This window comes from Nostoc sp. CALU 1950 (assembly GCF_051172895.1).
Lineage (GTDB): Bacteria > Cyanobacteriota > Cyanobacteriia > Cyanobacteriales > Nostocaceae > Nostoc > Nostoc edaphicum_A.
Genome location: NZ_JBDNJQ010000007.1, coordinates 1 through 57,671, shown reverse-complemented (window position 1 = coordinate 57,671; position 57,671 = coordinate 1). Strand labels below are relative to the sequence as shown.

The window sequence follows — 57,671 nt, the reverse complement described above, 5'->3', positions numbered from 1 at the left end:
AGAGATATCGCCAGCGTTCCCAGAACTATAAACAGAAGTAGAAAGGGTCGTAAGGTTATTTGGATTGATTGGTGAGAAGCCAGACAGTTCAATTGTTGTGGCATCAATGTGGATATTACCACTGGGAGCTACTCCAACTGAAATGCTATTTAACCCCCCTCCCTGCTGGAGGGTAAAGCGGGGAGTAATTACACTGATGTTCCCACTAGCTCCGATACCCAAAGTTTCACTACGCACCCCGCTCCGAATTGTGCCATCAGCTGTTGTGGCAATCAAATCAATCGCCTCTGTAGCCTGAAGGCGAATGTCGCTGCCGGGGAGACTGCCGAAATTTCGCGCCAGCACCAGAGAGCCATCGGTGAATTGAATTTGCCTACCCTGAATTTGAACTGAACCCGCATTCACCCCGCTGATATCTAATAGCGATCGCTGTGTAAACTGAATATCACCAAATTTTTGCCCATTTTCATATCCCAAAGTATAGCCACGTGCAGTTGGGATCAAACTAACCAACCCTACATCACTGACACTGCCTAATTCTAATTGCCCTTGCTTGGCGTTCAGAGTTGCCCCATTCAGATTCAGATTGCCACCCACCAAAGCTAGAGTTTTTCCCGGCTGTACCCGCAATTCTGTAACACTCGGATTTTGAGTCACAATAGGCAGTCCACCAGGATTACTCAAGGAGTGTCCTGTGCCTTGAACGGTGATAGGTGCGGGATTGCTGCCCATTTGCAAACCAAGGGGAACATTGATGCTCAACAGTGGAGTCGTTGGGGAATTAATCGCGCTAAACTCAACACCATCGGCAAATTTAATACTGTTGGCAGTTGTACCGATAAACGAACCACCGATATTCAATTGAGCATAAGCGCCGAAAATAATCCCACTAGGATTAAGCAAAAACAGATTAGCGCCACCGTTCGCCTGAATTAAACCGTCAATGTATGAAACACTGCCTCCAGTGACGCGACTGAAAATATTTTGCACATCTGGGGCATTGTTGAAGAATGCCGAGCCGTTTGTAGGAACTGAGAATTGGCTAAAGCTGTGGAAAAGGTTATTACCAACTCGATCGCCGTTGGTGATGGTGAAGTTATTACCGCTTTGGGAGACAGTAGTATTCAATGTGCCATCGGGAGTTACCTGGGCGTTGGCAAAGCCGCACCAAATTGGCATTACCATCAATGGCATGATTCCACCACATAGAAACAACCAAGTAGAGGTCGCAATACTGCTCGCTTTGTGCATTTTTAACTCGGAATAGGGTTTGGGAAAAGGTTAAAGGTTAAAGGTTAAAGGTTTTTTCTTTCCCCTTTCCCCTTCCCCTTTTCCCCAAAACCCGACAAGTATTGGTAGAGGTCGCATTCATCGCCAAGCCTTTATTTATATTTTGTATTTTAGGATGCCCAAAACGGTATAGTATTTAACCGATCTCAAAACGGTGAATAGCGTACCGAGAAGTACAGCCCATTTTCTTGGAGCGATCGCTTTTCACCATCCACTGAGATCAGAGGAATGCCCCAATCTAGGCGGGCTAAGAAGTCATCGCCCTGTTTCCACAATAGCCCGAACCCAGTACTAAGAAGTGTACTTGGTGATGGATTTTCGCCCTTAACATTCCAGCCTTTGCCAACTTCAATGAAGGGTGTCAGTTGTAGCACCCCGCCAATCTTCTTAGCGCGGACAATAGGTACTCGAAATTCTGCGGATAATAACAGACCATTATCTGTGAGTAATGCATCTTGGCGATAGCCTCGTACACTTAGCTGTCCACCAAGACCAAATTGCTCTAAAGGCACTAGGGAATTGGCTGCGAATTGGAAATCGCCCCTAGCTAAAAATAGAGTATCTGGTGCTAATTGCCGCACCCACTGCGCCTGTCCCCGCCATGCGAAAAAGCGGCTATCTGGTTCATTATCACTGACATTTGCATCGAACCAATCTACGCCAAAGCTTAATTGCGATCGCGCTGCAAATACATACTGGTTACTTCGCTGGGTATATTCTTGAAAAAATCGCAGAGCCGAAATATTGGTTTTTCCGTTTGCATCTGCACCGGGGGAGAGTTTAAACGGGCCAATGTTATCAATACCCAACTCAGTTTGGCTTTCCTGGCGCGAAAATGACAGCCCGATCGCCAATTCTTGGGTTGTTTTTTGCAGCAGTGGTTGCCGATAGCCCAATTCGTAAGAACGGCTATTTGACTGAATATCAAGGACGTTGAATGGCTTTTCAATCACGCGATTCCATCCCTGGCTAAAACCGAAGGATACGGTGCCATTACGGGCATTAATCGGCAGCGCGTAATTGACGTTGATGGTATTACTGCCATCGGTGTTGGCGTATCCTACACTCAGAGTATCGCCCAAGCCTAATAAATTGGCTTCTTGCAGATCCACTCCCCGGCGAAAACTGCCGACACTGGGCGATCGCCCATTATCCAGATTTGCTGTCAGTTTAAAAGTTTCTGCTTCTTCAACCTCAACTTGCAACACATTGGTTCCCAGTTGCAGTCCTGTTTGCAACTCGGCTGACAGGTTTTGAATCCGCGGATCGAGACGGAGTAGTTGTAGTTTTTCTAGTAAGCGCGGTATGTTTAACGGTTTGCCAGTACCAAGTTGGATGCGATCGCGAATGTATTGACTATGCAATCGTCTATTACCGATAATCTTGATTTCTTGCACAGTGCCTTCGATCACCTGAATTTTGATCACCCCAGCTTCTACTGTCTGCGGTGTAATCAACGCCCCCGTGGTTACATAGCCGTTATCAGTGTATAGCTTTGTGATGGCATCTCTAACTTGCAACAACTCAGCAAAGGTCAGTTCTCTTCCCACAAAGGGATCTGTGATAGCGGTAAACTGTTCTGCTTTGAAAACTGTACTGCCCAAAACTTCAATGCGATCAACCCGAAATCTGGTATTAGGGTCACCCTGTTCCCAAATTGGCTGATTCGGTAGTTGTGGGGATGGAAGCAATTGATTGTTGTCTGGTGGCTTGGGTAGTACATCCAACGGTAAAGGAGTCTCAGGAATATCCTCTAATCGACCTGGGGGTAATGTCTGAGGATTGGGAGTCTGGGCGGTCGCATTTTGATAGTTGCATAATAATACTGCTGCGATCGCAAAGCTAAGTGTTAGACATTCAGGAAAAATCCTCAGTTTGCCCGCGAACTTGCCTACCTCTGGCTGATTTATAACCAAGGTTCTTCTAATCATTATTTGTAATTAAATAAATTAAATTACAGATCGAATCCTTAATACTTCTAAAGTATAAGTAAATACATGGCAGCCACTATATCTAACTTAAATTTTTCTAAAAAAAATCAGTAATATTACTATTTATCAAGGCAGGCAAAGGGCAGTTATTGAATGGCACTAAGAAAAACCCAAAAGCTTGTGTCGTCTCGTTCCCAGCCTCCAGGCTGGGAATGTATTTAAAAGAGGCTCCGCCTCAATTCAAGCTACCGGAGGCGGAGCCTCCCAGAATGGATTCCCAGCCTCCAGGCTGAGAACCAGTCATAACAAGGGCTGTATCTTTTCTTAGTGCCATTCGGGCAGTTATTGCTGGAGGAAAACTGCCTGACACTCTTTACGAGATAATATCCCAAAAAAAAAGTCAGAGCGGAGGAAGCCTCCACTCTGTTAGCGGCGTCGGAGCGTCACTTTGTAAGAAAGTGTTCTTATTGAAATCCCCTAACTTAAATGGGGATTCACTGTTAGCTGATGACTGTTAAGGACTATATTTCACTCACAAATTGAAATCTACTTACTCTGGGTTTCTTTTTTGTACAGCGTGATTTCCTAGATTTCAGAGGCTTTTTCCTCTTTAGAAGAAAGAGAGCGAATTAACTCTCGAATTACATCAGTTGCGGGTCTCCCCGTGATTGAACAGTATTGTTCAAGTCTCTGTGCCTCACTTGATGTGAGGTTGATTGTAAGTCGTTTAGCAGCCCATTTTTTATTCATGTATATGTATCAGACAAGCTATGTTTTAAACTACTTCTCTAATATCAATCATGTAAACTGCTACTACAATGGTATAAGTAATGACATTTAATTCAAGTAATCATGAAGTTGAATAGGATATTTTTATAAAAAATAGTGAAGAGGTCAAGTATATAGTAAAATGTAAAGTTTAGCTACTTTCTGGGCAGCAATTGTAAATAGAATGTAAAATATATTAAAGTATGTCAATATAAAATTAAGTATTATCACATAACATTTGAGGATAATAATACAGCGAATTTTTCTAAGAGAGCAAAATTCTGGATTCAAAAGTCAGAAGTAAAACACCCTGTATTCTTATCTTTGAGGCATAGGTTGTGTACTTCACTAACTTGAAGCCCGCTGTATTATACCAATTTTATAAGATAATGTTCTGAAAGTTTCACAATAATCCGCTAACCATCGCTGTACTGTGCTGCGATGCTTCCCAAGTATTTTAGCGATCGCACATCAAATTATCTGCGGCGGGGTAGCCCCTAAATTCATTTATGGGGGCAATACCTTGAATTATTAACGCCGTTCTATAGGAATCCGCTTTGATTTCTGAACTAATTTGCGTAGGCAGGCAATAGGGAATAGGCAACAGGCAACAGTCAAGAAGGCTTCTTAGTTGTACTGAGTTTTTTCAGAAATCAAATATGATTCCTATACTTATCCTCCCTCAGGTGTCACTATCTTTTTCTGTTCAAATAAAGTCCAAGACCTATCTTTCTCTGATATTTCACTTATTGGTAACGGCCATTCAATACCAAAAGCTGGGTCATCATAACGATAGCCAGATTCATACTCTGGGGCGTAGAAGTCACTCATTTGATAAGTGACTTCGGTTTTATCAGTGAGCGTTTGGAACCCGTGAGCGCACCTATCTGGGATATAGAGAGCAAGACGATTTTCAGCCGTCAACTCTATACCAATATGAGAAAAATAGCTAGGAGATTCTCGACGTAAATCGATAATTACATCATAAATAGCCCCTCGAATGCAACGCACCAATTTTGTTTCTTGAGAAGGAGGCTTTTGATAATGCATACCCCGCAACGTTCCTTTGTTATAGTTAAAAGATAAATTGCATTGGGCAATATTAGATTTTAAACCACGATCTCTAAATTCCTGAATACAGAAAGTCCGAGCGAAAAAGCCTCGAATATCTCGTTGCAACTCTAAATCAATAATAAATGCCCCTTTGATTTTAGTTTCAGTGATGATCATGAATTTGCAAATTTGAGAAAAGATTGAATTTTTTGACGGCAAAGTTTCTCATCTAAATGGACAAAGGAATTAGGAATACCCAAATCACAAGTGATAGACTCATCCAGCACAATGAGTATGCTTTTTTTAAAATGTAATTACTTCTGACGTAACACCCATTGCAGTGAGCATTTCCTGAATTTCATTGCGGTAAATTGAGTTCATTACAATCACCTGATCTGGTTGATATGTGCGGAGAAATTCTGGCGACATAATTTCTTTCGCCACTCCTGGGATAAATTTCCCATGACGATGAGGATTAATATCAACAACATACTCAATCAGATTAATAGCATCCAGAGTGGTCAGAAATGCCACACACTTAGACCCCGAACCCCAAATTACGGCCCGCTTACCTTGAGATTTCAGGTTTTCTAAGTGACGCCTCCATTTGTGCAAATGATTCTGGATTTGAGTAGCGAAAGCTTGGACATACTCAGCGGTCTGCTCAATACTTTCCTCTAAAGGATGAATTTTATCAGATGATGTGGCGACTGGACGCGCTTCAATTAAGAGGTACTGTTCCCCATAAGTGCGATATAAATCTATGACCTCAAACCCACAAGAACGGAATAAGCGAGCTAGGGAACCAGGGGTAAAGTAAGAACAGTGTTCGTAGTAGATGTCTTCAAACGCTAAATCTTGCAATACTCGAATTGTATCGGGAATTTCAAAGAAAACGGTAGTCTGAGTGCGATCGCCAATTGAGCGACGGACTTTGGTCACAAATTCTGCTGTTGGTTGAATATGCTCTAAAGTATGGCGACAACAAATAAAATCGCCTACGTATTCTGCATGATGCTCATCATAATATTCTCGAATAAACTTCACCCGATCTGCGGCTTGACTTTGAACTCGACCTGGCACTACGCTGGGGTCGATACCTACACCGCGATTGTTACCTAACTCACACAGCAACAGCAGAAAGTCTCCTTTACTGCAACCAATTTCGATAATGTCTTTGTTGTGCAAGTCATATTTTTCAATCAGGTGATTGGCTAAATCAATGGCAAATTTATTGAAGGTAGGTGAAAAGCTTTGCTGGTCTTCATAATTAGGCGCATAGGCTGACCACTTGGAGTCAAAAGCTACATTAGTAATAAACCCACATTGATCACAATAGCCTAAAACTATATCCCCACAAGGAAAATCTAAAGCTTCCTGTTGTGTCGATGTCATCAGACAGCTATGAACTGGAACTTTGCTTACTTCATAAAATATTGATAATCCATGATGTCCACAGTTTGGACAGGTAGATTCTTTGAGAGAATTTTCTTGATTCTGCTCAATATTTTTTGTTAATTGCTGTTGTGTCATTTTTGTTTCCTTACAGATTTAAATTGTCAAGTCTTATAACTAATCTTTACCTACTGCCAAATAGCCACCGTCTACTGGTAAAATCGCTCCTGTAATGAAAGAAGCTTCATTAGAGGCTAAAAAAGCTGCGGCTGATGCCACTTCTTTCGCTTCACCAATCCGATTCATGGGATGCCATTGGCATACTCTCGTATAAGTTTCTGGATTGCTTAACCAATTTTCTGTCAACGGTGTTGTGATCACCCCTGGACAAATGCAGTTCACACGAATATTTTCAGTTGCATGAGCTACTGCCATGTGTCTAGTTAGATTGATAAGTCCTCCCTTAGCTGACTGAAATGCCATACCTTCTGGAAAACCCCTCAGACCTCCAATAGAAGAAATGTGGACTATGGAACCACCAGCAACTTTTCGCATCTCAGGGATAGAGAACTTCGAGATTAAATAGGCTCCTTTCAAATCGGTATTAATTACCTGATCCCAAAGTTCAACTGGGGTATCTACAACAGTGTGCCCACCCCCATGAATTCCCGCACTCGTACACAGAACATCCAATCGATTAAATTGATTGATAATTTGCTCAACTGCACTTTGACAATCGGACTCTTCTGTGACATCACATTTGATTTCCAATGCTCTACCACCAAGGGATTCAATTTCTTGGCGGACTTCGAGAGCCTTTTCTAAATCTCTTCCCAGAACACCAATGGCAGCACCCTCCATAGCCAATCTAATAGCGATCGCTCGGCCTAGTCCACTATTTCCTCCTGTAATTAAGGCGACTTTATTTTCAAAACGCTTAGATAATATGTTCATTTATTTGGCTTTTTATTAATTATTTGGTTAAGACCATGAAACAATGAACACTATTTACTCAAATTTTAAAGTTGGAATTTTACCACTGCCAATCAGTTTTAGTTCAAACGATAGCGACGGAAAAACTCATAATTTTGAAAAAAACAATTGAGAAAATCACCCTGAGAAACATCCCCAAGAGTTAGCCATCGAGGATCAGGCTTGAGACGAGTCATCTGTGACTGGTGTTGTTCCAGGGCAATACGTTTGTGGTCTAAAACGGCATGGATATCAACAGCGTAGCTAAACTTTTGAAGTAACTGGAAACTGCCTGCCAAGTGTTCTCGCCAAACCGATAAAGGCGGATTTTTATCGCCTTCAAAAACAGTCCAAGGCCAACGTCGCCAAAACCAAATTGGATATTCATACACTGTTACTGGAATGCCGCACTGCCTTAATGCAGCGATCGCAATCTGATTTGTGGCATCGTGATCAGGCACTCCATCTCGGACGTAGGGAATAAAAATAGCTTCTGGGAGAGTCCTCAGAATAATCTGTTTAACTTTCTCAATAGCGATCGCCTGATTGTAAGTTAAGGTACCATCTTTAATCCCCAGAAAAAGGACATTTCTTGGTTCAACACCCAGCTTTTCAACCGCAGCTAGCGCTTCTTTCGCACGGATCGCCTTGAGTTTTTCGGCTGGGATTAAATGGGAATGGGACTGGCTGCCATCCGTCATAAAAACAATTTTTAAAGCCGCCCCAGCCTGCTTTTTCTGAAGAATAGTGCCACCACAACCGAGAGTTTCATCATCGGGATGGGGGGCAAAGACAATTGCCGATTGGGAAAGGTGAGTGCGATCGCATTGGATGCGGCGGCTTTCCATTAGTAAACGGCAGACATGACGTATAGGTATCTGTATAGCAACTTGATTCATGGCATTGACTTTTAAAAATTAGGCACTTAACAAGGCCAAACTCGAAGCTGCTATTGTTTGGCAGCAGAGGTTAGCATACAGATGTTGCAAGTCTACAGCCAACTTGTCAAAAGTAAATTGCTCAATACCGCGCTGACGGGCAGCCTGCCCCATCGCTGTTCTCAACTCGGCATCTTTTAACAGATGTATAATAGCGTCTGCTAAAGCATTCACATCACTCCGCTCAACAATCAGACCAGTTTTGCCATGTTCAACCAATTCTGGAAAAGCACCTCCTTGGGTAGCTACGACAGGCAATCCGGCAATCATGGCTTCTGCAATTGGCATACCAAAGGCTTCATGACAGATAGAGGGGAAGACAAAAATATCAGCCTGCTGATATAAACTCGGTAGTTGAGAGGGTGGTACCAGCCCTGTGAGGGTAACAGGAGGGGCTGTACCTTCGTCTACCTGCTCACTTAACAGTGCCATATATTGCCTTAAATAAGCAGTCCAAGCATCATCTTGGTGAAATGAGGCTAATGCTGAAACTTTCGGATCATCACTCAATCCCACTAGATATTCATAAGGAATTACACCGATGGGGCCAACCACCATTAGCTGAACATTGGGGTCATGCAACAATACCTGGCGGAAAGCCTCTAACAGAATATGGCTACCCTTTTCGGGACACACTCGCCCTACAAATAATAATCGTTTAATCGGTTTTTGGGAGGGCGATTTAACGGTCTGGGACTGAGGCAAAAAGTCAAGATATCGGTCAGCATCTACGCCATTATAGATTACCTGACACCGTTCACTAAACTGAAGAAAACGCTGCTGTACTTGCGCTGAGATATATTGACTGGGACTGAGTACGCAGTCTACAGCACCCAGCCGTTGTTCCAGTGTTTTATGGTTGAGTTGGTTTAACCACTCACAATGTGTATGTAAGACAATTTTGCAGTTCGGATTGAGAGCGCGGATGATCGGGGCGAATTGAGACAAGTTGTGAATATGAACCACATCACAAGGATGCTTTTTCAAATCATGGGCAATTTGCAATGCATACGCTGCATAGTACAGGCTAAATGCAAAGCTGGGACGGGCTGGACTGTAAAAGCCAGGAATTTGCTCTAGCCGCTTGAGAACAGATCGGTCGAGTTTGACAGGGATGTATTTATACTGCACCCCTTCATACACATTTTCTTGTCTTGTTTCTCCAGCGGTATATACCGTAACGTCGCTCGTTATCGCTAACCGTCGGGCTATCTCATAGGTGAGAATGCCAATGGAATCGGCGGGTGTAGGATAACGTGTCATGACAAAGGGCTGACCAATAAAGGCCACTTTTAATCTTGATGAACCCTGCTGTTGGCGAGGCGGTGTCAGTTGGGTGAGTTTTTGACGGCACAAGGTCTTGTACAATGACGAATCACTGGGATCAATGTCTAGCGCCTTTTGATAGCAAGACATCGCCTCATCACTTTCGCCTTGGGCTTGTAATACCACTCCCAGATTATAATGAGCGATCGCAAATTCAGGCTGTAAGACCAGGGCTTGACGATAGTAGGTGGTTGCAGTTTTCAAGTCACCTGCTTTTTTCCGATTCCCCCCTAGATGATGATTTAACTGTGCAAACTGAACTTTTTGTTCTGGTGAAAGCTTGCCTTGGCAATGCAGGGCATTAGCTAAATTGACTTCGGCTTCTGCAAAGTTAGGTTTAAGTTGCAGAGCTTTTTGGTAAGAAGCGATCGCATCATCCAATTTGTTCAGTTGTTGGAAGGTATAGCCCAAGTTGTTGTAAATGGGGGCTAGATTTGGTTGAATTGATAAGGCCCCTTGGTAAGCAGTTACCGCTTCACTAAACTTTCCTTGAACTTGGTGCAGATTGCCTAAGCTAAACCAGACCTTGACTGAATTCGGATGGGATTGCAAAGCTTGCTCCAAAGACTTCTCAGCTTTCTCATAATCCCCTAAATTTTGAGCTATGAGTGCCAATCCTTGTAGAGCATCCAGCTGGTCGGGCTGTTGCTCTATAATTTGCTGATAAACCTGCTGTGCATCAGTCAGACGATTTTTTTGATGATATTGAGAGGCAATTTGAAGGGCTTCTGCAAGGGTAGCCATAACCAATTTTGGATTTTAAATTTTGGATTGAATTGGGGAGTGGGAGTTATGAGTGGTTAGCGGTGGTTAGATCCCCGACTTCTTGAAGAAGTCGGGGATCTTGTAGCCCAGCAACTACACAATCTTTGGATGTGGAATAGGAATAATAAACTGACCGCCCTGTTGCCGATAGGCTGCTTGTTGTTGCATGATTTCATCGGCAAAATTCCAAGCCAGAATCAAGACATAATCTGGCTGATCCGCTAAAAGTTTGTCGGGCGAAAAAATGGGGAGATGATTGCCACCCATATAGCGTCCATGTTTATGGGGATTGAGATCCACAACATAATCTAATAACTGGCGATCAATCCCGACATAGCCCAACAAAGTTGTTGCTTTAGCGGCTGCACCGTAACCAACGATTCGCTTGCCTTGCTGTTTGAGATCCGAGAGAATTTCTAGTAAAACTTGCTTGATAGACCGGACGCGATCGCTAAAATCGTGGTAAAAATCAATCCTATCTACACCTCGTTGGATTTCTTGCGCTAAAAGCTGAGTTACCGATTCATCTGCTGCATCATGATGTTCGACAAACAGCCGTATTGATCCTCCATGAATAGCAACCCTTTGAACTCGATTGAGAAACAGTCCATGCCGTCTAAACAAGCGATCCAAAGCTGTTACCGAAAAGTAACACAAATGCTGATGATAGATGGTGTCAAACTCACAGTGGTCAACTAGGTCAACCACATAAGGTACTTCCATCACCGCTACACCAGATGGCTTCAGGATTGTAGCGATACCTTCCACAAAACCATTCAAGTCTGGCACATGAGCTAAGACGTTGTTGGCTAAAAAAACGTCTGCCAGTTTTCCTTCGCTGCGTAAACTCACAGCCAAGTCTTTAGTAAAAAAGGTACAAAGTGTGGGAATGCCAGCTTTTTGGGCTACCTCGGATGGCCCATCAGCAGGGTCAATTCCCAACACAGAAATACCCCGTTCGACAAAATGCTTGAGCATATAACCATCATTGCTAGCCGCTTCTAGCACTAAGCTATTAGCATCAAGTTGCCGCGACTCCATAATGAACAAAGCACTTTCTTGAAAATGCCGCATCAGAGAAGGAGACACCGAGGAAAAGTAAGGATAATTTCGGCAAAACAAAATCTCTGGCGGTACTGTCTCAGTGATTTGCAACAGCCCACTACTAGGAGAAAAAGCCAGATCGAGAGGAGCGGAATATTCTGGTTGATTCAGCTGTTCTTCAGTGACGAGGGCATCAGCTAGAGGTGTATGTCCAAAGGAAATGATTGTTTCTAGGTCATCCTCACCACTAGCACGACAGGGTGGTAGCGAGTCGTGAGCAACTAGATTAAGCATAGAAAGGCTCTTTTGTGAAGTAATTAACAATTTATCGAAACAGAATTCTGACTCCTGAATTCTTCTTCATCCTGCTAGAGAATATGCCAAAGACAGATGTCTCCAACGTAAACTCTCATCAATTTGCCCAGTACTTAGCAGTTGTTTAATATGGGCAATGCGCTGATACCGAGGCCCCTCAAACTCTTCTAGGGTCAGACCAATGGTTTGATAGACTTGGTATAGTTCTTCTGCTCCCTTACGAGCATTCCATTGCGGTTGGAAGTCTGGGAGCATCTGAGTAATTTTGCTACAGTCAACTCGATAGCAGCGTTTATCGGGGCCAGCATTTGCCGCATATTCAATTTGACAGCCCGGAACTGTTTGTTGAACGATCGCAGCTAATTCACAGATGCGGTAGTTATCTTCATTCCGCCCCACATTGAAAGCCTGATTGTGAATCACTTCTCTAGGAGCCTTTAAGACTGCGATAAAGGCCCGAGAGATATCTGCAATGTGGACAATTGGTCGCCAAGGAGTACCATCACTCTTGATATAAACCTGTCCGGTAGTAAAGGCCCAAGCCACAAGATTGTTGAGTACTAAATCAAACCGCAGACGTGGCGAGACACCATAAGCTGTCGCGTTCCGCAAAAAAGTCGGACTGAAACTATCATCAGCTAATTCGCTAACATCATGTTCGGTTTTAACTTTGGAAATACCGTAGGGAGTTACCGGATTAAAGGCAGATTCTTCAGTTAACCAATCGTCTCCACCTGCTCCATAGTTACTGCAAGAAGAGGAGAAAATAAAGCGTTCAACTCCAACTTGTTTAGCTAAAGTTGCTAGATGCACTGAAGCGGCATGATTGATTTCATAAGTTAAATCTGGCCGCAAATTGCCTAAGGGATCATTTGACAATGCTGCTAAATGCAGAACAGCATCAAAGCCTTCGAGATCAACTGCTTCTACATCTCGAATATCTTTTTCAAGTTCAGGAATTTCTTGAATTCCGTCACCAAAAGTACTCCCTTTAAACAAATCGCTGTCTAACCCAACTACCTCATATCCCGCCGACAAGAGCATGGGTACCATTACCGTTCCGATGTAACCCCGATGTCCCGTTACTAATACTCGCATCTACTTTATCCTCCCAAATTTTCCAAGGTGCGTTACCACTATTCCACAGGTTTTCTAAGCGATGTTTATCTCGCAGGGTGTCCATACATTGCCAGAAACCAGAGTAACGATAGGCCATCAACTGACCGTCTTGAGCTAATCGTTCTAGGGGTTCTTTTTCCCATTGGGTGCGATCGCTATCGATATAATCAAAAACCCCAGGTTCTAGTACAAAGAAAGCACCGTTAATCCAACCTTCATGGACTTGAGGCTTTTCCGAAAACTCCACAACCTGATCTCCATCCAGCGTCGGCAGTCCAAAACGAGCTGGAGGACGAACCACCGTCATGGTGGCTAATTTGCCATGTCTGCGGTGAAAGGCTAATAAATCTTGCAAATTCAAGTCAGAAACGCCATCTCCCCAGGTCAGCATAAAGGTATCTTTACCCATATAAGGAGCTAGACGCTTAATCCGACCGCCTGTATTCGTAGACAGTCCAGTATCAATCAACTCAATAGTCCAGTCGGGTTTATACCCGCCATGCATTTTTATTTCACCATTTCGCAAGTTCACCGTGAGATTACTATTTAATGAACAGTAATCCACCATGTATTTCTTAATCATCTCAGCTTTATAGCCGAGGGCAATGACAAAATCATTGAAGTTATAGTGGTAATAATGCCTCATGATGTGCCAGAGAATGGGCTGACCACCAACTTCTACCATCGGCTTTGGTTTTGTTTCTGTTTCTTCCGAAAGCCGAGTACCCAATCCCCCTGCAAGAATTCCCACTTTCATAATTGCATCCTCCTAAAAATTGTTAAAAATATTTGAATTATGTCAAACAGTTTTTGGAAAAATCAACGATGCCTCTTGAGACAATTTGATGGCGAATCGGTGCTAGTTCATTGGCTGTTAACCAGACAAATAACTTCCTAGTTGCCTCAGAAGAACCATCGATTTTCAGGGCTTCCTGAATTAATTGAAAACTGCCCTCTATGTTGCCAAACTTCATCGGTATAGCTGCTCGCTCCAAGCACCAATTAAAGTGAAATGCGCGAGACTTTGCTGTGATCGCTGCACAATGTTCAACAGGCAGATAACTCTCTGACATTTCAATCGCCCGACGGTGTGCAGCCCCGCAAGACCCATCCATAGTTTCGGCTACGGTGACACTATTGGAGTGTTGGCGATAATGAGCCAAAATACCTGGTTCGTACCACCAATCATAAAACACGGCTACACGTTTATAGAATTCCCAGTCGCAGGTATAAGGAAGGTCTAGTTTGTAGCCTCCCAGCTGTTCGTAGGCTAGCCGACGAATTACCACAGATGGGGGGCTAAGTGGACAGGAAACGCCAATCCGTCGTACCCAATCCTTAACTACACCTCGATACTCTCCTAAGCCATGTTCCTGAGAGAAGACAACCTCTCGATTGTCATCAATATTTTCATAGCCAGTAAAAGCCGCCCCCACGGACTCCGAAGATTTCTCTAAGCTGGCTTTCAGCCGAGCATAAAAACCGGGGAGGACATAATCATCATGGTGCAAAAGATGAACCCACTGTCCCCGACTCAGGGCAACGGCTGTATTCCAATTTTGCTGTAGTGGTACAGTTTCAGGAAAACGGTAGTAACGGATAATGCCTTTTCCCAACCCATGCGGAATCTCAAATAGAGGTGGGTTGCTGCCATTATCCAAAACCACAATTTCCATGTCCTCTGGCCCTGTCCATTGTGCCAAGACGCTGGCAAGGCATTCAGGAAAATATTCTGGGCGGTTCAAGACGGGAATAACCACACTCCAGAAAGGTCTTGCCTCTTCGTGGTTGGACACTGGAGGAATAGCTGGAAAGCTATGTCCACCAATGATAACTTCTTGAAATTGGATTGGTGGGGGAATATGTTCATCTAAGTTGAACACAGCCGCCTGATTGCCATTGGAACTTCTAACTGCTTCAGCATAGTGCGGATTCAGCAGTGTTAACCCTTGGCTGTAGGCGGATACAGCTTTGTCAAGTTGGTGCTGGATTTGGTAAATCTGGCCAGTTAGATAGGCTTTTTCCCAATCTGACTTAAATTCTAGAGCTTTGAAAAACACAGACTGGGCTTCGTCTACCTGACCTTGGTCATGCAGAGTCATTCCCAATTTAAAATAAGCGTCTGTTTTTTCTGGTTGCAAACTAATTGCTTGCTTGTAATAAATAATAGCAGTTTTCCAATCCCCTGCTTTTTTCCGGGCAACAGCCAATTTATTATTCAATTTTGCATAGTACAATTGTTGCTCGCTAGAGAGTCTACCTTGAGCATGTAGCGCATTGCCTAAATTCGCCTCTGCTTCTATAAAGTCTGGCTTTAACTCTAGAGCTTTTTGATAGCAGTTAACTGCTTCATCAAATAATCCTTGTTGTTGCAGAGCATAGCCCAAGTTATTGTAAATTGGCAGTGAGTTAGGTACTAGTACGAGAGCTTGACGATAAGCTTTTTCTGCTTCTGAAAACTGTTCCTGAACCAAATGCAAATTACCTAAACTGAACCAAGTTTTACCTGAATCCTTACGAACTTGCAAAGATGCACTTAGCCACTTTTTAGCAGTTTGAGGTTGCCCCATCTGCTGCGCCAACATCCCTAAACTGTGTAACGCTTCAGGGTGGTCAGGTTGCTTTTCTAGAACTTGACTATATAGCAGTTCAGCCTCTACTAAACGATTGGCTTGTTGATGTTGAACTGCAAGTTGGAAGATTTCAGCTACTTCTGTTTTGTATGGGGATTCAACTTCATCCCTTTGACCCGATCGAGGCTTCTGCTCTGCGATTTGAATGAGAGGTTTAAGATGAGATTCTGAAATAATTTTAGTATTCATAACTATACTAAGTTCATATTAAATTAGTGTTGGTTTTTTGAAATGAGTAAATGCAGCAAATGCACCTAACTTATGAAACACTTACTAAACAAAGATTTTGCTGACAAAACAGCATTGATGCCCTAATGCTGAAACCATTGTTGGGAAAGTAACTCTCTAATTTAGATACATTTGCCCTGCAATAAGTCCTAAATAAACGCTATTGAATCAGAGGTAATCAGATTGGAAGTCACACCTGAAACTAGTAATTTCCCTTGAGTTATTCCAGTATTAAAATCGAAGAGAACACCATCAGGTGTATCGCTGATCCGACCTTGAGAAAACATCTGATTTAACCATTGTTCACTATTAAGCTTGCCCCAACCATCAAATACAATCTTATCGACACCAACCTCAAAATCTTGAATGATATCAAACTCACTTCTTAACAAGCTATCGCCACGGTTGAAAACAAATTTGTCATTACCTTCGCCACCAACCAAAATATCATTACCACAACCACCAATTAAAGTATCATTGTCCCAACCGCCATGAAGTTTATCATTACCGTCGCCCCCATATAGCCAATCATTACCTTGACCACCTTCGAGGATATCATTACCTTTCTTTCCATCCAGCCAATCATTACCTAAGCTGCCATAAATCTTATCTGCAAATTTGCTTCCTTTCAGCTTATCATTCTTAATCGTGCCATAAATAACGTCTTGTCCCAAGTTGTCAATTAAAGTGTCTCCCAAAAATTTAACTTCACTGACGTTAATTTCTACTATCGTTATGTTGGTACTTTTCTTAAACCTCTTGTGATAACGACCAATAGCATTCCCTGTTAGCGAGTCTTGTCCATTGTCACCATCAATATCAGAAGTTTTATCGCGATTAATGAGATTAACATTACGACTACCAGCGAGCCTCAAAGTAGCAATTTCTTTAGAGGAAACTAAGTTACCCTCAATACCAAAATAATCTAAGACTTTTGGCTTATTGGGATTTGTGGTATCTAGTACCAAGAAAGAGGTTTTTGATCTAGCTTGGTTATATTCAGCATCACGATTTTCAATTTCTTTAGCTGACAGTGATAAATCTGCGGAAAAATCGAAAGAGAAAGTTTGGTTAGCGCCAACGGCAAAACTAGCGACCACCTTTGTTTTGCTATTGGCACTTCCCGAAAAAGAACCATCTAACCCAATGCCATTACTATCAGTAAATAGTGTTGAAAAAGCCGGATCATTGTCAAAAAAAGTTGCTCCAGCTTCAGCAATAGCTAAAGTCACACCACCTTTAACTAATGTGTCAGTCTGAGCTTGAGTTAAAGTTCCTGAAGGACTTTGACTATAGTTGAAGAAAACAGCAGATCCTTGAGCGTTAGCAAAATTAGGGTTTGGGTTTGGATTTGTAGCAGTTGATTGTAAAAATATAGTTTCTGATGACATAAAACCTCTGCTTATCCTATTATGTGGGTTTTCTGTAATAGGCTACTACATTACCATGTTACAAATATTTGACTTCATCAAATTTTCACAGTTATCTTCGGTATTACTTAGCTCTCCAGACTTTAAAATTAATAATTTATATTTGCTTTATATAGCTGGATTTATAACTTAACAAAATTTAGTTGCTACTAAAGTTTAGTTAAAGAGACTATTGACTGGGGACTAAGGATTTTTTGACTTAGTTTTCACTCATCGAAATTCTGGGAGAAGCTTTGAATAAAGAACATATTTTTCACAATTTACTATTATCTAGTAAAGAGTACTACCAATAATTTTAGTAAGGAGTGCGATCGCCACGACTAGTTGACTTATAAGCTTGTAAATCAGAGCCTTTTAGCAAAAGAAACAGCCCTACTTTATTAAGAGGTAATCATCCAGGATAGAAGTAGTTTTCTTAGAGAGTAATTAGCTTTAACTAAATGTTATTGATTGAGAGTTAATCTGACTAGCACTCACACCTGAGATTAGTATTGTTTCTTGATTCAAGAGAGAATTTAATTTGAGGACAGCACCATTTTCAGTATCTATTATATTACCTAGTTTTAACCATAGGCTAGTATTAATGTAACCCCAATCATTGAATACAATCTTATCAATACCAACCTGGAAATCTTTAATAACATCAATGTCATTTCTAAGCAAGGTATCGTCACGTTTGAAAATAAATGTGTCATTACCATCACCACCAACTAAGACATCATTACCACTACCACCAATCAGGATATCATTGCCCAAACCGCCATAGAGTGAATCATTGCCATCGCCGCCATCTAGCCAATCATTACCTTGACCGGCATCGAGGTTATCATTACCATTTTTTCCATATAGCTTATCATTCCCCAAGCTGGCATAAATTTTGTCCGCACCACTGGTTCCTGTTAGATTATCGTTCCAAATCGTTCCATAGATAACATCTTTACCCAGATTGCCGATTAAAGTATCTCCTGCCAATTCAACGGCACTGATATTAATTTCGACTACAGTTATATTGGTATTGCTAGTAAAATTCCGCCGATAAGTCCCAATAGCAGTACCATTGAGGAAGTCAGTACCATTGTTGCCATTAATATCAGAACTTTTATCACGACTGTTAATCGTAATATTGCGACTATTACCAAGGATCAGATCGCCGATTTGATTAGAAGATATTAAGCTACCCTGGATGCCAAAATAATCTAAAAGTTTGGGCTTATTAATATCTGTGGTGTCTAACACTAAAAAAGTACTTTTAGACTGAGCTTTGTTATATTCAACTTTGGAATTTTCAATTTCTTTAGCCGTCAGTGCCAAATCTGCTGAAAAATCAAAAGAGAAGCTTTGATTAGCACCAACTGTAAAACTAGCAAGTACCTTTGTTTCACTGTCGGCACTACCTGTAAACTGGCCACTTAATCCAGTAATACTAGTATCAGTAAAGAGGGCTGAAAAAGTTAGATCATTGTTTAAAAAAATCGCTTGAGCTTCAGCAATAGCTAAAGCAACGCCACCTTGAACTAATGTGTCCGTCTGGGCAGTAGTCAAAATCGCTGAAGGACTCTGACTGTAATTGGAAAAAATAGTCCCCCCTTGAGCGGTAACAAAATTAGGGCTGGGATTAGGATCGGGATTTCGATAGTAATTGAGAGTGAGAGTGGAATCGACATCGAGATTGAGACTGGGAGTCAATAAGTCCGAAAGTGTAGCTAGTGTTGACATATAATTCTCTGTTTATCTTATTAATAAACAATTTAAAGTGTAAATATTTAGGGAGTAATTATTTTGTAGTTTTCGAGACGCGATAAATCGCCGTCTCTACAAATGTTTTGGTCTTATCTGAACTGTATTGATTTATCGAGGACTTGCTTCGCTTTTAATAGCACTTTTAAATAAGTTAATTGACTATTCCAAGCTGAACGTGGAAGCAGGGGTATTTTCTCTAAGTCTTCAGATGGTGATAAATCTAGGTCTGTTGTTTTTTCTGAATTTTCTGCCATGATTTATTGCCTCACTAGTGAGTAAGAAACTTCGGGTTGTTGCTGCCAACTTTCAGGCCACTGAATGCTGTCAGCGCTAAATCGTAATGGGTCGTTTGCTGGCAAAGGAGTGTTTATAGGCTCGACAATTAGCTCAAACTCACCATTATCAAAAGGTAGACCTTTAGCTTTCACCTTGGGAATTACACGCTCCCGCAGGTCTTGTGCCTCATGAACAAGAGCGCGATGATGGCAGTAAGGATTATTACCTCTCTTGTCAAAGAAGACATGGGCAGTCCAACTGCAACCCCCACGACAAAGCTCGGCGTATTCGCAGGTTTTACAGAAGCCCCACAGGTGTTTTGTACCTTCAGGTGTTCCTGCTCCCAGATTCAAGCGCAATTCGGCTGTATTTTCAATAATGTCACGCAGCGATCGCTCTCGAATATTACCACCTGTGTAAGCGGTAGTTGGCAACGAAGGACAACCTTTAATCGCTCCGTCAGCTTCTATTCCCAAAGTGGAGAGTCCTGCACCGCAACCTTGCCAAAATGAAAATTCATGCTCCTTACCCCGTCCCCGCAACAGCCGTTCATAAGGGCCGTAATAACCAATATTATTTCCCGCCTGGAGTTGTACACCTTCTTGGTAAGCACGCCCCGCAACACGGGCGATCATCGGATAGATATCCAACAGTTCATAGGGTTGGAGAAGGATGTCTGCGTTGTCGGCTGCATTCCCCATTGGCACGGTCAGCTGAATTTGCCAAGCACGGGCACCTGCATCACGAATGCACTCATAGATGCGCGGAAACTCTGGTGCTGACAAGCGGTTAATTTGAGTATTGCAACCGAAGGAAATACCTACTTCTCGTAGATGACTCATGGTTTTAAATGCATATTTCCAAGAGCCTTTTTTTCCCCGCAGACGATCATGAGTTGCTTCCAAGCCATCAATAGAAACAGAGACAGTCCGAATCCCTGCTTCTTTCATTTTCTGTGCAGTTTCTAACGAAATGCCATAACCGCCGGTAGTCATACCACATAGCATCCCTGCATCATTGATAGCTTTGGCAATCTCTAGCCAATCTGGACGCAGAAATGCCTCACCACCGATGAGAGTAACTTCTTTAATTCCAACTTCTGCCATTTGCTTGACAAGATCCAAAGCTTCCTCTGTGGAGAGTTCCTTGGTGCGTTCATGTCCGGCGCGGGAACCACAGTGACTACAAGCTAGATTGCATTTTAAGGTAATTTCCCAAACTGCGTAGCTTTTGCGATGATATGTCATAAGTTAACTCTCAATCTCGGTTTTAGAAGTTGACTTGAACCGACGGAAAATCAGGACTTAGAAAATTCTCAAAATAAATTTTTCCACAAGTCGTAAAAAGTCAGCTTGGAGGGCAAACTAATCACGGTTACAAAACCACTTTCAACAGCAGTATTTTGCAACAAGTTAGAGGATGTTTTCTCAATCACCGGATCACCATCAACTGCGACTGTTACAGTAGCTATAGCATTATCGCCAAATGCTCCAGCTACTCCTGTAGCATTTTCTGTAAAATCACCGGATGACCAAGATGTAGCACTACTATTTGCACTAACAAAAAGGTAACTTTCTGAACCGAAAGCGAATGCCTCAGATGTCACGCTCACTCCAGCAGAACCTAGAATCAACTCGTCTTTGGGAACACTCTCTAAATAGGGTAAATCAGCTATTTGCATACTTAGACAATGAACTTTTTTGACATTACTTTAAACTTTGCACCCTGAAATTTCATTCTTTGATTAGGCTATGCTAGTTCTTCTGGAATAACTACTCCATACATTGGTTGTAGAGGCGGATCAAGCGGGTCAATTATTATGCCATACATTGGCTGTGGGTCAATTGGCTTTGGTTTCGGCCATTGTGGATACTCTTCTTCGGGAGGCCAGTATATTACCCCATATAGTGGCTGGACAATTCTATCACTGATTCTTGTCAAGCCACCAAAAGCTCCTAACAATTCCTCTTCGCTGAGATCGTGAAATTCGCCTAGCTCTTTTAATTCTAATATTTGGATGGCGGCTGTTTCAAATTCTTTTTGAGAAAAGTTATAGCCACCATTTTCTAAAGCTTTTTTCACTTCTTCAGCTTTCTCGCTCATTAGTTGACTGCGGAAAGCTTCGTCTTTGACTATTCTGACAAGGAACTCTTTAACTTTCTCAAAAATTGCTAAGGACATATTTTTGCTGTCTCCTTTGATATCAGTTTGGGGGTGTAAAAGTCAGCTAGTATTTCCAGTAATCATCAAGTCTGCAAATATATAGAAGGATCTGCTGCTTGACGTAACTGCTCAGATGAAGAATAGTTATCTGTGATGATTTGCGGACATCGCATACAGGCTGCTTTACCTTCTTGCTGCCACCAGCGACAATCTCGGCGGATAGAACAAGGTGGTAGTTGCTCTACTACTGCGGGCAATTTCTCAACAATTCGCATTGCAAGACGACAGTCTTTGCCGTCAAAATGCTGACAACCCGATTCCGCGCAGGATGCGGCCGTGCGAAAAATTTCGGCAGGTGTAACTGGGCTAGCTTTTGCCATCACTTCATCTGTGATGGGTAGAGGCTGTTTGAGATAAGTTACACGAGGTGCTGCGATCGCTCCAGCAATTACGCCAAAGACAACACCATCCACAGATTCGGGTCTAGCACTTGGGCAAAGGGTAGTCTGAACAGTAGTAATGTCTTCCATGAATTGTCCCTCCACCGAAAGAGTATTTTAAAATTTGAAGGCTAAGAGTTAGGAAAGTTGATAGTTTTCGTCATCGGGTAATGCAATCAGCCCAACTACAATTGGTGGACAAATCCCCTTCACTGGAAGTTTAGTTGTTGGATAAACAACTGGTTCATCATCAGGTAATGCAATCAAACCAACTACAGTTGGTGGACAAAATAGATCAATTTTCTTCAAATCTGTATCTGTAATTTGCGAGGTTAAGCCACCCATAATCCCTGCGGATTCTTCTTCAGATAAACCTAACAAAGCCTCTTCTGTTTCTAATAGCTCTCTTCGTGTCACTGCATTAGTAACGGCATCAGCAATTAGATCATTTATTTCCATTTGTTGGTTGGCTTTTTTGCTTGTTTCCATTTTTTCCTCTTAATTTATGACTAAATGTTGTCTAAGTCCTATTGCAGATCCTTAATCTAGTTGAACCATTGGATAACTGGAACACCTCCACTAGTAGCTTGATTAAGAAATGTGAGATTAGCGTTAGTCTGATCTCGTAAAGTACCTGCGACTTCATTGATGGAGGTTCCAACTACAACTCCTATTAAATCAAGGAAAGATGGCGACGTACTAACAGCATTAGTCCCGAAAATATAAGTGTCTGTAGTTGAAGTAGTGGGGTTAGCTACATTCTGGATTCTGTAGATTAAGCCTTTTTGCACTTGAATCAAATCACCTGCATTAAAGTCTCTTGCAAAGATTCCAGCCGTACTGGTTTCCTGACCGATAATGGCAATGTCTGCACCAGTTGTACCACTGCCCAAGTAGTAAAATTCATTACTACCTCCCAGAATAAATCGATCATTATTGGTTCCGCCAGTTAAGACATCAACCTCTTGGAATCCTCGATTACCAAAACTACCGATAGTAATTGCAGAAGCATTTCTGCTACTAGCACCGACACCAATGAGGACATCATTGCCAGCACCGCCAACTAGGGTGTCATTGCCACCATTCCCAATTAAGAGGTTATTGCCAGCGTCGCCAGTTATCCTATCTGCGAAGGCAGAGCCAGTCACATTTTCAACGTTGGCGAGTGTATCCGTACCACTCAGTCCATCGCTAGCAGTTCCGGTTCCCAAATCAATGACAATACCCGCTGTACTGGAAGAATAATCTACTTGGTCGATACCAAGTCCGCCATCAATAATGTCATTACCAGCACCTCCATCAATGAAGTCATTGCCATCGCCGCCGTCAATAATGTCATCGCCAGCACCTCCAAGCAAGAGGTTGTTACCTGCATTGCCGGTGAGGGTGTCGTTGAAACTTGAACCTGCAACTTCTTCAATGCTAATTAGTGTGTCAGTACCACCAAGTCCATCGTTAGCTGTACCAGTGGCTAAGTCAACAATCACTCCCCCTAAACTGGAAGAATAATCTGCTCGGTCACTTCCAATACCACCATTTAAGGTATCGTTACCAGCGCCTCCCACAACGGTGTCATTGCCAGCACCTCCATCCAGGCTGTCATTACCAGACCCGCCACTGAGGAAGTTATTGGCTGTATTGCCGGTGAGGGTGTCGTTGAAACTTGAACCCGAAGCTTCTTCTATTTCGATTAGGGTATCAGTGCCGCCTAGTCCATCACTGGCTGTACCTGCTGTGAGGTCAACGTTGACTGCTGAGGTACTAGAGGCATAATCGACGCGATCGCTACCAGCACTACCAGTCAGCGTATCATTACCAGCACCACCATTCAGCGTATCATTGCCAGTGCCACCATTGAGCAAGTTAGCAGCAGCATTTCCAGTCAAATTGTCGTTGAAATTGGAACCAACTACGTTTTCTAGGTTGGACAACGTATCAGTATCATCGAATCCATCACTAGCGGTACCCGAACTCAAGTTAACGGTGACACCTGCAAAGCTGGAAGAATAATCAATTTGGTCAGTACCAGCACCACCATCAATGGTGTCATTACCAACCCCTCCCACAAAGAGGTTATTTGCAGTATTTCCGATCAGACTATCATTAAAGCTAGAACCAACGATTTCTTCAATATTGGTCAAGCTATCCGTTCCCCCAAACCCATCGCTAGCAGTACCAGTTGCCAAGTTAACGGTGACTCCTGCAATGCTGGAGGAATAATCAACCCGGTCAGTACCATCACCACCATCAATGGTGTCATTACCAGGCCCGCCGACGAAGACGTTATTTGCAGTATTTCCAGTCAGGTTATCGTTGAATGTGGAGCCGATGACATCTTCAATATTAATTAGGGTATCAGTACCAACACTTGACCCCCCGGTAGCAATGCCAGTCGTCAAGTTAACAACAACTGCCCCTGCACTGCCGGAATAATCCACACGGTCAGTACCAGCACCGCCATCAATGGAGTCATTGCCAGCCCCTCCAACAAAGACGTTATTCCCTGCATTACCAATTAAGGTGTCGTTGAAACTAGAACCAGTGACATCTTCAATGTTGAGCAGCGTATCGGTGCCACCCAAGCCATCAGTGGCGATGCCAGTGGTCAGATTAACAACAACTGCCCCTGTACTGGAAGAATAATTTACCCGGTCAGTACCAGCACCGCCATCAATGCTGTCATTGCCAGTCCCACCGATAAAGAAGTTATTGCCCGTATTGCCAATTAAGATATCGTTCAAAGCAGAACCGACAACTTCTTCAATGTTAAGTAGCCTATCACTGCCACCCAGCCCATCACTGGCGATACCAGTGGCAAGGTTAACGTTGACAGCTGCCGTACTGGAGGAATAATCTACCCGATCAAAACCGGCACCTCCATTGAGGGTGTCATTACCCGCTCCACCAATTAGAATATCGTTACCAGAACCTCCATCCAGACTGTCATTACCAGCGTTTCCGATGAGACGGTTATTGCCCGTATTGCCAATTAAGATATCGTTGAAAGCAGAACCAGCAGCATCTTCAATGTTGATCAATGTATCAGTAGTGCCAAATCCATCGCTAGCGCTACCAGTCGCTAAGTTGACATTGACTGCGGCTGTACTGGATAAATAATCCACTAAATCAGTACCACTGTTACCATTCAGGTTGTCAGCGCCAGCCCCACCAGCCAGAGTGTCATTACCAATATTGCCATCAAGGGAGTCATCCCCGATGCCGCCATCAAGGAGGTCATTATCTCCACCACCATCGAGGAAGTCATTACCATCCTCGCCGTAGAGCAGGTCACTCTGTCCATTACCCAAGATGGTATCTTGTCCTGCACCACCTCGCAGTGTATCTACGCCACCGCCATTAATGTCGCTACCACTGGCCCCTTGGATAAAGTCATTACCGTCACCGCCATCGATGAAATTACTGCCACTGACTCCTGAGAGGACATCATTGCCTGTCCCACCGCGAATCGTATCATTACCTTGGCCACCCTGAATGGTGTCATCGTCATCGCCACCGTCTAGACTGTCGTTGCCACTTCCTCCATCCAGGAAGTCATTACCCGTTCCGCCCAATAAGGTGTCACTACCACTATCAAGACCACCAAAGAGGAGATCATTACCAGCGCCACCATCTAAGGAATCGTTTCCTTGGTCGCCCTGAAGTAAATCATTTCCTCCTAACCCTAATAAAGTATCGTTACCAAAACTTCCGTAGAGCTGATCGTCTACAGCAGTTCCTTCAAGTAAGTTATTGCTACTATTTCCTCGTCTGAAAACCATAAATTTTATCTCCTTAATTTTTCACTTTAAATTTTTCGAGTTTTCCTATTAAGTTGAATTAATTGTCTTATCCAAATTTATAGTGACTTAGATTGGATAAGTTCTTAATGCTGAGTTTGGTAAATCTGTTCTAAATTCATGTTGGCTTCCCCATATTGAGGATTGAACTCTAAAGCTTTTTGAGAGCTACGCCTACGCTGCTTTTATCTCTCCTTGTTTTTGCAGTACCACCCCTAAGTTATAATGAGCTTCTACCAAATCTGGCTGTAGTGCGATCGCAGCTCGATAGTAAAGAGCAGCAGTTTTCCAATCAGCTGCTTGTTGGCGAGCAATGCCAAACTTATAGTTGAGTTGAGCATAGTAAGTTTGTTTCTCGATTGAAAGCTTTCCTTGGGCAAAAAGCGCATTTCCTAAATTGACATCTGCTTCTGTACAGTTGGGTTGAAATTCCAGAGCTTTTTGATAAGATGCGATCGCTTCTTCCCACTTACCTTGTTGTTGCAAGGTGTAGCCCAAATTGTTGTAAATTGTCCCCGCATCTGGTCGCAAAGCAATAGCTTTTTTGTAAGCTACTTCTGCTTCTGGCAATTGCCCTTGAGTTTGATGAAAATTGCCTAAACTAAACCAAATTTTTACAGAAGTAGGCTGAACTTGAGAAGCTACACTCAAGAATTTCTCTGCTTCCTCGAATGCACCTTTCTGTTGTTTCAGCATTCCTAACCCATATAATGCTTCTGCATAATCTGGCTGTTTGTCGATAATCTGACGATATAACTGTTCTGCTTCATCCAGGCGATTAGCTCGATGATGTTGAACTGCAACTTTAAAAGCTTCAGTAACATCTTTGGTGTCAAATTTTCTGGATTTATTAACCAGCTGCAAAATAAAATCTTCCAGCGCTCTGACTGGTTTTAAATCGCCATATAGTTTATGTTTGTTTTCTGCGACTTGCTGGGAGATATATTGACGATATTCAGCATTTTTCCCCAGCCGGATAGCGATTTTTACGTATTCTTCTTTATTGGAGGCGATCGTTTCTTCTATACCCATCATCTTCAAGATGGCCAGAGAATGTCGTCCCCGCATCAGTTCTCCTGGTAAAGTAACAACCGGAATATTGTGGGCAATAGATTCCAAAGTAGAGTTACATCCAGACCATCCAATACTATCCAAAAAGACATCAGCTAAGGCTGTAGTACCAGCAAAAGCCTGACTCTTCATCTGAGGCAAAAATAAACAGTGATTTTGGTAATTCAGCCCTAATTCTTCAAAAACACGGTTTAAACGCTGGCGAAATACTTCTGTAACTTCTTCACTCTCATGTTTAATAAATACAAACTTAGAATTCCCCAATTCCTTCGCAATTAGGGGGAACACATCATCATGATTGGGCAAGTATTTATACAAAGATTGGCAACACCAGAAGAGAATTTCATCTTCTTTTAAACCTATATCTGCCTTCGTAATTGCTTGCGGTTTAATTGTTAAAGGTGTATAATGAATAGATAAATTTGGTAGTTTAACTAGCTTTTCTGTATAGTGTTCTTGAGCATTTGCTGATTCCATTAAATCACTGCTCAAGTAATAGTCAATAGTTGGTAAACCACTAGTGTCAGGATGCCCCCAAGATGTCATTTGAATTGGTGCTAGTCTTAAGCAACCCATTTGTACAGTCATTGGGTCCATTCCAAATTCTGGAAAAATTAGGATGTGTAATTTATCTTCAGTTATAGCATCACACCATTGTTCAATTGAGCGAACGCCTTGAACAAATTTATCCAAAACTTTGGCGGCTCTGATTGTTGAATCATCTTTGGTTGTTCCAGTGTGATAACCAAATACTTCAAATTCACTTCTATCGAGATTTTCTACCCAACCCTTAATAGGGATTTTCCAATTAGAATGATTACAGAAAAATCTAGAGACAATACCAACCCGAACCTTTTCATTTTTATCTAAGTTCGGGAGAACCAATGGTTTGCTCCATTGGGTATAACGACTCGACATGATCTGACAAATCATTTGTCCATAAGTTCGCTGTAAATCTCGATCATTTAAACCTTGATATGCGAGATAAAAAGGCTGTAATGTGCCCACAGCTTCAGATGAATTTGCTCGTTCTTCTTGTTGAGTTAATTGATAGCTTTCAGCTAAGTTTTGCAAATGCTGTTGATACTGATTGCGGCTGAATTCAATTTCATCAACACTAGAATATATAATTGGTAGCTGGCTGATACAAATACCCAATTTAGCAGGAGCATAATTTGGGGCAATTTTTAAAGCTTGCTCAAATGCTCTGATTGCTGACTCTAATTTACCGTTTTGTCTGAAAACAGTTCCTAAATTGTAATGGATGATATTTATATCAGGCTGAAGTTTGATTGCTTCTTGATAAGATTCAATAGCAGCATCAAATTTGTTGAGTTTCTTCCAAATATTTCCCAAATTATTATGGGTTAATGCCAAATCTGGTTTAATATTTAACGCTTTTTTATAAGCTGCTATTGCTTGCTTCAGCTTACCTTTTTGTTGCAAAGTATGCCCTAAGTTGTGATAGGCATAAAAAGAGTCAGGTTGAATTTTTATTGCTTGTTGGTAAGACTTGATGGCATCATCGAAGCGTGCCTGTTTTTGAAGTACATCTCCTAAATTATTATGAGCTGATACTAAATCTGGCTGCAATGCAATAGCCTGCCGATAGTATAACTCTGCAATCCTCAAATCACCCGCGTTTTGTCTACCTAAAGCAAATTGCTGATTTAAGTCTGCATAGTAAATTTTTTCCTGCGATGACAGCTTTCCTTGGAGGTGGAGAGCATTACCGAGATTTGCTTGCACTTCTATGCAGTCGGGTAGAATTTCCAGTGCTTTTTGATAGCAAGCGATCGCATCCTCTAGCTTACCTTGCTGCTGTAAACTATACCCTAAGCTGTTGTGTACTGCCGCTACTTCTGGCTGTAATTGCAAGGTTGCTTGGAAAAATGATTCTGCATTTTGATATTCTTTTTGCTGTTGCGCCAGCATACCTAAGCCGTATAGTGCCTCCGCTTGTCTGGGATTTACCTCTATAATTTGACGATAAACCTGTTCGGCTTGGGTGAAGCGCTTGGCTTGGTAATGTTGAACAGCGAGTTCTAGAGACTCAGGAAGTGTAGTCATAACTTATACATCTGATATGTCTTTCTATTGCTACACCCACCAGGAACTTGAGTTTCTGTAACCTATAGCTGAAGTCGGTTTTAACCGATTAAAATTCTGATTTTTAGTATATTAAAAGGAATCATCCTCATCTAACCTTCGGGGGGTTTACGATCAGGACGCTGTTATAGGGAAACATCGCACACATAGCTACTACCCTAGAGTTTTAACTCAGGGCGGTCGAACTTTACATAACTATAGGTTGGGTTGAGGACTAAGCTTTGTAAAAATTTGTTGCTGAAACTATTATTTGAAATTAAACGGTGTAGTTTAAATGAATACCGAAAGCTCAAATGAGCAGAGAGCTTTCGGCATATTTATGAATCTAGTAGGCTTCCGAGCCAACTCTACTTGCAGGAGTTTATACTCCTTGTAAGTGGAGTTTAATTTTTAGTTAGTACCAGCTACGCTGAGTGAGTTAGAGGAAGCAACACCATCGTTTGTGAAGGTGAAAGCGAAGGTTTCAGCAAAGCTGTTGTTACCCAATGCGGTAGCGCCTGATTCAGCAGTAGCTAGGTTGCCGCTGATGTTAACATCAACATCTACGTTCTTGTCGATATTGAGGTCTTCATTGATATCAATATCGATGTCTACATCTTTGTCGATGTCGAAATCGCCATAACCGTAACCAAAGGTACCACCGATAACTTCTTCAGAGGTGATTTCCAAGTAGTTCAAGTCTGCAATAATCATTGATTTTCTCCTGAAATGATGTAAATCTTTTTAGCTTTTTTCGGCTAGCCAAGTTGTTTTTGGCTATGTACTAACTATAGTTGATTTACAGTGAAAGTCAATAGAATTTTGAAAGTTTTTTTAATTAGATTTACTTATAGAAAAAAGATAAATTTAGGTAATAACCATCATATTTAATAATTTGTTTTCTGCTCTAAAAAAGCACAGCAAAATATGGCACTGATCCATTTAATCAATACCAGCAAAAGCTTCCAGAAATTAAAGCAATTTCTAGACATGTCAATTCTGTAATGTAGAATTTTATTTTTCAAAGACCCAATCTAAAAAAAATAAACTAGATTTTTAGTGCAGCAAATAGGCGTTTCAAATATTTTGTATTTCTAAGAATCAACCCTAAAAAAGGGAGGTTTTCAGTCATAAAAATATTTGATACTTAATTAGCTATTGGGTGTTGGTCAATGACAGACTTAAACCTGCTCTAGTAATTCCTCCTGCGATCGCATATTTGCGTCCGAGTCTAGGCGAGTGACTATTCTCATAGCGTTGATTTGTTGCTTTAACCAACCAGCAAAGGATTCTGTAATGATTTTTTGGCGCAACTGTTCATCTAATTTGGGTTGAATGACTTCTTCCACCCAAATTAAATGCACTCCCTTGGGAGTCGTAATCGGTTTGAGAGCTTCTGGTGGTGCAGCAGCAAATACGGCGGCTGCAATCTCTGGACGAAAATCTTTTCGGTATCGGATTCCCTGGTATCCATAAGCACGGCGGACTTCTGGCTCTGAGATATATAGACGAGCAATTTCTGGAAAATTGACTTCGCCTTCTTCTAGAGCATAAAAAAGCTCTAAAGCCAAATCTCGATCCTCTAAGACGACTTCATAAGTAACAGCACTGACATAATCTAGTTGACGTTCATAAAAGTGCTTTTCGAGTTGAGCAGAAAATAAATGATTTGCTAACTTCCGCGAAAGGACGTTGTTGTAGGCTAATTCTTCAAACTCATTCACAGACAGGTGGTGTTTTTCTAGCCATGTCCAGGTTTCTTTAGCTCTAACAAGCTTCTTAGCAAACCGTAAGTCATCTCCTTCTTGCTGTAATTCTTCTGGTGTGACTGTAATTCCTAACTCTTGAGCGGTTTCGGCAATAATGCTTTGCGATGCTATTGCTTCCACTAGATCAGGTATCTGACAAGAGAGTTTGAGACTGTGAATGATATCTGAACTGGAAATGTTTAGATTATGGGGCATAACATGATATCTCCAATAATTAAGGGGATTGGGAATTGGGGATTAGAGAAACTCTTCCTCAATCCCGATCGCTCTGAACTAAATCTCTAAACCGCCTTTTTGCAGTTTCTTGAACGGATCTAGAACAAAGTCAATCACGCGCCGTTGACGAATGACGACATCAGCATTTGCTGTCTGACCGGCACCTAATGGGATACGTTTGTTGCCATTGTCGACATACTGCTGATCTAAGGTGATTTCTAGCTCATAGATTTCGACGTTCCCTTGGGGTGTTTGGCTCACTTTTGAGTCAGGAGAGATCCAAGTAACCTTCCCTGCGACAATGCCATATTCTTGGAAGGGATAGGCATCAAACTTGACCTTAACTGGCATTCCCACCTTCAAGAAACCACTATCTTGATTAGGCATACTTGCTCTAAGTACGAAGTCTGCATTTTGGGGTGCGACTTGGGCAATCCTTTGACCTGGTTGGACTACTGCTCCCGGTTTAGTGGTGGGTAATTCAAAAATCACCCCATTAATTGGCGATCGCACCACTCGTTGTTGCATTTGGAGTCTGATAGATAGAATCTGGCTCTTAGTCTGAGCAACTTCTGATTGCACTGCTGTTATTTGTGTCTGTATATCCTTGAGCTGTTCTTGATTTTTCATTACAGCCAGTTTCCCAGCTTGCATCACGCTTTTATAGCTACTTTCTTCTCCTTGCAGCCGGAGTTTTGCTTGTTCGATCTCAGACTCCAACGTATTGATAGTGACTTGATAACGATTTAACTCTCCTGCTAACTGCAACTGTGCTTGTTTTATATCTGATAAAGACTTGTTGTAGAGTCGTTTGCTTTCTTGTTCTTCTTTTTTGAGTTGATCAATTTGAGTGGCAGAAACTGCACCATCCTGAACGAGCTTACTAAAGCGTTCAACTTGCTTAGAATCTATACTCAAACGAGTTTTAGCCGATTGCTGATCGTTGCGAGTGGTGTAAATCTGCTGCTCTGCTTGCTTAACTAATGCTTGTTTTTCTAACTTTTGGAGGTTATAGCTATTTAGTTTGGCGTCAAGGTCTTGCTGTGCCTGGTTCACTTGAGCCATTTTTTCTAATTCTTGGGATTTACTTTGCTGCTCCAAAAGGCTAGTTGACATTAGGAGTTGATTTTTAAGCAGTTCCAGTTGCGATTGCCGATTTTGTAGCCCTTGCAATTTGCTCTGGATTTGTTGCAGATCCGTTTCTAGGACATCAGAATCGAGTTCCAGTAGAACCTGACCGGCTTTGACTGTATCTCCTTCTTTGACCCGAACCGCTTTGACACTGCCACCAGTTTGAGAGTCTAATTTTTGAGTTGCACCTTTAGGTTCTATCCGCCCTCTGGCAGTACCAGTTTCATCTACTCGCGATAGAGTTGCCCAAGGCAAAAATAGACCAGCAAATACTATCAGTAGATACAACAAACCACGAGTCCAAATTCGAGGTAAGGCATCTAGCAATTCTTCAGTACCGTAGTACAAGTCTTGACTGTTACTTTCTGCCTCTGTCTCGTCGTTAACTTCTACAGGTTTCTCTTGCTGTGTGTAACTTTGATACTCATCCCGCTCATCTTGGGGAAGTGGGGATGATCTATTGGGATATGGCATAGTTTTATTTCCAATAAAGGTAGATGGAGTGAAAAAACAAAGTAGTCCCAAATCCTCAGTTCCTAGACTCAACCGGTTTGAGCAAGCTGTTGGTGATTCAGGTAGTAGTAATGACCTTTTTTGGCGATTAATTCGTCGTGAGTACCGCTTTCTACCAAAACGCCCTGGTCTAAAACTAAGATTAAGTCAGCGTTGCGGACTGTAGAGAGACGATGGGCAATGATTACACTTGTGCGTCCTTGAAGAATTGTTTTCAGGTTGTTTTGAATAATTCGTTCTGATTCGGAATCTAGGTGGCTGGTGGCTTCATCAAACAGCAATAACCGAGGATTTCCGAGCAACGCACGGGCGATCGCTACGCGTTGGCGCTGTCCTCCAGAGAGCATACCGCCGCCTTCACCAATTTGGGATTCATAACCCATTGGTAGTTTTTGAATAAATTCATCGGCTCCGGCATATTTTGCCGCTTGGATAATTTCTTCTAAAGAGGCATCTGGATGAGCGATCGCAATGTTTTCGCGAATAGTCCCACCAAAGAGAAAAGTATCTTGGTCTACAACGCCGATTTGAGAACGGAGCGATCGCAAGGCAACAGCAGTGATGTCATGATCATCAATCAATACTTTGCCATCTGTTGGTGGATATAAACCCAAAATCAACTTACTGAGGGTTGTTTTTCCAGAACCACTGCGCCCCACCACTGCAACCATCTGTTCTGGCTGAATTTCAAAGTTGAGATTTTCTAGTACGTTAATCTCACTTTCTGGGTGATAACGAAAGGTGACATTCTGAAAGCGAATGTTACCGTGCAGCTTACCCAAAGTCTTGCGGGGCTTAGTTTCTAAGTCTTCTTCTGGTTCCGCCTCCAACACGTCATTAATGCGTTCAGTGGAAATCACAATTTCCTGTAATTGATTCCACAACATAGACAGCCGTTGGAAAGGACTCAAGACGTTACCCACCAACATATTGAAAGCAACTAATTGTCCAATAGTCAGGTCGCCATTAATTACCTGGGTTGCTCCATACCATAGCAATGCAGTATTGACAAAAGTTTGGATGACGCCACTAATAATTTGCAGGCGATTACCAATTATTTGAGCATTAAAGCCTTTTTTGACCAAATCATTCAGCAGTTCCTCCCAACGCCAGCGCACGGTCTGTTCAATTGCCAATGATCGGACGGTACGAATTCCGCTGAGGGATTCAATGAGATAGCTTTTTTCTTGAGTACCAGCAGTAAAAATCTCTCTGGACATCCGGCGCAAAATACTTGTGCTAGCCAGCGCCAAGATAAAAAATGGCGGTACTGTACACAATACAAATAATGACATTCGCCAGCTATAGGAAAACATCAAGCTCAGATAAACCACCAATGTCAGCATATCCAGCAAGATGGAGAGTGTCTGACCAGTGAGAAAGCGCTGAATTTTTTGGTTTTCTTGGATGCGCGAGATGATATCCCCAACAAAACGCGACTCGAAATAGGAAAGGGGCAAGCGGTAGGTATGTTTGATAAAACCTACGAGTAAGGAGACGCTAATGCGGTTAGCAGTATGAAATAGAAGATATTGCCGTAGAGCATTGACAGCGACACCAAACAACCCAAAAATAATCATCCCCAAACCAATGGCGTTTAAGGTTGTAACGCTACGCTGCACAAGTACCCTATCGAGCAAAAGCTGTGTGAATACTGGCGTTACCAATCCAAATAATTGAATTAATACCGAAGCTATAAAGATTTCTACTAGTGCCCGATGGTGAGGTTTAATTAAGTCAAAAAACTTCCAAAAACTGATACTTTCGTCTTTAGCATCTTTTAAGAGAGCTGTAGGTTGCAGTAATAATGCATAACCACTCCAACCTGCTTGAAATTCAGCTTTTGTCAGACTGCGTTGACCAAGACCAGGGTCACATACAATCACCCGCTTTTTGGTGATTTCATAGACGACAATAAAGTGTTTGCCTTCCCAGTGAGCAATTGCAGGTAAAGGTTGTTCTGCCAATTTATCAAGAGTCGCTTTCACCGGACGGGTGGAAAAACCCAGGTTTTCTGCTGTTGCTGCCATAGCCTTTAGGGATGCACCACTGCGGCTAACGTTGGTCATATCCCGGAGGCGATTGATACTAAAATGCTTGCCCCAATACTTACCAACCATCACCAAGCAAGCAGAGCCGCAATCGGCTGCGCTTTGTTGGGCATAAAAGGGATAGCTCTTAGTGAGGCGTTTCCACCAATGCCCCACTTGCACCTTTGGACTAGGAAAATAAAAATTTGATTTTTTTGGCTGTTGTTGTGATTGCTTCTCTCGTTGGGGAAAAGGAATAATTTTAGATTTTGGAGATTGGGAAGTTTTTTCCCTAGCTCCCAGTCCCAAGTCGCCAGTTCCCAGCCCCCAGTCCCCAGTTCCCAGTCCCCAGTTTCCTAACTCCGGGAAGTATTGTAGTGCTGTTTGCCTCTGGTCGTTTTTCAGAGTGTAAGCAATCGTTGGTTGCGTTGCTTGCCAATCACCTTGTTCTGGTTGTGCAAAGATAGTGCCTGGTGTCAAAGAATGGCCTTGAGAATGCCGCAGTTGACCTCTATACAATAGCCACAATTGCGAATCTTGGGATATTTGGGGACTTACAGAGCCAGGATCTAGTTGGTGTCGCTCAAAGAGAGATAAGGCTTTGAGCATCCCTGGAACTTGTGATGTATGACCCGGAAATTGTGAGGTTTGGCGACATAACAACAGCAGATCCCAAAGTTCTGCACGGGCAAATAGGCGATCGCGAATGCTGGGATACTTCTCTATTAATATTTGCAATGCCTCTTGCCTAAAATAGCCAAGTTTTAGGTTGGTTGAAGCTCTGACTACATAAGGACTAAAGTTAGCTTCGTGAAACAGAGTCAATTCGCCAAAACAAGACCATGCATCAAAGGTAGTGATTAAATTCTCAGAGCTATCCAACAGTCTGACTTTACCTGTGAGGATAATGTAGATACCAGGATTCGTCTGTGCAGATTGCCAGAACTGCTTTGCTACTGGTGGCTCCACAATCTCCATTTCTACCAGGAAGTTTTGTAATTCTTTTTCTGAAAGCTTTGCACCCAAGGTGTACAACAGCTTTTCACCCAGATGTTGCTCATAAAGCACTGGTGGCATTTTCTCGTCTCCGCAACAGAATTTAGTTATCAGCCTGAATCAGATACAAAAGTTAATAAAAAATATTTTTGAATGCCGTAATTTCACTGAGGAAACCCTAAACCTCCTTAAAGTAATGTTGGGAGGAAAGAGCAAGGTAAAAACCTTCTCTTAAATACAAGGTATTTTGTTTGGTGGACAGCCTTGCTCGTTGCACCAAGCCAAGTATTGATGTGATCAATAGTTGATGTGAATGCCCAAGAATTGAGCTAAAGCTTTGTTTAGCTAGACTTAGGCAAACATCACCTAATTGCATCAACAGACTCGACACCCTTATGGTTCGCTCATTTTGACAATCAGCGGCGTCTGTAATTGATGATTAAGAGGATTTATCTTCAGATCAAAATTTGGTAGATACAGCGATGGTTATGGAAATTATTCCAGTTATCAATCACCAACTGTCAAAATTTTTTCCAGATATTGACTGCCAAGAGTTTGTCCTGGCTGAAGATTATTTTTCAGGCTCTTGAACAAGACCTAACTCGGAAATAGCCTTAAAATAAAGATTTCAGGCATTCCTAATTTTCTAACAGCCTTGTCTTGACTAAAATGGTGTGACATAATTGTATAAATTGCATTGAGTCGTAAATTATGGGCAAAGTTAATCCATTGCAGTTGTGTGATCAAAGCCTGACAGCAAAAAGACCACAACTACATATCTGGTTAGCCTTGTAGGGTTAATCAGAGATTTACACAATGTGCAATTAGTGCCCGGTGTTATTCCCCTAGGGTTTTGCGAGTCTAGGGGAGAGTCTCCGGGATAGCCTCAGTTTCAAGGGTGCAACCTCAACCACTCACTGAAAAGCTAGCTTTGGGTAGGCTACAGGAATTTAGAGGACTATAAAAATTCTAAAGCACATCATAATTTTTAGAGATTTTACTAATCAGGGAAAATCTCACTTAAACAAGTATTGTTTAAGTTGGCTTGCAAGATTCTACAGCGAATCTTTTGGCAGCCATGTCTATTATCTTTAGGGGAACATCTAGCAAGTCATTCAAGTTTATATCATACCTCCGGTAGTGTCATAAATGCAAGTGATTAAAAAAGATATTCAAACATCATATTGACATCACTAGACATCATTAGTCTACACCGATCAACTTGGAATTGGAAGAATTTAGGACTTTCTTAATGTATTTTTTTTTAAAATCATCTAGTAGATAGTCTTTAACAGAAAAAATATATTTACAACCATTGATATATGAAACCTTTAAGCAGATATGCAGTGTAGCATGATGAAAGTGATGGTGGCAGATGTTGTCTGCTTAAGGCATATAGTAAGTTGCTTGAATTAGCAGTGAGGTTAAACACGTTAATACTGTGATCAAGCACACACACTATTCAAATACCACAACCATAGCACTTTCACCATTCGAGGATATAGCAGAAATGCATATTGCAGCTTGATATAAGTTGAAAAAAATCTCTCATGTTTAAATGTGCCTACAGTAAAAAAAATGAGAAAAAGTCGCAAGTTAGTTTTTTAAAACTCTAGGATTGCGATGCGATCAAGTAAAGTACTAAATGCGTAGGAATACGATTTGATTCGAAAAACTTACTTGCGTAGAGAGGGAATTCTTAACAGGAAATAAGCAAATAAGTAAGTCGGCACGATAAAACGTATGTATATTGAGTTTTGTAAAAAGTGTGGAATAACCAATTTCTAAACTGTTTTTTGATTTTACATCTCGTCACAATTGTATGCAATTTGGCGATTCGTTAAGTGGGGCGATCGCTGAATCCTCTGGTTTGTCTTGCTCTGTGAAAGCAGTTTGTGTCATACTTACAGAAATCAACTAATTACTAAATCCCGATTGAGTTTTCGTAGTATAAACTACTTACGTAATGACTGATATTTAGGTCAAAAACTGACGAACAAAAGAAAGCAGAATTTAGGCTATAAGTAGTTGCGATCGCTTAACTCCGATAGAAGCATTTATAAGTTTGCAGGAAGATCAATTTTTCGCGGGATGGGATTCAGTAGTAGTAAAGTGAGTTTTGCAGGAGTATTTATGTCACAGTTGGAGCAAGCAGTGTCAGACACCTTTGTAGCCAAAGGCTTAGAAACTCTCCCCAATATTTTCGACCGAGTTGAGGCTCTGGCCAAAGACTTTGCCACCCGTGCAGGGGTACATGACAAAGATGGTTCCTTTCCCTTCGAGAATTTTACAGCTTTGCATGAGGCAGGATTACTCAGCCTCACCATTCCACATGAATTAGGTGGTCAGGGTTTGGGGCTGCCAACTATCTGTCGAGTGATTGAAGGGATAGCGCGTGGCGATGCTTCAACCGCGCTAGTACTGACAATGCATTATCTTCAACATGCTCATGCGGCTCGTAGTCGTCGCTGGCATCCAGAAGTATATAAGCGGCTGTGTCGTGAATCAATCGAAGGCATTGCTCTGCTCAATGCTGCCCGTGTTGAACCAGAGTTAGGAACGCCAGCTAGAGGCGGATTGCCTGCGACAATTGCCGAACGAACAATAGAGGGCTGGCGTTTAACAGGACATAAGCAGTACACCACGGGTAGTCCCATTCTTAGCTACTTTGTTGTTTGAGCACGGACAACTGAGGATGAACCACAAGTTGGAAGTTTTCTGGTTCCGCGCGATCTGCCAGGTTTGCGAATTGTTGAAACCTGGGATCACTTGGGGATGAGAGCGACAGGCAGCCACGATCTAATTTTAGAGAATGTATTAATTCCCTCAGAGTATGCTCTAAATATCAGCCCCATATCTGCGGCGCCATCTTTTGATCCGCTGATTTCGACTTGGGGTAGTTTGACAGTGAGTGCTTTATATCTCGGTGTTGCTACTAGTGCGCGAGACTGGCTGGCTAAATATCTTTGGGAGCGATCGCCTTCTAATCTCAAAGAGCCACTGGCAACTCTGCCACGCTTCCAAACTGCTGTGGGTGAGATAGAAGCACTGTTGTTTGCTAACAATAGATTGATTTATAGTTTGGCTGAAGATATTGATAAAGGCGAGTATGAGCCTAATGTAGGTTTACAGGCACAAGCTGTTAAATATCTCACCACAACTAACTCAATTCGTGCTGTGGAGATTGCTTTAGAACTGACAGGTAATCCTGGTCTATTAAAAAGGAATCCTTTAGAACGACATTACCGTGACGTTCTGTGCAGCCGTATCCATACACCGCAAAATGATGTTATTTGCCAGTCTTTAGGGAAGTCGGTGCTGAAAGTAAAGTGAGTGGGCAGAGGGGGAGAAATAACTAATGCCCAATGCACAAGGCACAATTCCCAATATATATAGGAATCCGCTTTGATTTCTGAACTAATTTGCGTAGGTAGACAGGCAATAGGCAACAGGCAAGAAGGCTTCTTAGTTGTACTGAGTTTTTTCAGAAATCAAATATGAGTCCTATATTTGGAATTATATCAAGTTCGGGTGATTACTGATAATAAAATCTATCAAGGTTGGGTTGAAGAACAAAGCTTAATATTAAGCGTTAATTGTTGGGTTTTATTTTGTTTAACTAATTTCACTATATTTAAATGATCAGCTTTTAAAATCGATTTTAACTTCTGCTCTGCAATTAAGTGAGAAATCTATAGGAATCAGCTTTAATTTTTGATGAGTCCTATAGTACAGAACGACGTAAATCAACCATCCATTTCAAATCACTAAAATAGCAGTTTACATATTTTTTAGATTGATATATTCATATTTGCTGCTTACATAGCTGACTCCGGCTATATTTTGCCCGATAAATGTATCAATTATGATTAACCTTTAATTAACTAAAATTTAACTCATGCATTAACTACTCATGTCATCTTCTTGACTATGGACATTCCGTTTATTCACTAAACTTTTAACTTGAAAAAGTAGTTATTTCTTGAGGTGAATTAGCGAAAATTCAATGTCCAACAAACTAGGAATTTTGTTATGAACAAGATGAACTTTAAGCTTAACAGCCTGACAGTATTAGGTCTAGTCTCAATAGTAACCGCCACCTTTGGTCTATCAATATCTGCGGTTCATTCCCAAAGCGTCAGCACAGTTACGGTTGATGGTTCTAGCACTGTTTTCCCAATTACGGAAGCAGCAGCAGAAGACTTCCAAAAAGCGCAAAGCGGTAGAGTGAGAGTTACAGTAGGCGTTTCTGGTACTGGCGGCGGCTTCAAAAAGTTCTGTCGTGGCGAGACAGACATCTCTGGTGCATCTCGTCCCATCCTACAAAAAGAAATCGATGCTTGCAAAGCTGCGGGTATTCGTTATGTCGAACTACCAGTAGCTTATGATGCTTTAACAGTGGTGGTTCACCCCCAAAATTCCTGGGCAAAAAATCTTACAGTCGCCGAATTGAAGAAAATTTGGGAACCTGGGGCACAGGGTAAGGTCAACAACTGGAATCAGGTTCGTAACGGATTCCCCAATGCACCTCTAAAGTTGTTCGGCCCTGGTGCAAACTCTGGAACTTTTGACTACTTTACCGAAGCTGTTGTTGGCAAATCGAAGTCTAGCCGGGGTGACTTTACTGCTAGCGAAGATGACAACGTACTTGTACAAGGTGTTAGCCGTGATAAGAACGCTCTTGGTTACTTCGGTTATGCCTATTACGCAGAAAACAAAAATAAACTGAAGGCAGTGCCAGTTAACGGCGTATTGCCATCGGAAACAACAGTTAAAAATGGCACTTACAGTCCGCTATCTCGCCCCATTTTTATCTATGTTAGTTCCAAGTCTATTGACAAGCCACAAGTAAAGCAGTTTGTGCAATTTTACTTACAGAATGCAGCTAAGTTTTCTCAAGAAGTAAAATACGTTCCCCTGCCAGCGTCAGCATACACTACCGCCCAGAATCACTTCAATAAGAAGAGATATGGCACGATTTTTGGTGGTCAAGAATCAGTTGGGCTGAAAATTGAAGAATTATTAAGCCGTGAAGCCAGAGAATAAGCCTAATTTTGATTTTTGAATTAGTTCAAAATCTGCAATTTATCAAAGGGAGGTGTAGTACCTCTCTTTGTCTATTTAAATTTATCATCCAAAGAGCGATCGCATCCCAGCATGAGTAGTGCAAAACAAACTCAACTTTCTCGAAAGCTAGTGCGTGATTTGCAAGAACGGGCAATTGAGTCTGTCTTGTTTCTGGCGGCATTTTCTTCTGTAGCAACGACAGTAGCCATTCTTGGTATCTTATTTTACGAATCGATAATATTTTTTCAAAAAGTATCTTTATGGGAATTCCTTACAGATACTCAATGGACACCTTTATTTGATGATAAGCATTTCGGTATTTTACCGTTAGTGACAGGAACTTTAGTCACCACATTTGTTGCTTTATTAGTAGCAGTACCACTAGGTACGATTATTGCTATTTACCTAAGTGAATTTGCTTCACCCATCGTTCGGGAAATTGTCAAGCCAGCTTTAGAATTGTTGGCGGGTATTCCTACAGTAGTTTACGGTTATTTTGCCCTCTTATTTCTCACCCCCATGTTGCAGGTAATTCTGCCAGATTTACCTGGTTTTAGTATGTTAAGTGCGGGACTCGTCATCGGTATTATGATTATTCCTTATGTTAGTTCCCTGAGTGAAGATGCCATGCGTACAGTACCCGCACATATACGCGAGGCTTCTTATGCAATGGGGGCTACCCGCTTCCAAACAGCTTTGCGAGTCGTATTACCAGCTTCTATTTCTGGCATCTCTGCGGCTTACATTTTGGGGATTTCTCGTGCGATCGGTGAAACGATGATAGTGGCTATTGCTGCGGGTGGACAACCCAACTTGACCCTTAACCCGATGGAACCAGCTGCTACCATGACAGCCTACATTGTATCGGTGAGTCTCGGCGACCTACCTCATGGCAGCCTGGAATATCAGACTATCTTTGCAGTTGGACTGACGTTAGTGCTAATGACTTTAGTCTTCAACATCATTGGTCATTTTCTCACCAAGCGCTATCGAGAAATTTATTGATATGACAACTCTTAATATTCAAAAAGTCCGTAAGACTATTAGCCGGAATAAGCGATCGCAATATATTTTCAACATTATTGGCATATTGTCAATGCTGTTTGGTATTGTCACATTACTGGCACTATTGTTTGATTTAATCACCGATGGTTTCCCACGTCTTTCGTGGCAATTTTTGACTTCGTTTCCTAGTCGTAGGGCGGAAGAAGCAGGCATCCTCTCTGCTTGGGTAGGAACGCTTTTGGTAATGTTTGTAACGTCTTTAGTAGCCATACCCATCGGCATAGCATCGGGTATTTACTTAGAAGAGTATGCCCGAAAAAATTGGTTGTCTGATGTAATTGAAATTAATGTCACCAACTTAGCTGGTGTTCCGTCGATTATTTACGGACTTTTGGCTTTGGGTGTATTTGTTTATGGGTTCAATTTCGGTCGAAGCATTATTACCGCTGGGTTTACCTTGGCGCTATTGGTTTTACCAGTGGTGATCGTTTCTACCCGTGAGGCTTTGCGTGCTATACCAAATAGTATCCGCGAAGCTGCCTACGCAACAGGGGCTTCTAAGTGGCAAATGATTTGGGATCATATTTTGCCTTACTCAACAGGCACGATTCTCACTGGGATTATTGTTGCCTTGGCACGAGCTATTGGTGAAACTGCACCCCTAATTACCATTGGTGCGCTGACATTTATAGCCTTCTTACCAGAACCACCAATTACTGGGCAGTTTCCCTACATCTCATTCTCTTGGTTACTCGCTCCGTTTACAGTTATGCCCATTCAAATGTTCGATTGGGTATCTCGTCCCCAAGCTGAGTTTCAGGTGAATGCAGCAGCAGCAGGTATTGTTCTAATTGCTATTACTTTGGCTATGAACGCTGTAGCAATTTATATTCGCTATCGTTTACGCAAAAAAATAAAATGGTAGAAATTGCATCATCAACCCTAGAAAAATCCATCAAAGCTTCGGTCAATTATCTGAATTTCTACTACGGTGGAACAGTCCACGCTCTCAAAGACATTAATATGTCAGTGGGTGAAAAACAAGTAACGGCACTGATTGGCCCTTCTGGATGTGGTAAAACCACTCTGTTACGTTGTTTCAATCGAATGCACGATCTATATCCTGGAAATAGCTATAAAGGGGAAATCACTCTCGAACCAGATGGGATTAACCTGCTCAGTAATAAGGTTGACCCAATTGAGGTACGGATGCGGATTAGTATGGTGTTTCAAAGACCTAATCCCTTTCCTAAATCCATTTACGAAAATGTGGCTTACGGTTTGAAGGTGCGGGGTGAATCGAAACGTGCAGTCCTTGATGAAAAAGTAGAGAAAGCTTTGCATGAAGCAGCTTTGTGGAATGAAGTCAAGGATCGCTTGAATGATTTAGCTTTTAACCTTTCTGGTGGTCAACAGCAGCGGTTGTGTATCGCCCGCGCTTTGGCGACTGATCCTGAGATTGTTCTATTTGATGAGCCGACATCAGCTTTAGACCCCATAGCTACCGCCAGCATTGAAGAGTTGATCGATCAATTAAAAGAAACGGTGACGATTTTGATTGTCACTCACAATATGCAACAGGCCGCTCGTGTTTCTGATTACACTGCGTTTATGTATTTAGGTGAGTTGGTGGAATTTGATCGGACAGAAAAGATTTTTAATCACCCCTTGAAGCAACAAACGGCAGACTATGTGAATGGTCGTTTTGGATAAGAATATTTTATAGAAAACTCAAAGCTTGCTATATCTGGTTTCTCGCCCCTTCAAGCGATGCATGGGTTGGACAGAGCGATCGCACTTTGCGAAAATAGAGCAAGTTCAGCTAAGAATGATAATCACTTAAAAGTTGCGAAAAAGCGCCTGCGATCAACAGGCGCTTTATTTTTTTATTTTCGTAGTAAATTTAATGATGATTAGAGTTTTTAAGTATCTAGTACAGCACGGCGAAAATAAACCACCCATTCCCAATCAACAAAACCCTTACGCTGTCTTCATTTTTAATTTTTAATTTTTAATTTTTAATTCCGCCTTGCGGTACTAGTGAGTCTCTGAGGCTGAGGATATAACAAAAAATCTTAAAACATAGACTATACAAGCATTTCAAACCCACATTCCGTACTTTTAACTTTCACAGATCCTACGATGGTAGTAAACTAGTACACTGTAGCGGAAGTTTGCCCTACATTTATTTAACAAGGGGATTTTGCCCGTTCCGAGATTTAGCTTAACCCAGACATAGCTTCCAAAAACTGAAAATAGTTGTTGAATTTTACATATTCTTCTATATCATCTTGAATAACAAGCACCTAAAAGTTAATTAATAAAGTTATTTTAGCTAAACATAATCGACATTTTATAGCAGTTGAGCCAATATTTTTAATTAAAATAAAACACGCTATATAAATATTATAAAAATTTTTCAACCTGAACTATAACAACAGAAAAATGTAATTAAAAATATCATGGGCAGTGAGGCATTTTTTAGCAACTAATCTTTTTAACGAGGATATACTAATTCAATGATTCAATTAAGTAGGATTACAAAGCGCAAAAGTTATAAAAACGAGATACGACTTTGCTTTTTAAAAGACCCTTTGCTTTTTACTGATAATATTTTTATCAATTTGTCAGAAAAGTTAAGTCATGAAAATATGACGAGTCAGGGCAAGCAATCTTTCTACTTTCCCCCTTAACCAAGAGGTGTTAGTCAATGTGGAGAAGGTGGTATAAAACGTCTGTAAAAAGTAAATTTTGGGACACAGCATTATATAAATATCTACTAACCACTTATCTGCTGGATGACTACTGTATAGCTACGTAATTTCCATGAATATCTCATTTTGGGAGTAACATAGTTAAACAGCATTGCTGATTTGTACTGTTTTACTGAATCAAGTTTTGTTTCACACGTTTTGGGAATATGAGTAAACTAATTCCAGCCATCAGAGTCAAAAACTTCAGCTTCTATTACGACACTCAAAAGATAGTTGAAGGCGTGTCAATGGATATTTACCAAAACCAAGTCACGGCAATTATTGGTTCTAGTGGTTGTGGCAAGTCTACTTTTCTTAAATCGTTAAATCGCATGACTGAATTAGAAGGAGATGTGAGGGTTGAAGGAAGAGTAGAATTTTACGGACAAAGTATTTATGAGCGTCGTGTCAACATCAATCGTTTACGTCGCCAAGTGAGTATGGTTTTTCCCAAGCCAAATCTTTTTCCCATGAGCGTTTACGATAATGTAGCTTATGGCGTGAAATTAGTTGGATGGCATCCGAAAGTAGAATTAGATGGGATTGTTGAATCTGCCATCAAAGCTGCCGAACTTTGGGATGAAGTGAAAAATAAGCTACACAAATCTGCTTTAGAGCTTTCTGGTGGTCAACAACAAAGATTATGTATTGCCCGTGCTTTAGCAGTCAAACCTAACGTTTTATTGATGGATGAACCTTGTTCAGGTCTTGATCCTGCTGGTAGTACAAAAATTGAGCATTTGATCCATAACTTACGCTCTGAGTTGACAATTGTGATTGTTACTCACAATTTGCAGCAAGTTACTCGCCTATCTGATTTTACGGCTTTCTTTTATAACAATGAAAATCGTATTACTCAAATGGTTGAATTTGGTACTACACATAAAATCTTTACTAACCCCGTGGATTGTCGCACTCGTGACTATGTTTTCGCCCGCGTTAGTTGAAGTATTTCTTAAATTCTAGCTATTCAGAGAGCTATGAAATAGTTCAAGCGGAAATTAGGAGTTAAATTTAATTTCCGCTTGCTTTGAGTTTTTTTGTGTTGGGCAATATGAACTTACATTGACAGTCTTTTTTTATACTATATACTTAAAGACAGGGATCTTTTTTAGACCACCTGAATCACAAGATGAAATGTCCTCGGTGCGAATCTACTTCATATCGTAAAAATGGTCGTCGGAATGAGAAGCAGAATTACCTCTGCAAAAATTGTGGTAAACAATTCCTTGAGCCGGCATTTCCTCATTCCTTGGAAAGTGACTTGCTTGCTAACAGCAACGGGCACAGTAAAATATCTATGGCTAAAGAGACGGAACTTTCTTTAGTGAAAAACCTCCTAGAAGAAAAAGTCACAGGGAAAAGTCTTGACTCTTTTAGTTTTATATTAGCTGAAGAACTACTGCAAACTATATTATCGCCTGATTGGCTAGAATCTGACATGTTCAGCCAATTGATCCTGAAAATTCAGCAAAAAAATGAAGTTAAACATCAGTTAGGAACAGGAATATCTCTTCTACTTTTGGATGCAGAAAACTTAAAATTAGATATTAATTCTGAATTATTTTTAGCTAGTGTTTGTCAGTATCCTCTCCAAGTTAAAATGGCATTTGCTAACTGGAGAAACCCAAGTATTGGGAAGCAAGATATTGAACTATATAACCGTGGCTATCAACTTGTCCATGTGCCTGAAGGTAAAAATAGTGCTGATGCAAAAATGATTGCATTCGGTGCTTGTATTTTACGCTCTTATCCAACAGTTAAAGAAATATTAGTCTGTTCTAGCGATGGAATTTTAATTCACCTATGTAACGAACTCCAAAACCAAGGATTGATTGTCTATTGGGTACGTAGACAAGGGCAAACTTTGCATATAAACAACCGAAATAGTGGCAAAATTACTGATTATTCACTAGCAATGGCAACAGAAGTTCCATCCTTGGAAAAAGTGGTTGATACAATTCAAGATTTAATTAAAACTGAACAGGAATCAATCAATGCTCGACTAGACAGTTTAGTAGCTGTTGCAACTTTATTTCAAGAAAGATGCGAGATCAATATTAAAGAGAATCCCAAAAAAACAGAAGTTGAGAAAATAATTCCTACTTTAAATAACTCATTTACAGAATCTATTCAAGAAGAAGAGGAAGAGAAAAAAGAAGATTCATCGGTAAATACTAATGGTAAAACATTAGATGAATTACTATTAAAAATTATTCAAGATATACAAATAAACTCTCCTAAAACTAAATTATCTGTGTCTAAGCTAGGCTCAGAGTTACGGAAAATAACCGGAGAATCTCCTAATTCAATTATTAAAAAATTAAAGTTAGGTTCCAACTTAACTAAATACTTAGAATCATCTCCCACATTTACATTAAAAGCAAATGGCAAGGAATACGAAGTAACAGCATTACTCTGCGAGTAAATACTTTCTCTATGTTTACGTACAATCTAAGCCTGTAATTCAGTATTATGTAAAAAGATGTAAAGAAATGTAAATAATACGATGCAAGATAAAGTCGTTGTTATTGTCGGTGCTACTGGTGGTATTGGTTCAGCTTTAACACACAAACTTGCGCCTACCGGAGTCCGGTTAGTACTGGCTGCCAGAGATGCGGTTCGTTTAACAACACTGGCAAATGATTTACCAGGGCAAGTTTTGACCGTTCCCACTGATATTACTGATCCCCAACAGGTAGATACTTTGATAGAAAAGACCATCGCTGAGTTTGGTCAAATCGATATTTTAGTGAATGCAGCTGGTGCTGGTATACTCAAGCCCTACAACAGCCTGGAACCCGCTGATTTAGACAAGATGTTAGATGTCAACTTAAAAGGTAGCTTTTACACCACTCAGGCGGCTGCTGAAGAGATGCAAAAGCGCAAGTCTGGTCACATCTGTAATGTGGTAGGAATTTTGGGCAAGCATTCGATGGGGATGGCAGCGGCTTATTCTGCTTCTAAGTTTGGTGTTGTCGGTTTTAGCAAGTGCATGGCAGAGGAACTCAAGCGTTTTGGTATCAAGTTCACGCTATTCTACTTTGGTGGGGTAGATTCTCCTTTTTGGGATAACGTCAACCTAAAAGTAGACCGGAAAAAAATGCTCAGTGCTGAAACTGCTGCCAATGCTATTTTCTTTGCCATTTCTGCCGAACCGCAAGCTGTGCCAATGGAAATTAACATTCAACCTGATAGTCATCTGTTCTTTTAAAGAAGGAGTGCGCCTACATATTTCTTGCTTAGGAAAGACGTGAAAATCTAGCAAAAAAGGCAAAATTTACAGATATATAAACTTTTATGCTGGATTTTCAGTATCTATGAAAATTGATCACGTTCATTTCTATGTAGAAGATGCCAAAGTATGGCGGGATTGGTTTGTACACCATCTTGGTTTTCAACCAGTAACCGATCGCAGCAATTCATTTCACACTTGTACAGAAGTGGTGAAAAATGGTGCTGTCTGCTTTTTTCTATCTTCACCACTGTTACCCACAAGTCCGGTAGCTGAGTTTCTGCGTCAATATCCACCTGGTGTGGCAGATGTCGCTTTTGCTGTGGAAGATGTAGAAGCTGCGATCGCACTAGCTCAAAAACACGGTGCTACAATCCTACAACCCGTCCAGGAACGCCAGGTGGGTACGGCATTCCTCAAATGTGGCAAAATTGCCGCCTGGGGTGGACTTACTCATACGTTGATAGAAAGGTCATTAGTCAGTAGTCATCCGTCATTAGTTTTTGACAAAGGACAAAAGACAAATGACAACACTTTTACCGCCATAGATCACGTAGTGCTGAATGTGGCAGTTGGTGAATTAGAGCGTGCTGTGGCTTGGTACGAAAACATTCTAGATTTTCAACCCCAGCAAGCATTTAAAATTAAAACCAATCGCTCTGCTTTACACAGCCAGGTGATGATTTCGCGTAACGGTAGCGTCCAATTGCCAATTAATGAACCGGCTTCCAGAAATTCTCAAATTCAGGAATTTCTAGATGTCAACCAGGGCGCAGGAATTCAGCATATTGCTTTGCGGACAACTAATCTTGTGAGTGCGATCGCTAAATTTCGTGCCAGTGGTTTATCCTTACTCTCAGTTCCCCAAACTTACTATTCACAGCTAAAACAGCGTCCAGGACTGACACTATCTCCTCTAGAACTGGAAGCGATCGCCCAACAAGAAATTCTCGTGGACTGGCAAGAATATACTCCTTTAGAGGGAATAAATACCGCACCCTTATTACTGCAAATTTTTACCCAGCCAATTTTTGAGCAGCCGACATTTTTCTTTGAGTTTATTGAGCGTCGTTTCCAAGCTCAAGGTTTTGGGGAAGGAAACTTTCGCGCCTTATTTGAAGCTATTGAAAGCGAACAAATCAAACGAGGTACTTTGCAATAACTACTTCTAAGCTAAAAATATTCAATTTGTATAACCGAATGAAACATAACTCTAGTGGGGTGTGCATCTTATCCGCCCTAATTATGCAAGTTATACCAATTTGAAAAAATAACGCGACAAATAGACCATTTTGTAGAGACGCGATTCATCGCGTCTTCACCCAAAGATGTATTAATTTGCTATAGTCATATTTGAAAATCTGAAATATTTTCAAGACGAATATTAATATCGTCTATGTTACTAAATTGATTTCCTGTAATTGTTACCTCTACCGAATTAGTGCTATCGTTGCCATTATTAGTTGCATGGATACCACTTCCATCAATTACTGACAGAACATTGTTGGAGATGGTAGCACTACTGCTAACATTATCATCAAAGAATTTTAGGTTAATAGCATCATTCAATATCGAGTCTCCTGGATTAAAATCTCGCACATTGGTAATTGTATTTCCAGATATTGTAAAGATGGTCTGAGAATTATTACTGACTTGAAAACTCATCCCATCTTTATTAGTTATGGTATTAATAGTATTACCGGAAACAGTAACATTGTTAGCAACAACATCATCAGCAGCTTGGAAGTTGATACCATTTGAGGCAGTACTTGTGTCTACTCCAGTAATTTGATTGTTATTAATAGTTATACTGCTCAAATTAGCACTGTCTGTTAATTGAACATCCACACCACTACCAATATTAGAAATGGTATTATTATTAACCTGTGCTGTACCCGATGCCATGCCAGAAAAATTGACGCCAATATCATTCTGGTTTTCTGACAAAGTATTATCGTCAATTGTTAAATCCACACTACCCGTAGAATTTTGGGTAAAAATACCAGAACTGTTATTCAAACCGTTAATAATATTCTGATTAACGGTAGCTGTACCTGTTACTTCAGATAAGGCAATGCTTTCTTGATTAGCATCGGTAATTGTATTCCTATCTATATTGATAGTACCGCTAGAATTTTCTACCTGGATACCTTGAGTACCTACATTAGTGATAGTATTATCAGTAATTTTTGCTATCTCACCACCACTCAATTTAATTCCTACAACTTGACTATTTGCGATAGTGTTATTTACTACCTCTAGATTGCCTTGCAAATCATCTAATCCAATGCCTTCAGCGGTGGTATTTGAAACTTGATTGTCTGTAATACTTACATCCAAAGTAGTTATATTGCTAAAGTTACCCGCACTAATACCGCGTCCAGCTATGTCAGAGATATTATTTTCAGTAATACTGACTGTAGAATTGGCATTATCAAAAAACTCTAGATTGATAGCATCAGTAAAATTCAAATCTCCAGTAACAGTGTCTTTTATATCGCTAATTGTATTACTAGAAATGGTAAATGCAGCACGACTATTTCCATTGAGTTGAAGATTAATTCCATCTCCATTAGTTATGGTGTTGATAGTATTTCCTGAGACGGTAACATTATCAGCAACAACATCGTTAAACGCTTGTAAGTTGATACCATTAGATGTGATGTCTGCATCGACTCCATTGATTTGGTTGTTGTTGATAGTTACATTACTAAAGTTAGCACTATCTGACAATTGTACATCTACAGCAGTACCATTATTAGTGATGGTATTTTCGTTAATTTGTAAGGTTCCCGAAGCGGTACCAGCTAAACTGATGCGAACATCATTAAAGTTTTCTGTCAAATTATTGCTATTGACTGTTAAAGCTGTTGCACCTGTAGTATTGCTGATCACAATACCATTGTTGCTATTAATTCCATTAACAGTATTTTGGTTAACGCTAACTGTACCTATGACTTCAGATAAGCTAATACTTTCTTGTTGAGTATCTGTAATTGTATTGTTACTAACATTAGCAGTAATCCTTGCGGTTTCTACCTGTATACCTTGCTCACCTGCATTAGTAATGTTGTTGTTGATAACTTGAGGATTCGTTACCTGTTGTAGTTGTATACCATCTCCAGAAGTATTAGTAATGATATTAGCATCAGATGTGACATTGACTGTATTATCTAAAGTTTCATTGAAGACATTAATACCAGTTCCTTGAACATCAGAGATATTATTTCTGGCAATATTTACCGTTGTATTAATGTTAGAAGCATCAAAATTATCTAAGAATTGCAGGTTAATACCATTACCTTCTGTGGTGATTTGGGAAATAGTATTATCGGTAATCGCAATTTCTTGAATATTATCACCACCAGCTAACTGCATATAAATTCCGTTACCTACTGGGATTTGGGAAATGTTGTTATTAGAGAGGGTGACATTGGCATTAGCATTGTCTAATAATTCTATGTTTATGCCATTACTAAAGTTAAAGTCTCCTGAATTGGTATCTTGGATATTGCTGATTATGTTACTAGAAATTGTGAATTTAGCACTGCTAGTACCATTGAGTTGCAAGTTGATTCCATCACCATTAGTCATGGTGTTGATAGTATTATCGAAAACTGTGACATCACCCGCAACTGCATTTTCAAATGCTTGGAAGTTGATACCACTTGATGCGATACTTGTATCTGTCCCTGTGATTTGGTTATTTTTGATATCTACAGTGCTTAAACTGGTATTTTCTCCTAATTGAACATCCACAGCAGTACCATTATTAATGATGGTATTGTCGTTAATTTGTACTGTGCCAGTTGTGCCAGCTAAACTGACGCGAACATCATTAAGGTTTTCTGTCAACTGATTATTAGCAATTGTTAAATTGACATCACCTGTGATATTGCTAAAGTCAATACCAGTATTATTGTTGCTACCATTGATGTTGTTCTGACTAATAGTTGCTGTGCCTGTAATTTCCGATAACTTAATGCTTTCTTGGTTGGTATCGGTTAAGGTATTATCGCTAATATTTGTAGTACCGCTAGCAGTTTCTACTACAATACCTCGCTCGCCTGTATTTTTAATATTATTGGTAGTAATTGTAGGAGAAATAACTTGAGCTAGTTGTATAGCATCTCCAGAAATATTGTTGATAGTATTACTATTAATTGTAGGACGAACGATCGCATTATCTGTTGCTTGTAATTGAATAGCGCGATCGCCACTATCACCATTGCCAATATTTTGGATAATATTATTAGCAATAGTCACAGTTACATCTGCTTTGTCTGCCACTTCAAAGTCAATACCGTCATTACCAGCCGTATCTAAAGTATTACCTGTAATCGTGAAGCTAGTAATACTATTATTAAACAAATTGACAGCCGGAGTTACAGCTTCTGGCTTGAGCAATTCAACTTCAATACTACTATCACCAACATTGGTAATAATGTTATTGGCAATAGTAAAATTACCTTCAGAATTGGCGACGGCATTAATTGAAATCCCCACATCAACAATGTTAGTCAGGGTATTTCCACTAACTACAAACGTGCCTTGTCCTAAGTTACCTAAATTCAAATCGATACCATCTGCACCAGAACCACCATTAACTTGACCATTGTAAGTAATCTGGTTATTGAGGATATTAGCTGTAATGCTAGCGTTGCTAGTACAAGTTTTATCTACAAAGAGCGCATTAAAATCGCGGCAGAGATTAACTTCAATCCCATCTACTCTGTAATTAGTATCAACATCAAAGTTCGTAATGATGCGGTTGTCGGTAATTGTTAAATCCGTAATACCCTGGTAATTCCAAACAAAAATCCCACTTTCTAAACTAGAATCAATTGCAGGATTGCGGGTATCAGTGATAGTATTTTTGGCAATTTCTACCGTACCTGTGACATTTTCTAAATAAATACCTTCACTAAAAGCATTAGTGATTTTATTATCTAAAATTCTCACATTACTAATATTAGTTCCCTTAACGCCTCTGGCATCATCAGTACCAGGAATTTGAATATTAAATCCAGAAATAACAGTATTGTTACCCAGTGTGATTAATCCATTTCCAGTGGGAACCATACCAGTAATTATTGGATGTATCCCACTACCCGATAAAGGTAGGGTGACGACTCCCAAATCTTTGACATTAACTACTTGTAGAGGCCCACTAGAGAATACTCGAACGCCATCGGGAATAGTAAATGGTGAAAAAGCAGTGTTTTGATTAGAACGAACATAAATCACATTGTCTGCTTTAGCTACCGCCAAAGCATCGGCAATTGTGCCAAAGGGAGACTCAAATGTACCATTACCAGTACCACCAGGGGCTACGTGGATAATGATGGAGCGGTTATTATTGGTAGGAGTATCAGTATTATTTGTCGGAGTATCAGTATTATTTGTTGGAGTATCAGTATTATTTGTCGGAGTATCAGTATTATTTGCAGAACCTTGGCTTTCTGATTCAACCGTTGCAGCAAAAGCATCAGTTCTTTTTTCAACAGCAACTAGAATAGCAGCTTGGTTCTCTACTGTTGTTGCCATCCGCGCTAAAGCGCTATCTTTCTTCGGCTTGCTTCTCCTAGCGCCGCTACCAGGGAAATTTGCACCAATACTAAAAGCCAGCCTAGTATCAAATAGGTCATCATTTTGTAGAGAAAGACTCAAACCCAAAAAATCATTAGGACGAGCTTCGATTCTCGTTTTCCAACCAAAAGCTTCCTTAGATTGACCTCCAGAGTAATAGTATACACCTGCATAGCCACGCAAGTCGCCACTACCAATGCTTGCCAAGCGCGTACCAACTTCTGCATCTACACCAGACATCGCCACTTCTAAAAAGCGCGATCGCTGTATCATTAATGAATCACCTTGAAAGTATGGCAGATTCGTTTGGTCAACTTGGTTTTCTGAAGAATTCAAGGGAAGATAAGCATTAAAGCGAAAATCCCAACTACCTAAAGCTTCAAAACCTAGCCCTAACTGATCAAAATTACTCTTACCTGTGTCACGGGTAGAATAAGAAATATAGCCACCAATAATCCGATTAGCTTTTTCGCTAAACAATCGATGTCCTAATAATATATTGCCAGCTAAATTCGAGTCATTGTCTAATAAAACCTTCCCTTGTAAGAAAGTCAAAGTATTGCCAGGAGTTTGCAAAACAGGCAAAAATCCCTCAAAACTGCTAAATGATTCATATCCTGCTCCCTCAGTGGTATAGCGTACTCCAAAGCGGGGGGTAAATATCGGTTCTATTTCTGGTATTGTTTGAGCAATAGCCGTTGACGCAGAAGCTAAAATTCCAAACAAAGTAATGTAACCCAAATATTTAAAATTATTCATTGGTAGACCTGATATATAAACAAGAAGGGAAAAGGTTAAAGGGAAAAGGGGAAAGGGATGAACAGGTCGCGCCACTTGCGGGCGAGGTTTTTACTTTTTCCCCTTTCCCTTCTTCATAAATAGAAACCCAAATTAATGTAGAGACACTACACTGCAATGTCTCCAAAAATTAGATGAACCTGTTGGTATAATTTTTGCGGCGAATCCCAATTACACAAGGACGAGGAACACCCGTAGATAGTCTTTAACTTTGATAGCTGCTAGTCAACCACTCATTCGTTATATCTATGTATTGTATTTAGTCAATATCAGTTAGCTGATACAGCCGGATATGTGACCGCTTACATCTTAGTTGTATTTTTTCAAACTGTCACTATAGTTAAAGATGCTTAAAGTTAGAGGATTTTTTCCACATCATCGTCGATACTTTCTAAAAAAGTTTTTACGAAAAAATACTTAGTTGAATTCAATAGTGGAGATTATTGATCTAAAAATAGCCATATATCTGAGATAATTTTGATAAAAATTAACATTTTGCAGCGATGCTAAGACTGATTACTGACTTCGACGGCCCAATTATTGATGTTTCCGAACGGTACTACCGTGTTTATCAATTTTGCTTGGAAAAAACCCGTCGCCCAGACCAAGCAGTGCAAGAACTTCCGAAAGCGGAATTTTGGCAGTTAAAGCGATCGCGTGTTCCTGAAAAACAAATCGCCTTAAATTCAGGGTTAGACGAAGCCCAAGCACAAGAATTCGCCCAATTACGGCGGCAAACTGTGCATACAGAAACTTATTTTAACTATGACACTCTCGCACCTGGTGCCGTTGATGCACTGTTAAAAATTCAACAAGCTGGAATTGATTTAGCAGTTATGACCATGCGCCGAGTTCGGGAACTAGATTATGCCTTTAAAAAATATGATTTAGGTAGATTTTTCCCGGAAAATCGTTGTTATTGCCTGAGTAACGACTACGTTAAAACTCGCGATATTGAAGATAAGCCTTTGTTGATGGCTAGGGCTTTAAAAGAACTGCCCCCCGCCGCTGATACCTGGATGGTGGGAGATACGGAAGCCGACATCACCGCTGCGAAAAATTATGGTATTAAGGTGATGGCTGTGGAATCTGGTATCCGCGATCGCACCCAATTGGAACTTTACTACCCCGATTTAATTGTTAAGGATTTTAGCACTGCTGTAGATTTAGTCCTAGAACCTAAACGCCTTGTCTGAAAGGCTCTTTAGGATACAACCAGAAGTGGTGAATGTTAACAAAAAGCTGATAAAAATAGCCAAAAATATGTGAGACTCTGGGCAAAAAATTAAAATATTTTAGTTGAACAGTTCCTATAAATTCATTTACTAAAATTGTCAAAGGTATCTTGAGAGGACTGCCAAAAAACGATTATCCAGTAACAGTTGTTTGTTCTTTGAGTGCTGGCTATCTTATAGCCTGGATAACAGCTTAACAAGTATGCGAGATTTATTTATTTCAAAGATTAAATAACACAGGTTTTGAAGTAGATATTTCTACATTTTTTTTGGCAAGTTAGTAAATTACAAAGGTAGGGGCAGAAGGCTTAGTCGCAAGAAAACTTCGCCCTAGCTGGTTCCTAGCCTGGAGGCTCTGCCTTTAGTGGCTTGACCAGATATCTCGGAATATATTCCCAGCCTGTAGGCTGGAAACGAGACAAACCAAGACTTTGGGCTTATCTTAGCGCCATTCAGTTCTGGCTTCTACAAGAGTCAATACTTCATTGCAGAGGTAGAAGCTCGTCAGTACTTGACACACGTTTATCAAAGCTGCGCCAGCTTCAGCTACAGTAGCATCCACTTGGTATTGAGCCGAGATGCGCGACGTGAAAGTTGCGTGTCTCGGCTCAATACATCTTCCAGTTTCTCACAGAGAATATCACGAATATTACGCACAACCTGATAAGTTGAGTTTTAACTCAAATAACTTGAGTGGTTTGACTGGAACCCAGTGTTGAAGAATAAGAACACTTAACTGCGAACCCTCGAATGACTAATCAGACTATTATCAACCCATTGAAGGAATAATAATCTCATGAGCACGATTGTTACTCACGATTATGACTAAAGATGGCATCCAAATCTACCAGAAGGGCTATTTATGTTCGTGACATTGATTTCTGCATTTTTCCTTGGGTTAGTTGCGGGACTGCGAGCGTTGACAGCCCCTGCTGCTTTATTTCTGGCACGTGGTGGGATTATAGGGATCGTTCTGGCTGTACTGGCAGTGGCTGAGTTGATTGGCGACATGCTGCCGCAAATCCCCTCTCGCACCAGTCCCCCTGCGTTGATTGCTCGGATTCTCAGTGGTGGCATTGTGGGATGGCTAGTCACCGGAGCAAACAGCAGTTTTGCAATTGTTGGAGCGCTCTTTGGTATTGTGGGTGCATTGGTCGGTACGTATGGGGGTCGAGCGGTTCGGATAGCCGCCATTGAACGGATTGGTGCAGTTCCTGCTGCTCTTACTGAGGATGTTGTCGCGATCGCTCTGGCTGCCTTTATCGTTACCCGTTGATCTTACAAAGTGTGTAAGCCCTAAGTTAACTGGTATCTTAAATTAAAGAACTTGAGTGGTCTCAGTTGAACCAAAATTGAATAATGAAGACAACTGATTGAAAGGTAGATAAGCCACCTGAGCGAGCAATCAGGTCATCAAAATCAGTTATGTATCAACTGATCAAGTAGCAATTTGCTTATATGTATTGACAAATCAAGAAGATCGCTGACTGAAATCAGTTATGTATCAACTGATCGATCAGTTAGCGATCGCGGATGCAGTTATCTTTACAGTCCGAATCAGATACAGATTGGGAAATCACAATTTACCTAGGAGCCAGATGAGTACAATCACGACTAAGGATGGTACGCAAATCTATTACAAGGACTGGGGCACAGGACAGCCCATTGTCTTCAGCCACGGCTGGCCACTGAGCGCGGATGCTTGGGAATCGCAGATGTTTTTTCTCGCCTCACATGGCTATCGTTGCATCGCACACGATCGTCGCGGTCATGGCCGGTCGAGCCAACCGTGGAACGGCAATGATATGGATACCTACGCCGACGATCTGGCAGAGCTTTTCGAGAAACTGGATATTAACGATGCGGTGATGATCGGACACTCTACCGGCGGGGGTGAAGTGGCGCGCTTTATCGGCCGCCACGGAACCAAGCGCGTTTCCAAGGCAGTGTTGATGGGCGCAGTGCCGCCGCTCATGCTCAAGACGGAGGCAAATCCGGGTGGGCTACCCATTGAGGTCTTTGACGGCTTTCGTGCGGCATTTTTGGCCGACCGCTCGCAGTTCTTTCTGGATGTACCCAGTGGCCCGTTCTTTGGCTTCAATCGACCCGGTGCTAAAGTCTCCCAAGGGCTAATCTATTCCTGGTGGATGCAGGGGATGATGGCTGGCCATAAGAACGCCTATGACTGTATTAAGGCGTTTTCGGAAACAGATTTCACCGAGGATTTGAAGAAGTTCGATGTGCCGACGTTGATCATCCACGGTGATGACGATCAGATCGTGCCGATTGGTGCTTCTGCCCTTTTGTCTGCGAAGCTCGTCAAGAATTCGACTTTGAAGATATATCCTGGGGGAGCGCACGCTCTGGGTGACACGAGCAAGGAACAGATCAACGCCGATCTGCTGGAATTTATCAAATCCTGATGCGGATGTACGGATGTGAGACGAATGGTACTAAGAAAAGATACAGCCCTTGTTATGACTGGTTCCCAGCCTCCAGGCTGGGAATCCATTCTGGGAGGCTCCGCCTCCGGTAGCTTGAATTGAGGCGGA

At 41.2% G+C, this 57,671-nt stretch carries 40 protein-coding genes and 2 pseudogenes (1 of these 42 running past the window's edge); 14 read left to right on the top strand and 28 right to left on the bottom strand.

What is annotated here, in order from left to right; genetic code table 11:
• The 27 genes and pseudogenes from ABF638_RS03725 to ABF638_RS03595 form a co-directional block, all read right to left on the bottom strand.
• Positions 1-1,185 (bottom strand): annotated as a pseudogene (locus ABF638_RS03725) (filamentous hemagglutinin N-terminal domain-containing protein) (it extends 1,269 nt beyond the left edge of the window).
• Positions 1,186-1,436: 251 nt separating this feature from the next.
• Positions 1,437-3,221 carry a ShlB/FhaC/HecB family hemolysin secretion/activation protein gene (locus ABF638_RS03720; protein WP_435020387.1) on the bottom strand — a complete coding sequence of 595 codons (1,785 nt, stop codon included), beginning with the start codon at positions 3,219-3,221 and terminating at the stop codon, positions 1,437-1,439.
• 585 nt (positions 3,222-3,806) lie between these two features.
• Positions 3,807-3,971: a CopG family transcriptional regulator gene (locus ABF638_RS03715; protein ID WP_238846137.1), complete on the bottom strand. Its 165-nt coding sequence runs from the start codon at positions 3,969-3,971 to the stop codon at positions 3,807-3,809.
• 366 nt (positions 3,972-4,337) lie between these two features.
• A complete protein-coding gene (locus tag ABF638_RS03710; protein WP_435020443.1) occupies positions 4,338-4,454 on the bottom strand; it encodes a hypothetical protein in 117 nt (38 codons plus the stop codon).
• A 207-nt stretch (positions 4,455-4,661) separates the two neighbouring features.
• Positions 4,662-5,219, bottom strand: a complete 558-nt coding sequence (gene rfbC, locus ABF638_RS03705) for a dTDP-4-dehydrorhamnose 3,5-epimerase (protein ID WP_435020385.1) — start codon at positions 5,217-5,219, stop codon at positions 4,662-4,664.
• Between the two features lie 126 nt (positions 5,220-5,345).
• Positions 5,346-6,575, bottom strand: coding sequence for a class I SAM-dependent methyltransferase (locus ABF638_RS03700; protein ID WP_435020383.1), 1,230 nt, complete (start codon positions 6,573-6,575; stop codon positions 5,346-5,348).
• 39 nt (positions 6,576-6,614) lie between these two features.
• On the bottom strand, positions 6,615-7,391 hold the full coding sequence (locus tag ABF638_RS03695; protein WP_435020381.1) for an SDR family NAD(P)-dependent oxidoreductase: 777 nt from the start codon (positions 7,389-7,391) through the stop codon (positions 6,615-6,617).
• Positions 7,392-7,489: 98 nt separating this feature from the next.
• Positions 7,490-8,308: a PIG-L deacetylase family protein gene (locus ABF638_RS03690; protein ID WP_435020379.1), complete on the bottom strand. Its 819-nt coding sequence runs from the start codon at positions 8,306-8,308 to the stop codon at positions 7,490-7,492.
• Positions 8,309-8,326: 18 nt separating this feature from the next.
• A complete protein-coding gene (locus ABF638_RS03685) occupies positions 8,327-10,417 on the bottom strand; it encodes a tetratricopeptide repeat protein (RefSeq protein ID WP_435020377.1) in 2,091 nt (696 codons plus the stop codon).
• 114 nt (positions 10,418-10,531) lie between these two features.
• Entirely contained in the window at positions 10,532-11,776 is a 1,245-nt protein-coding gene (locus tag ABF638_RS03680; protein ID WP_435020375.1) for a methyltransferase domain-containing protein, read from the bottom strand.
• 66 nt (positions 11,777-11,842) lie between these two features.
• The gene (locus ABF638_RS03675; RefSeq protein WP_435020373.1) at positions 11,843-12,895 is read right to left on the bottom strand and encodes an NAD-dependent epimerase/dehydratase family protein; all 1,053 of its coding nucleotides are present in this window, start codon (positions 12,893-12,895) and stop codon (positions 11,843-11,845) included.
• Positions 12,819-13,673 (bottom strand): glucose-1-phosphate cytidylyltransferase, encoded by an 855-nt coding sequence (gene rfbF / locus ABF638_RS03670; protein WP_435020371.1) that lies wholly within the window; start codon positions 13,671-13,673, stop codon positions 12,819-12,821. The genes ABF638_RS03675 and rfbF overlap by 77 nt, the downstream gene beginning before the upstream one ends.
• Before the next feature lie 37 nt (positions 13,674-13,710).
• A complete protein-coding gene (locus tag ABF638_RS03665) occupies positions 13,711-15,738 on the bottom strand; it encodes a tetratricopeptide repeat protein (protein WP_435020369.1) in 2,028 nt (675 codons plus the stop codon).
• Positions 15,739-15,926: 188 nt separating this feature from the next.
• On the bottom strand, positions 15,927-17,168 hold the full coding sequence (locus tag ABF638_RS03660; RefSeq protein ID WP_435020367.1) for a calcium-binding protein: 1,242 nt from the start codon (positions 17,166-17,168) through the stop codon (positions 15,927-15,929).
• A 471-nt stretch (positions 17,169-17,639) separates the two neighbouring features.
• Positions 17,640-18,923: a calcium-binding protein gene (locus ABF638_RS03655; protein ID WP_435020365.1), complete on the bottom strand. Its 1,284-nt coding sequence runs from the start codon at positions 18,921-18,923 to the stop codon at positions 17,640-17,642.
• A 113-nt stretch (positions 18,924-19,036) separates the two neighbouring features.
• Entirely contained in the window at positions 19,037-19,201 is a 165-nt protein-coding gene (locus ABF638_RS03650) for a hypothetical protein (protein WP_176726972.1), read from the bottom strand.
• Positions 19,202-19,204: 3 nt separating this feature from the next.
• Positions 19,205-20,470: a nif11-class peptide radical SAM maturase 3 gene (locus ABF638_RS03645; protein WP_435020363.1), complete on the bottom strand. Its 1,266-nt coding sequence runs from the start codon at positions 20,468-20,470 to the stop codon at positions 19,205-19,207.
• A 68-nt stretch (positions 20,471-20,538) separates the two neighbouring features.
• Positions 20,539-20,904, bottom strand: a complete 366-nt coding sequence (locus ABF638_RS03640) for a hypothetical protein (RefSeq protein ID WP_435020361.1) — start codon at positions 20,902-20,904, stop codon at positions 20,539-20,541.
• A gap of 68 nt (positions 20,905-20,972) precedes the next feature.
• Positions 20,973-21,404, bottom strand: coding sequence for a Nif11-like leader peptide family RiPP precursor (locus ABF638_RS03635; RefSeq protein WP_435020359.1), 432 nt, complete (start codon positions 21,402-21,404; stop codon positions 20,973-20,975).
• A gap of 65 nt (positions 21,405-21,469) precedes the next feature.
• Entirely contained in the window at positions 21,470-21,916 is a 447-nt protein-coding gene (locus ABF638_RS03630; RefSeq protein WP_435020357.1) for a nitrogen fixation protein, read from the bottom strand.
• 48 nt (positions 21,917-21,964) lie between these two features.
• Positions 21,965-22,315, bottom strand: coding sequence for a hypothetical protein (locus ABF638_RS03625; protein WP_435020355.1), 351 nt, complete (start codon positions 22,313-22,315; stop codon positions 21,965-21,967).
• Between the two features lie 56 nt (positions 22,316-22,371).
• The gene (locus ABF638_RS03620) at positions 22,372-25,605 is read right to left on the bottom strand and encodes a beta strand repeat-containing protein (RefSeq protein ID WP_435020353.1); all 3,234 of its coding nucleotides are present in this window, start codon (positions 25,603-25,605) and stop codon (positions 22,372-22,374) included.
• 192 nt (positions 25,606-25,797) lie between these two features.
• Positions 25,798-28,764 (bottom strand): tetratricopeptide repeat protein, encoded by a 2,967-nt coding sequence (locus ABF638_RS03615; RefSeq protein ID WP_435020351.1) that lies wholly within the window; start codon positions 28,762-28,764, stop codon positions 25,798-25,800.
• A gap of 429 nt (positions 28,765-29,193) precedes the next feature.
• The gene (locus ABF638_RS03610) at positions 29,194-29,496 is read right to left on the bottom strand and encodes a hypothetical protein (RefSeq protein WP_435020349.1); all 303 of its coding nucleotides are present in this window, start codon (positions 29,494-29,496) and stop codon (positions 29,194-29,196) included.
• A 467-nt stretch (positions 29,497-29,963) separates the two neighbouring features.
• A complete protein-coding gene (locus tag ABF638_RS03605; RefSeq protein ID WP_435020347.1) occupies positions 29,964-30,746 on the bottom strand; it encodes a peptidylprolyl isomerase in 783 nt (260 codons plus the stop codon).
• A 78-nt stretch (positions 30,747-30,824) separates the two neighbouring features.
• On the bottom strand, positions 30,825-32,372 hold the full coding sequence (locus ABF638_RS03600) for an HlyD family efflux transporter periplasmic adaptor subunit (RefSeq protein ID WP_435020345.1): 1,548 nt from the start codon (positions 32,370-32,372) through the stop codon (positions 30,825-30,827).
• A 68-nt stretch (positions 32,373-32,440) separates the two neighbouring features.
• The gene (locus ABF638_RS03595; protein ID WP_435020343.1) at positions 32,441-35,518 is read right to left on the bottom strand and encodes a peptidase domain-containing ABC transporter; all 3,078 of its coding nucleotides are present in this window, start codon (positions 35,516-35,518) and stop codon (positions 32,441-32,443) included.
• A 2,052-nt stretch (positions 35,519-37,570) separates the two neighbouring features.
• On the opposite strand from ABF638_RS03595, the gene ABF638_RS03590 reads away from it, so the two are divergent.
• From ABF638_RS03590 to hppD, 10 genes are all read left to right on the top strand, one after another.
• Positions 37,571-38,116 carry an acyl-CoA dehydrogenase family protein gene (locus ABF638_RS03590; RefSeq protein ID WP_435020341.1) on the top strand — a complete coding sequence of 182 codons (546 nt, stop codon included), beginning with the start codon at positions 37,571-37,573 and terminating at the stop codon, positions 38,114-38,116.
• A gap of 96 nt (positions 38,117-38,212) precedes the next feature.
• Entirely contained in the window at positions 38,213-38,770 is a 558-nt protein-coding gene (locus ABF638_RS03585; protein WP_435020339.1) for an acyl-CoA dehydrogenase family protein, read from the top strand.
• Positions 38,771-39,469: 699 nt separating this feature from the next.
• Complete coding sequence (locus ABF638_RS03580) at positions 39,470-40,483, top strand: PstS family phosphate ABC transporter substrate-binding protein (RefSeq protein ID WP_069069876.1); 1,014 nt, start codon at positions 39,470-39,472, stop codon at positions 40,481-40,483.
• Between the two features lie 111 nt (positions 40,484-40,594).
• Positions 40,595-41,509 (top strand): phosphate ABC transporter permease subunit PstC, encoded by a 915-nt coding sequence (gene pstC, locus ABF638_RS03575; RefSeq protein WP_435020336.1) that lies wholly within the window; start codon positions 40,595-40,597, stop codon positions 41,507-41,509.
• Between the two features lies 1 nt (position 41,510).
• On the top strand, positions 41,511-42,434 hold the full coding sequence (gene pstA / locus ABF638_RS03570) for a phosphate ABC transporter permease PstA (RefSeq protein ID WP_435020334.1): 924 nt from the start codon (positions 41,511-41,513) through the stop codon (positions 42,432-42,434).
• On the top strand, positions 42,428-43,222 hold the full coding sequence (pstB, locus tag ABF638_RS03565) for a phosphate ABC transporter ATP-binding protein PstB (RefSeq protein ID WP_435020332.1): 795 nt from the start codon (positions 42,428-42,430) through the stop codon (positions 43,220-43,222). The genes pstA and pstB overlap by 7 nt, the downstream gene beginning before the upstream one ends.
• 1,207 nt (positions 43,223-44,429) lie before the next feature.
• The gene (locus tag ABF638_RS03560) at positions 44,430-45,209 is read left to right on the top strand and encodes a phosphate ABC transporter ATP-binding protein (RefSeq protein WP_181931124.1); all 780 of its coding nucleotides are present in this window, start codon (positions 44,430-44,432) and stop codon (positions 45,207-45,209) included.
• 185 nt (positions 45,210-45,394) lie between these two features.
• On the top strand, positions 45,395-46,690 hold the full coding sequence (locus tag ABF638_RS03555; RefSeq protein ID WP_435020330.1) for an IS1/IS1595 family N-terminal zinc-binding domain-containing protein: 1,296 nt from the start codon (positions 45,395-45,397) through the stop codon (positions 46,688-46,690).
• Between the two features lie 81 nt (positions 46,691-46,771).
• Positions 46,772-47,476, top strand: coding sequence for an SDR family oxidoreductase (locus ABF638_RS03550; protein WP_435020328.1), 705 nt, complete (start codon positions 46,772-46,774; stop codon positions 47,474-47,476).
• Between the two features lie 106 nt (positions 47,477-47,582).
• The gene (hppD, locus tag ABF638_RS03545; protein WP_435020326.1) at positions 47,583-48,659 is read left to right on the top strand and encodes a 4-hydroxyphenylpyruvate dioxygenase; all 1,077 of its coding nucleotides are present in this window, start codon (positions 47,583-47,585) and stop codon (positions 48,657-48,659) included.
• 185 nt (positions 48,660-48,844) lie between these two features.
• On the opposite strand, the gene ABF638_RS03540 is transcribed toward hppD, so the two are convergent.
• Positions 48,845-53,845: a beta strand repeat-containing protein gene (locus tag ABF638_RS03540; protein ID WP_435020324.1), complete on the bottom strand. Its 5,001-nt coding sequence runs from the start codon at positions 53,843-53,845 to the stop codon at positions 48,845-48,847.
• A 542-nt stretch (positions 53,846-54,387) separates the two neighbouring features.
• On the opposite strand from ABF638_RS03540, the gene ABF638_RS03535 reads away from it, so the two are divergent.
• The 4 genes and pseudogenes from ABF638_RS03535 (at position 54,388) to ABF638_RS03520 (ending at position 57,542) form a co-directional block, all read left to right on the top strand.
• The gene (locus tag ABF638_RS03535) at positions 54,388-55,080 is read left to right on the top strand and encodes an HAD family hydrolase (protein ID WP_435020322.1); all 693 of its coding nucleotides are present in this window, start codon (positions 54,388-54,390) and stop codon (positions 55,078-55,080) included.
• 116 nt (positions 55,081-55,196) lie between these two features.
• Positions 55,197-55,397, top strand: a pseudogene (locus ABF638_RS03530) (IS4 family transposase); the annotation flags it as partial.
• A gap of 584 nt (positions 55,398-55,981) precedes the next feature.
• Positions 55,982-56,395: a hypothetical protein gene (locus ABF638_RS03525; RefSeq protein ID WP_435020320.1), complete on the top strand. Its 414-nt coding sequence runs from the start codon at positions 55,982-55,984 to the stop codon at positions 56,393-56,395.
• A gap of 322 nt (positions 56,396-56,717) precedes the next feature.
• The gene (locus ABF638_RS03520; protein WP_435020318.1) at positions 56,718-57,542 is read left to right on the top strand and encodes an alpha/beta fold hydrolase; all 825 of its coding nucleotides are present in this window, start codon (positions 56,718-56,720) and stop codon (positions 57,540-57,542) included.
• Positions 57,543-57,671 lie beyond the last annotated feature (129 nt).

Bases quoted from the DNA above. Each gene is read 5' to 3' on its own strand.
- ABF638_RS03720 (WP_435020387.1), bottom strand. From the start codon at position 3,221: ATGATTAGAAGAACCTTGGTTATAAATCAGCCAGAGGTAGGCAAGTTC.
- ABF638_RS03715 (WP_238846137.1), bottom strand. From the start codon at position 3,971: ATGAATAAAAAATGGGCTGCTAAACGACTTACAATCAACCTCACATCA.
- rfbC (WP_435020385.1), bottom strand. From the start codon at position 5,219: ATGATCATCACTGAAACTAAAATCAAAGGGGCATTTATTATTGATTTA.
- ABF638_RS03700 (WP_435020383.1), bottom strand. From the start codon at position 6,575: ATGACACAACAGCAATTAACAAAAAATATTGAGCAGAATCAAGAAAAT.
- ABF638_RS03695 (WP_435020381.1), bottom strand. From the start codon at position 7,391: ATGAACATATTATCTAAGCGTTTTGAAAATAAAGTCGCCTTAATTACA.
- ABF638_RS03690 (WP_435020379.1), bottom strand. From the start codon at position 8,308: ATGAATCAAGTTGCTATACAGATACCTATACGTCATGTCTGCCGTTTA.
- ABF638_RS03685 (WP_435020377.1), bottom strand. From the start codon at position 10,417: ATGGCTACCCTTGCAGAAGCCCTTCAAATTGCCTCTCAATATCATCAA.
- ABF638_RS03680 (WP_435020375.1), bottom strand. From the start codon at position 11,776: ATGCTTAATCTAGTTGCTCACGACTCGCTACCACCCTGTCGTGCTAGT.
- ABF638_RS03675 (WP_435020373.1), bottom strand. From the start codon at position 12,895: ATGCGAGTATTAGTAACGGGACATCGGGGTTACATCGGAACGGTAATG.
- rfbF (WP_435020371.1), bottom strand. From the start codon at position 13,673: ATGAAAGTGGGAATTCTTGCAGGGGGATTGGGTACTCGGCTTTCGGAA.
- ABF638_RS03665 (WP_435020369.1), bottom strand. From the start codon at position 15,738: ATGAATACTAAAATTATTTCAGAATCTCATCTTAAACCTCTCATTCAA.
- ABF638_RS03660 (WP_435020367.1), bottom strand. From the start codon at position 17,168: ATGTCATCAGAAACTATATTTTTACAATCAACTGCTACAAATCCAAAC.
- ABF638_RS03655 (WP_435020365.1), bottom strand. From the start codon at position 18,923: ATGTCAACACTAGCTACACTTTCGGACTTATTGACTCCCAGTCTCAAT.
- ABF638_RS03650 (WP_176726972.1), bottom strand. From the start codon at position 19,201: ATGGCAGAAAATTCAGAAAAAACAACAGACCTAGATTTATCACCATCT.
- ABF638_RS03645 (WP_435020363.1), bottom strand. From the start codon at position 20,470: ATGACATATCATCGCAAAAGCTACGCAGTTTGGGAAATTACCTTAAAA.
- ABF638_RS03640 (WP_435020361.1), bottom strand. From the start codon at position 20,904: ATGCAAATAGCTGATTTACCCTATTTAGAGAGTGTTCCCAAAGACGAG.
- ABF638_RS03635 (WP_435020359.1), bottom strand. From the start codon at position 21,404: ATGTCCTTAGCAATTTTTGAGAAAGTTAAAGAGTTCCTTGTCAGAATA.
- ABF638_RS03630 (WP_435020357.1), bottom strand. From the start codon at position 21,916: ATGGAAGACATTACTACTGTTCAGACTACCCTTTGCCCAAGTGCTAGA.
- ABF638_RS03625 (WP_435020355.1), bottom strand. From the start codon at position 22,315: ATGGAAACAAGCAAAAAAGCCAACCAACAAATGGAAATAAATGATCTA.
- ABF638_RS03620 (WP_435020353.1), bottom strand. From the start codon at position 25,605: ATGGTTTTCAGACGAGGAAATAGTAGCAATAACTTACTTGAAGGAACT.
- ABF638_RS03615 (WP_435020351.1), bottom strand. From the start codon at position 28,764: ATGACTACACTTCCTGAGTCTCTAGAACTCGCTGTTCAACATTACCAA.
- ABF638_RS03610 (WP_435020349.1), bottom strand. From the start codon at position 29,496: ATGATTATTGCAGACTTGAACTACTTGGAAATCACCTCTGAAGAAGTT.
- ABF638_RS03605 (WP_435020347.1), bottom strand. From the start codon at position 30,746: ATGCCCCATAATCTAAACATTTCCAGTTCAGATATCATTCACAGTCTC.
- ABF638_RS03600 (WP_435020345.1), bottom strand. From the start codon at position 32,372: ATGCCATATCCCAATAGATCATCCCCACTTCCCCAAGATGAGCGGGAT.
- ABF638_RS03595 (WP_435020343.1), bottom strand. From the start codon at position 35,518: ATGCCACCAGTGCTTTATGAGCAACATCTGGGTGAAAAGCTGTTGTAC.
- ABF638_RS03590 (WP_435020341.1), top strand. From the start codon at position 37,571: ATGTCACAGTTGGAGCAAGCAGTGTCAGACACCTTTGTAGCCAAAGGC.
- ABF638_RS03585 (WP_435020339.1), top strand. From the start codon at position 38,213: ATGAGAGCGACAGGCAGCCACGATCTAATTTTAGAGAATGTATTAATT.
- ABF638_RS03580 (WP_069069876.1), top strand. From the start codon at position 39,470: ATGAACAAGATGAACTTTAAGCTTAACAGCCTGACAGTATTAGGTCTA.
- pstC (WP_435020336.1), top strand. From the start codon at position 40,595: ATGAGTAGTGCAAAACAAACTCAACTTTCTCGAAAGCTAGTGCGTGAT.
- pstA (WP_435020334.1), top strand. From the start codon at position 41,511: ATGACAACTCTTAATATTCAAAAAGTCCGTAAGACTATTAGCCGGAAT.
- pstB (WP_435020332.1), top strand. From the start codon at position 42,428: ATGGTAGAAATTGCATCATCAACCCTAGAAAAATCCATCAAAGCTTCG.
- ABF638_RS03560 (WP_181931124.1), top strand. From the start codon at position 44,430: ATGAGTAAACTAATTCCAGCCATCAGAGTCAAAAACTTCAGCTTCTAT.
- ABF638_RS03555 (WP_435020330.1), top strand. From the start codon at position 45,395: ATGAAATGTCCTCGGTGCGAATCTACTTCATATCGTAAAAATGGTCGT.
- ABF638_RS03550 (WP_435020328.1), top strand. From the start codon at position 46,772: ATGCAAGATAAAGTCGTTGTTATTGTCGGTGCTACTGGTGGTATTGGT.
- hppD (WP_435020326.1), top strand. From the start codon at position 47,583: ATGAAAATTGATCACGTTCATTTCTATGTAGAAGATGCCAAAGTATGG.
- ABF638_RS03540 (WP_435020324.1), bottom strand. From the start codon at position 53,845: ATGAATAATTTTAAATATTTGGGTTACATTACTTTGTTTGGAATTTTA.
- ABF638_RS03535 (WP_435020322.1), top strand. From the start codon at position 54,388: ATGCTAAGACTGATTACTGACTTCGACGGCCCAATTATTGATGTTTCC.
- ABF638_RS03525 (WP_435020320.1), top strand. From the start codon at position 55,982: ATGTTCGTGACATTGATTTCTGCATTTTTCCTTGGGTTAGTTGCGGGA.
- ABF638_RS03520 (WP_435020318.1), top strand. From the start codon at position 56,718: ATGAGTACAATCACGACTAAGGATGGTACGCAAATCTATTACAAGGAC.